A 57671-nucleotide genomic window follows, 5' to 3' on the forward strand; every position below is an offset into this window, starting at 1 on the left:
TGATGATGCTCTGCAATGCAATTTTTATCAGGTGAGATTTTTCGTAGAGGATTTTCCGATAAAGGAAAAAGCCATTGAAGATCTCATTGGAAAAACCATAGAAATCCCCAGAGGAACTGAAGAAATTATTGATGAAGAAGATGAAGTGGAAACTTTATATTATAGTGTATTAAGTGCAGGGAACGGAGATTTCGAAACTAATAACAATCGCCTGTTTCTCAAGAGAGATCTAGAAGACAATATAATTTTAAAATGGGAAGGAGAATGTGAAGATTTTACCGAACAGAGCGATAAAAATCTTAGATTCACAATCACTTACAAGTTTTCTCCGGAGCTCTAGAAACGCTTGGTTTTATTAGAAGGCTTGAACGACTAAAAATTTTGAATTAAACTCATATACGCGTCTTACAAAGAGAAAGAGAAAAGCGTTAAAATTTTTTTCAAATTATTCCTAGTAATTTTATTATTAGTAAAATAATTTGTATAAGTGGTGACATAATATACATTACCCTAAAAGCATTATTTATTTTTACTTCTTTATAACCAAATTTTTCTCAGCAATACACTATTTTCTATACACGAGAAAGCAAAAAATAGCCTTTAAATTGATGAGGTTAAACAATTCAAACAGACATAAATAAATTAAAACTGTCTATATTATTCATCTTTTAGGGTTGTTCAAAAAAGATCTCACTTATTCTTGCACGAAATAAAAAAATTCGCTCAAGTTATCTTATCGACCACATTCGATAAGGGATTACTATACCATTTTCTGTAGAAAAATGGCTTTACTTTTTTAGATAAAAACTTATTAATTAGGATAATAAATTACCCGATCTTCATAGCGATGTTAGCTTAATACTAAAAAAAAATTTATAAAAGAGCCCCTTTTAAAAAAATATATGCTGAAGAAAAATAAATAACAATACCTGCTACATCTACTAATGTTGCTACAAAAGGGACCGATGAACTAGCAGGATCTCCTCCCAGACGCTTGATCACAATAGGAAGCATCGATCCGCTAAAAGTTCCCCAAAGCACAATGCCTACCAATGAAAAAGCCACTGTAAAAGCCACTAAAAGCCAATGACTCCCGTAATCGTAGAAACCTGTTTTCTGCCAGAGAATGATACGCATAAAGCCTACTGCGCCCAACACAAATCCCAAAGCCAACCCACAAGAAAACTCTCTTCGCATTACCCGCCACCAATCTTTCAAACGAACTTCTCTTAAGGCCATCGCCTGAATGATGAGACTAGCCGCTTGAGAGCCGCTATTACCCCCACTAGAAACAACTAAAGGAATAAACATTGCCAGTATCAAAACTTTTTCCAAAGCAGCAGAAAAATATTGCATAGCAGTAGTAGTAAGCATCTCACCTAAAAATAATAAAATTAGCCAGCCCGCACGTTTTTTTACGAGTTTCAAAAAAGGCACATCAAGGTAAGGTTGATCTAATACTTCCATACCTCCCATTTTCTGAATATCCTCGCTATAGTTTTCATTTGCTACCCAAAGAATATCATCAATGGCGACGATACCAAGCAAAAAATTCTGATCATCTACAACGGGCAAAGCAACACGGTTGTTTCTGTTAAATATCTTAATAGCTTCCTCCTCTGTATCAATAACGCTTAAGCTGACATAACGCCCATCCATCAGCTCGATTACTTTGGTAGAAGGGTCTACTAATAGAAATTCGCGTATTCGGATATCATCTATTAACTGTCTTCGTTCATTGACAATATAGATTACCTCGATCATCTCACTATTTTTCCCTTCACGGCGTATATGATCAAGCACTTCTTGAACTGTCCAACTATCACGTATATCGATATAATCTGGAATCATTAAACGGCCCACACTGTCTTCAGGGTAACCCAATGAACGAATTGTTTGTAGTTTTTCTTCAGGATTGAGATATTTGATCATCTCCTTAACAAGAGATTTAGGTAACTCCTCTAAAAAAGCAACGCGGTCATTAACAGGAAGTTCATTCAGCAGCTGAGCAATCCTTACATAAGGCAATTCCTTTATTATATCTCTTTGTAAAGGAACATCCAATAATTTAAACGTGCTTGCAGCCTGATGAATTTCCAAAAGTTTAATGATCTCTGCAGCGTATTGAGGGTAAGTCTGAAATACCTCAGCTACATCGCTAATGTTTTGGTTATTAAGTCGCTCAGCGATGCTTTGCATATCATCTTTCCCTATGGCATTCTCTATCATGCTTTTAAGCGAATCTGTTTCTTGGTTCACAATAAACAAGTATTTAAATGGGTTGACAACTCATAAGTTCAAGAGCTTAACACTAGAACTGCATAATTAAATAATTTATATGACTTTTTGTAAGCTACAAATTACTCGAGATCAGAACTGCTCCAAAAACCCGACACGTTTAATTTCAATGGTTTTAAAAATCAGTACATTTGCATCAGAACATCAAAGCTTATAAAAGCATGAATTATCTTTTTAGAGAAATAGAAAAACGATGGCAAAAATATTGGAAATCATCTCAGATTTTCAAAGGAGAAACCCATTCTAAAAAACCCAAATGCTATGTGCTCGATATGTTTCCTTATCCTTCAGGAGCAGGCTTGCATGTAGGACATCCTCTGGGATACATTGCCTCTGACATTTATGCTCGCTATCAACGCTCCCAAGGTTATAATGTGCTACATCCGATGGGTTTTGATTCCTTTGGACTTCCGGCGGAACAGTATGCCATACAAACAGGTCAACATCCGAATGTGACCAACGAAACCAATATTCAAAGATACAAAGAACAGCTTGAAGAATTAGGATTTTCTTTCGACTGGAGCCGAGAGCTGCGTACCAGCGATCCATCTTATTACCGATGGACTCAATGGATTTTCTTGCAACTTTTTAATTCTTGGTATGATCAATCACTAAGCAAAGCGCGTTCTATAGATGAGATAATCAAGATCTTTGAAAAACAAGGCAATCTTAAAATAAAAGCTTCGGGAGATAAAATCGAACCATTTAACGCCGATCAATGGAGCGGCTTTCCTTGGAAAAGGAAAAATGAAATCCTTCAAAACTACCGACTAGCCTTCCGCTCGGAAACCATCGTCAACTGGTGTCCAGCTCTAGGCACCATACTGTCAAATGACGAAATAAAAGAGGGTAAAAGCGAGCGAGGAGGGCATACTGTATATCAAAAAAAAATGACACAATGGAGCATGCGCATCACCACCTATGCCGAAAGACTTTTAAAAGGATTAGATCAAATCCAGTGGCCTGAAGCGCTTAAGGAGACTCAACGAAACTGGATTGGAAAATCTTTTGGCGCAAAAATTTCTTTCTCTATCCTTGACAAACCCTCTTTAAATATCGAGGTGTTCACTACACGTCCCGATACGATTTTTGGTGTTAGCTTTATGGTACTAGCCCCAGAGCATTCATTGATAGGTGAAATAAGCACGAGTGAGGAAAAAAAATCCGTTGAAGAATATTTGCAAGCAAGCAAAAAACGGAGTGAACGCGAGCGCCTTGCAGATACAAAAAGTCTTTCAGGAGTATTCATCGGAGCTTATGCACTACATCCTTTTACGAAGGAAAAACTACCTGTTTATGTAAGCGATTACATATTGGCTGGCTATGGCACAGGTGCCGTAATGGCTGTTCCTGCTCATGATGAAAGAGATCATCGATTTGCTAAAAAATTCGAACTAAAAATTAAGAGGGTAATCCATGGAGGAGACGATGTACAAAAGCAAGCTTATGAAGCTAAAGAAGGACAATGTATACATTCAGATTTTCTCAACGGATTAAATGTTAAAGAGGCTATTTTAAAAGCTATTGAGAAAATTGAAGAAAAAAAACTGGGACAAAGGATGATTAATTATCGTTTACGTGATGCGGTTTTTTCAAGGCAACGCTATTGGGGAGAGCCAATCCCTATATATTATAAAAAAGGGATTGCCCTTGGGATTCCTCAGGAAAATCTTCCGCTATGCTTGCCCGATATAGATAAATACCTACCCACAGAAAAAGGTGAACCACCCTTGCAAAGGGCCGCTTATTGGGCATGGGATGAAAAAGGGCAGAAAATCGTTTCCAATGAACTTATAGATGATAAAAACGTCTTTCCTTTAGAAACAAGCACCATGCCCGGATGGGCCGGCTCGAGTTGGTATTTTCTTCGCTATATGGATCCTGAAAATAAAGATGCTTTAATAAATTCCAAAGTGGAAGCTTACTGGCAAAATGTAGATCTGTACGTTGGAGGCTCTGAGCATGCGACAGGTCACCTGCTTTATTCACGATTTTGGCATAAATTTCTTAAAGACCAAGGCTATGTTTCCACTGAAGAGCCCTTTAAAAAATTGATCAATCAAGGAATGATCCTTGGAGATTCCGCCTTTATAGCACGCCTGGAAAAAAGCCAGGATTTTATATCAGTCGACTTAATTAAAGATCAAAAAACGCAACAAATTCACGTGGACATCCACTTATTAAAAAATGGTAATGAGCTCGATATAGAAAAACTTAAAGAATGGCGCCCGGAGTATGCCCAGGCAAAATTTATTATGAAAGATGGAAAATTCTTTTGCAAACGCAAGGTAGAAAAAATGTCAAAATCCAAATATAATGTTATTAATCCCGATGAAATCTGCAAGCAATACGGAGCGGATACTTTGCGTATGTATGAGATGTTTCTCGGTCCAATCGATCAGACCAAACCATGGAATATAAGAGGCATTAGCGGAATACATCAGTTTTTAAGAAAATTTTGGAGATTATTTTATACTAAAGAAAGATTTTACGTTGAATCCACGCCACCCTCATATGAAGCTTTAAAAATATTACATCGCACCGTTAAGAAGATTAAAGAAGATATTCCCAGATTTTCTTTCAACACCTCGATAAGTGCTTTTATGATTGCAGTTAATGAACTGAATGCCATCAAATGCAACAATAGAGAAGTTTTAGAGCCTTTAGTTATAATCATTGCACCCTTTGCGCCTCATATAGCCGAGGAGCTCTGGATGCGATTAGGACATAAAAATTCAGTGAGTTTTGCCCCTATTCCTGAATATAACGAGAGATACCTCATGGAAGAGATGATAGAATATCCCATCATGTTCAATGGAAAATTGCGATTTAAGATGAATTTTCCCTCTGAAATCGATGAAGAAAATATCAAAAAGACTATCTTAAAACATCCCCAAACTGAAAAGTATTTGGGAAAAAGAAACATAATAAAAATTATATTTATATCTAAAAAAATAGTTAATATTGTGTTGTAAATTAATATTATCTACATACTAAAACTTATACTGTTTATTTTTTGAAATCACCTACTATATCAGATGAAAACATTATCTTGATTTGAAAATTTCAAAAAATAAACCATTCTAAAAGAATACAACTTCCAAAGGTAAATTTTATACCTTAGGCAAAAGATTTAAAAATTCAAAATTATACTATGTCTTTACACAAAAAGGCTTCAAAGAAGTCGGAGAGTTTTTTTAAAAGTGTAGAAAAGAGTTTTGACAAAGCTGCAAAATTCCTCGATATCAATCAGGGGATACTCGACGCTATAAAATCCTGTAATTCAGTATATCGCTTGCGATTTCCGGTAAAATTCGGAAAAGAAGTAAAAGTAATAGAAGCCTATCGCGTGCAACATTCACATCATAAATTTCCTTGCAAAGGAGGTATACGTTACAGCACCGCTGTCAATCAGGATGAAGTGATGGCTCTGGCAGCACTTATGACTTACAAATGCGCTATTGTAAATGTACCTTTTGGAGGCGCAAAAGGAGGTGTGAAAATAGATCCTCAAACTTTATCTGCAGAGGAGCTTGAGAAGATTACACGACGCTATACCTCAGAGTTGTTAAAGAAAAATTTTATAGGACCAGGCATGGATGTCCCCGCTCCTGATTATGGTACAGGAGAAAGAGAAATGAGTTGGATTGTAGATACCTACACATCCTTGAGATCAGGTGGTGAGGTAGATGCTATGGCCTGCGTCACCGGAAAGCCTGTTTCTCAAGGAGGGGTCAGAGGTCGTACCGAAGCCACCGGATTAGGCGTATTTTACGGTGTGCGTGAGCTTTGTCAAAGTTCAGAAGAAATGAAAAAAGTTGGCTTTAGCACAGGCTTAAAAGGCAAACGTATTGTTATTCAGGGATTGGGAAATGTAGGTTATCATGCAGCTAAATTCTTTTATGAAGCCGGCGCTAAGCTTATCGCTTTAGCCGAACGTGAGGGAGGTATATATAATGAACTTGGTTTAAATCCCGATGAAGTAAAAAAACATATTAAGAAAAATAAATCTATACTTAATTTCCCCGGTGCAAAAGACATTCCGGACAGCAGCAAAGCCTTAGAGCTCGAATGTGATATTTTAATTCCTGCAGCTCTGGAAGGTGTTATTCATAAAAAAAATGCCGAATGCATTAAGGCAAAAATTGTAGGAGAAGCAGCTAATGGCCCTATAACGGCAGATGCCGATGAAACTCTGAACAAAAAAGGAATTATCATTATTCCGGACATTTATCTGAATGCCGGAGGTGTGACGGTATCTTATTTCGAGTGGCTTAAAAATCTCAGTCACGTACGATATGGTCGACTCGAGAAACGGTTCAGCGAAAACGTGAACACAGAAATTTTACAAGCTCTTGAGCATCTCATTGGAAAGAATATCTCTGAGGAAGAACGTAAAAATATTTTGCGTGGACCTGATGAAATTGATCTTGTCCGAAGTGGATTAGAAGATACTATGATCAGCGCCTTTCATGAAATACGAGAAATTCAGAAAGAAAAACAAATATGCGACATGAGAACGGCAGCTTTTGTACTGGCCATTAAAAAAATAGCAGATAGCTATGAACGATTAGGCATATTTCCTTAAATGATGATATAAAATCACAAAAAAAGGAGTCGTTCCATGAGAACTCTCTATATTAGGAAATCTCTTCTGATGGTGATGCAAGAAAAGCAGCCAATCGCTCAAGCCATGCAGTAGCCTGTGAAACGGTTGTTACCTTTTCAATACGTAAAATCAATGCAGTTTGCTCTTTTTTCTTGCGCTCTTTAAGGGATATTTCCCGAGGATACCTGTGTACATAATTCAGAATAGAACGAAAACGTCCGCTTTGGTAATAAGGCGATTGGGGATCATTCATAAAATAGAGGAGCATCACTCCTCTTTTCAGAGAGATTTTTTCAAAGCCTAAAAGCACACATAAATATTTTAATCTTACACTGCATAACAATTCTTCAGCTGCATCGGGAAGAGGGCCGAAACGATCTCTCAATTGCTCTCTAAACTCATTCAGCCTTGTTTGATCTTCTATAACAGACAATGCTCGATAAAGTTCTAAGCGTTCGGCGATACTGTTTACATAATTGCTGGGAATAAGAAGTTCCATGTCTGTGTCGATCTGTACCTCTGAAACAAAAACTTCTTCCACCTCCGGGTTTTTATCTTGTTCATAAAGTAATTTGAATTCATCATGCTTCAACTCTTGCACTGCTTCATTCAGAATTTTTTGATAGGTATCAAAACCCATCTCCGATATAAATCCACTCTGCTCTCCTCCCAGCAGATTTCCAGCACCGCGTATTTCCAAATCTTTCATGGCAATCTGAAAGCCTGATCCCAGATCTGAAAACATCTCTATGGCCTGAAGACGCTTTCTGGCCTCATCACTCAAGTAACTCATAGGTGGGGTAATCAAATAACAAAAAGCCTGAATATTTGATCGTCCCACACGCCCACGCATCTGATGCAAATCGGCTAAACCAAAGTTTTGCGCCTGATAAATAAAAATAGTATTGACATTCGGTACATCCAGTCCGCTTTCGATAATGGTAGTAGAAAGTAAGATATCGATTTTTCCTTCTATAAAATCAAGCATCAAACCTTCAAGTTTTTTACCCTTCATTTTCCCATGTCCAATTGCTATGCGCGCATGCGGAAGCCAACTCTGCAAACGAGTATACAATTCAGGAAGCTCAGCCACTCTATTGTGAATAAAAAATACCTGTCCGCCACGGGAAAGCTCATAATCTATGGCATCTCTTATAGATTCAGGATCAAACCTCATAAGGCGCGTATCTATGGGACGACGATTAGCAGGAGGAGTATGGATTATCGAAAGATCGCGAGCTGCCATGAGAGAAAATTGCAAAGTTCGTGGAATAGGTGTAGCGGTTAATGCTAAGGTATCCACCTGATTACGAAGCATCTTCAATCGATCTTTGACTGCCACACCAAATTTGTGCTCTTCATCGATAATGATAAGACCAAGATCTTTGAAATGAACATTTTTATTGATCAGCTGATGTGTGCCAATAATTAAATCAATGTTTCCTTTTTTTAAGCGCTCAAGAATCTGTTTTTTATCAGTTGATGATCGGAATCGACTGAGATAATCTATAGAAACCGGAAAATCCTTAAAACGATCTGTAAAGCTCCTGTGATGCTGAAAAGCCAGAATAGTGGTAGGCACTAACAAGGCTACCTGTTTTCCATCAGTCACCACTTTGAAAGCAGCACGCATAGCCACTTCGGTTTTTCCAAAACCTACATCACCACAAATCAACCTATCCATAGGACGATCGCTTTCCATATCGGCTTTTACTTCCTGAGTAGCACGCAACTGATCAGGAGTATCTTCATAAAGAAAAGAAGCTTCAAGTTCATTCTGCAGATAAGTATCGGGTGAAAAAGCAAAACCGTGGCTGACTTTCCGTTTAGCATAAAGTTGTATAAGATCAAAAGCTAGCTCTTTTACCTTAGTTTTGGTCTTATTTTTCAGCTGTTTCCATGCGGGTGAACCTAATTTATTAAGACTCGGCTCAGCCCCCCCCTTTCCGGTAAATTTGGCAATCTTATGAAGCGAATGTATGCTTACATATAAAATATCATTGTTTTGATAAATGATCTTTATGGTCTCCTGACCTTTGCCATGCAAGTCAATTTTCACTAGGCCTGCAAATCGGCCTATCCCATGATCAATGTGAGTTACATAATCACCGGGATTAAGCGTTAATAAGGATTTAAGTGTAAGTGCTTTTTGTATACTTTGTTTTTTATGGGAAGGTTGAGCGTGAAAGCGCTCAAAAATTTCGTGATCAGTATAACAGAGCAGCTGATGAGTTTCATCTATGAAACCCGAATGCAAACTTCCGGCAAGCGGTAAAAAGGGCACCTCTTGTTCTTCAAGATATTGAAATATATCCTTAAACCGCTCTATTTGACGCTCGTTGGTACAACATAAGTAGTTGGAATATCCTTTTTGGGCATGATTTTTTAAATCTTTTATCAGAAGCTCAAAACGCTTGTTAAAAGTTGGTTGCACACGACTCTTTAAAAAGAAAACTTCTTGTGGATAAAACAGAGTGGTTTTAACGCTCTCGATCACGGTAAAATTTTCAAGGCCTTGTATAAATTCCGTTTTGGTAATAAATAAATTTTCAGGCTGAGATCGGCATATTTCCTGTGCGGTAGCACCAAAAGCCTGAGAGGCTTTCTCGAAAGCTGCATCAATAGAGCCTGCAGCTAATGGGCCATCTTTTAGAAAGATAAAAGCGTCCTTAGGAAGGAGGTTAAAAAAACTTACATAGCTCTCTTGCGATACTTCAGCAGATAATGGAGGTAAAAGCGTTATTTGATGAAAATTTTCTAAAGATCTTTGATTTTCTATTTCAAAACTTCGTAAACTCTCTATTTCATCGCCGAAGAATTCTACACGAAATGGCTCTGTTGCAGAAAAAGAGAACACATCTAATATACCTCCCCTTACGGAAAACTCTCCAGGAGAATTTACAAAATCTACACGCTGAAACCCCTGATCGAAGAGCCATTCATTAATAAATTCTATAGATACTTTTTCGCCACGATTTAAGGTAAATATAAGGTTACGCAATGAATGAGCCGTTATCACTTTTTCAAAAAGAGCCTCGGCAGAAGTCACAATAAAAACGGCGTCCTTAGCACCTGTGAGTTGTTGAAAAATTTTAGCACGCAATAATACATTAGCGTTATCGATCTCCTCAATTTCATAAGGTCTTCGAGAAGAAGCTGGATAAAAGAGTAAGCGCTCTTTGGGAAAAAGCTCCTGCAAATCACTGAAAACATGAGAAGCTTCATGCTGACTCCGTGCTAAGAAAAGTAAGGATGATGAAGTTCTTTGATAAAGCGCCGCAAAAAAAAGCGCTTGCAAAGCACCTGAGAGTTCAAGCAATTGAAGCTTAGCTTCGGGATGCTTTTTTATAAAGTCGCCCAATTGATGAACAAGAGGCGATTTGATATAGTGTTTTAAAAGAGTGTTTTTATCGGGCACTGCCTAGGGATACATCAAAATAAAGCTGAATAACATGGGACCAATGTGAAGCTTCTTTCACAGAAGACAAGCTTTCTTCATCTTTCGCCCCAATACAATCACGGCCGCAAAGGTACAAATGAGGATAATAGCTACCAAATAAGGAGATTTCTTGTTTTATATCTTTAAAATATCCCCCTCTGAGAGTAAGTAGACGGTAAGTCTTGAGAAAATGGGTAAGCGGAATAAGATTTGAAAAAAAACTGAATAATACCTAGCATTTGACTTACAAGCCAGGTAAAACCGCTGAGGACAAAACTTGGTGTAAGCAATAACAAATTAAGATTCCTGTAGCTTTAAGCTGATCGAGCAAGAGTAAACTCGTTAAGATTCCAATCAGAGAAGCCGATAGGATCAACAAGATAACAATAAATGTAAGACCACCTATATGATTGCTTAAAGGAATTCTAAAACATAGAGTAAAAATCCGTGAAGTAACCATATCAAAAGACTCATGAGAAGATAAGGCGCAATCTTCACAAAGATTTCCAGAACAGGAGAGTTTATATTATCAGATAAATTTCGCAAAAGTTTTCATCTCAAATTCGGAAGCAAAACTTAAAACTAAAGAAAGCACTTGCTGTAAAATAGTAAAAATAAAACCCGGCCATAGAAAATAGATATAATTAGCCGATCGATTGTATTTCTTTATAAATGTAAGTTGGAAAATTTCATACTGTATAAACGCAATTTTACCGGGAACTCCCTGCTTTCTGAGAGTTTCTATAAGAAACATCTGCCCAGAAAAGTACCAAGAACTTGTTGAATAGTCTTAGTTGCGTAATTGGAGGTTAACATTATCCGTATTTACATAATACAGCACCTCAGGATAACACCTGGTAAGAATATTCGACTTATATTTTGGAATAATCAGCACTCCATCAGCTTGGTTATGATGATCTTCTCATCAAGTCGTTTTCTCTCATGTAAAAGTGCAGCGATATTCAGGGTTTCGTCATCTTGAAGCAAGCTTACAAGTTTATAACTCATAAGCAAGTTGTCCTAATTAAATATGATGATGGGAAAATCGGTGATCTTTCACTTTTTATAGACAAATCCAAATAATATTTTATAATGAATTGGCGAATTCAAAAAGAGAATCTTCAAAACAGAATTCCCCCAAAATCTCTTCGGAGAAGAAAAAAGAAATTTTTAGATGAGATCATAATTCGATGGTAGTGATAGAGTTTGTCAAAAGAAATTTCAGAACCTCCGGATAAAGAGGATGAGCTTTAACTTTATAAAGTATTTCTCCAATATCATAATCAGGATAAACTGTGGAAATATCAGCATAGATCGTCAGCAAACTAATTAAAGTAACGCTCGAACTCCAGGAAGAACGATTGATATGATGGTTATGTATCATGATCCAACTACCCTTGCGTATACCCTTGCGTATAATTATGAATTTTAGATTCTGGCAAAGAAAAACGAAAATAAACGCTTTCATGTAGGTACCCGCTAAATAAAGTATAACCCGGTGTGATAAGTTCATCTGGTTGTAGTACTGTGTTTTCTACCATCATATCCGAAGTAAAAATGATAGTGAGCTCTTTAGCAGCGATATCTGATTCTTCTAAGGTCCCCAAAGTGCGCTCTTTCTGTCCATAAGCCATAGCTTTTAATCCTTACCGGGTACCTTTCGTGCTTCTTGAAGTTGAGCAAAGGTAGCATCTATCTGTGCTTTCGCTCCCTTTAATTTTGCAAAAGCACCATCATATTTTTACCGGACTATCAAATGCTCGTTGACAAGAAATTTAAGACGATCTATAGATTATTGGGCAAAAAGATATTGTTCTCTCAAGCAGTCGTACTGCACTTGAAGCTGGCGCAATTGATTAGGCATGGCTCTCTTTTTAGCCATATCATATTGAGTATATTAAGCTTTCAAAGCCCCACGTGCTTGACGCAATGTTAGCTTCTATCTCAGGTACATCAAGCAGAGCCAAGATTTGGCCTTTTTTTACAAAATCTCCTTCGGAGATTCTTAATTCAAGCATACGACCAGGTAATTTTCTCGATATGGAGTGGGCCTGACGTTTTAAACAGCCTTCTATAAAGTCTTTCATTTTTAGATTTATTTTCTTTACAGGCGGTTATAAATAAGATAATCGATAAAAGAAATAGGCATTTTTTCATAAATCGGTGTTGATTAAAGTGTCCACGTTCAAAATCCCATAAGCTTTATATAGTTTGATTGCAGTACTCCTCTAATCAACTATTGTGCGAATATAATCCAGTTGGACTTGCTCAAAAGCGCTTTCCGCCTCAAGACGTTCAATCACAGAAATCAAACTCTGCTAAAACTTTTATCGGCGATATCTAGCGTTTTTTGGCAAGTTTTCTCTTTCGCTATCTTGATTTAATCTGCTTTTCAGAAAGCTCTAAGTTGTCTATGGATTTTTTCCAAAAGTTCCAATTTTTCCAATGCCTCTTCTTTTTGATTTTCTGTTATATTTCTCTCGATCAGGATTTTCTCCTTCTCATGATTTAGATGGAAACCGTCAAAAAGCCCCCATTTCATACCCAATCCTAACATTCAAAAAGACTACCTACTGTTGATGAAATCTCAAATTGTTTCTTATACCTCTAAAAAAAGTACAAAAATTTACAGAATGTACTCCCATGAGAAAGACTTCCGAGAATCTGAAACTTTGGTAAGAAACTATATTTATTCATCTTTATTTTAAAATCATGAGCTCTCAAGGCAAGCCCACAAGAGCCTTAATCTCCGGACGATGATGGATCTTTCCAAGCGGTTTGTCTATTTTCCAGAGATTTAAAGTTAAAATAAGGGTATTAAGCACTTCATGAGAAACACCTGTTATCAAGACTATTTTATCACAGAGCAAGGATTTTCTAAAGAAGTATTCCAAAAACCTGGACTCCAACTCGAGTTGTGCCAGCCTTATTTTCTGACCCTCATAAAGAATAGCCAAACCAGCTTAGCACGATCCACTCGTTTTTTTATCCTTTTCCAGACGAAGACCCTCCTGGAGAGAGAACTTATAATTCTTGATCAAGGCTAATTAGTCAAAAGCGTTAAGAACTTCGATGATAACAGCGGTTATCTCTTTTTCCAATAAGAACCCTGCGCATTAGCCTTTTCCTCCATAGCTTTAACTGCATAGGGGAATTTGCAAGCCTAAAAAATCGTCATACGAGCAGTTAGACTTATATTTAACAGACTTCCGTCAATATCGAAATTTTGCAAAGCAGGAATAGAAAATTGAGAAAGTGCAATTAAAGGAAATTGAATTTTCAAATCACTTTTGAATGACTAGCCTGTTTATAGAACAAATAATTATAAAGCGCATTTACCTCTATTTTGGGGATATATCTTTGTCGTATCTGCTGGGTTTCTATATGAATCTTGGAAATCTCTGATTGTTGATTTTGAAGGTTTCGACTTTTTTGCAACGCACTCTCGAGCAGCGGAGTAATTTCTACTGATATATTTTGTTCAGAAATCGCTTAAAGGAATGAAAAAAATACCTATTAGAGCTACGATCCTATTTAAAATTAAAAGATATCTCACTAATTTTTATTTTATACAAGGAAATAAATATATAGATAAGAGCTTGAAAATAAAGGAACAAACATAAAAAACTCTTTAAATTTTATGAGTAAAACAAAATATTCATAAAATTCGATAAAGATTTAAATTTATCTACGTTTTTGAACTTATTATCATGCTAGGACACAACAAATGGACCAATATGAAACACAAAAAATCTACACAAGACAGCTAGGCGCGCTAAACTCTTTACTTATTATAAAAGAACTCTCCATAGCTTTTAGAGAATTCGGTGCAAATCCTCAGAAGAGCAATCCCAGATTAAGAAACGTCCTGATCAATGTCAAAGGATTAAATATCCCAAAAGATACTCTAAAAAATCATTTAAAAAGGTCTCTAGTAGTGATTGTGATAATTATCGGGAAATCTATTTTGAGGGATACGGACCTTACGGTATAGCCATTTTTGTAGAATGCACCACAAGCAACTTCACACATATCATAGCAAATATTCGTGCTATTTTTAACAGAGGTAGCGGAAATTTAGGTAAGAAAGGTGCCATGGATTTTATATCCAATCGAAAAGGTTTTTTTTATTTCAAAAACAAGATATTTGAAAACCATTGGAAGATTTTAAATTGAACATGATTGAAGGAGACACCGAAGATATTAATACCCATGAGGATTTTATTACCATCTATAGCAATTTTGAAGATTTTAGCACCACGCAAGCCTACTTAGAAAACTCGATGCAACACCTCGTTCAGCCAATTTAGAACGATTCCCAAAAAAAAACGCCAAAAGCCTCTCTATTGAAGAAGCCAAAAAAAATCTTATTACTTATTGATCGCTTTTAGACTGATGAAGATGTACAAAATGTATATCATAAATTAGAAGATGAGCGAAGTAATTACATACGAATCAGATGATTAAATCTTTACCCGTGAAGTGTCCATGCATAATTTAAAAATCGATGACCTTATATTATGGACAGAAAACATTTCTTGAAATTTTGCACCAGTGCCTCAGCCTTATCAACTCTGCCGAGCGCTTGTTTTGTAAATCATGGGTCACCCAAGTTAAGATATAAGATTCTTGATAAACCTTTATCCTCTTAAAAAGGGTGATAAAATTGCGCTTATAGCCCCTGCCTATAGTCAGCCACCTGAAAAAACATGCAAATGGCGTTAAAATGGATTAAGGAATGCGGGGCTTATAGCGATTAAGGATTACCTTAGCTCTTCTAAAGATTCAGGTCCTTTTTCTAGCATAATCAAGCAAAGAAGTAGTTTATTTCAAAAAGCCCTTAGTGATCCCGCGGTGTAAAAGCCCTGTAGTTTGTAGCCGTCGGCTATGGAAGTGTACATATTATCGATCGTATCGATTTCTCTTTACCGAATAAGGATCCAAAATGGATCATAGGTTATTCGGATATTACAGTTTTTCATGCCCATTTACAAATATGTTACCATTTTCCTAGTATACATGTAACTATATATAGCTACGAACATGCCGGAAAATACCCCTGAATCTTTTCAAACTCTCGAATCGACTCTTTTTGGAGCGCTTCCTTCCTATAGGATTCCAACTGACAAATTCTGTAAAAAAGGCAAAGGACGAGGAACTCTTTTAGACGGAAATCTTTCTGTGCTATATAATATTTGCGGAAGTCCCTCAGCGCTGAATACTAAAGATAGTCTATTTATAATTAAGGATATAGGAGAATATACTTACCATATTAACCGTATGCCAATGAATCTCAAACGCAATGGTAATTTTGATAAATTACATGGCCTTATTGTAGGTGAAGTGACCCATATGAAAGAAACCGATCGTCCTTTTAGAAAAAGGATAAAAAATATAATATTAGACATTGTTGCTAAGTATTCCTTTCCGGTTTTTTTTTGACTTTCCGGTTGGACATGAGACCAGATGATCAAGCTCTGGTAATGAGTCTACCCGCGGGACTTTCAGTAGGTCAAGAAAAAGCAACATTGAATTACCTATAAATGTAAGATACATAGGCGAAATATCTAATTATCCACCACTAAAATATTTTTAACTTTGACTAAGTTTTTGTAAGCAAAAAGGAAATTCATTTATCATAGATTTAAAAAAAATTGCCGCAGAAAAAGCATAAGAGATATAAAAAAGGTTTTTTATGCGTGCCTATAGAAAACTCTATCCATAACAGAAAAGACATAATTCTTAATATAATAAGCACTTATACAACCTATAGCTGTGCGAAACCTTATAAAAACAAATTCATTTTAACGCAATAAGCCAGCCCTCTGAGAAAAAATACGACAAACACATTATACGTATTGAGAATGCTTTTTGAAGGACTATGTAAATTTCAATTCGAAAAAAAACATTGGTTCCAATACCTAACCTACTGTTTATAAGTACTTTTCTTACATGCGCCTCTACTATATACTTGATAATGGCGAGACCTAATATTGAGCTGCATTGTTTACGGTTGCGACTTTTATTAGTTCAATGAAATTTTTCAAAGATACGGGGTATATCTTTTGGGGGAATGCCTGCTCCGTTGTCTGTAACTGTGATACGAAGCTTTTTATTGGAAAATAAACAAAAAACTGACCGTGATTTTTTTCACTACCGGCATAATTGATAGCATTCGCTATCAAATTGATTAATATACTGAATATCCCCAAGTAATATATATGGAAAATATATTCTTCATACATTGAAATAAGTACCTAGTTGTACTAGTCCTTAATTTCAAGTAAATCAAAAACCTCTTGCACAAGTGCAACAATATTAAAAGGTTTATAAAGTAATTCGGTCTTACCCAATTCCAGATCAAAAATCAGATCAAGATCTTTAACGATATAGATCAGACGCTATAACGATTTACCGATACGATTAAAGTATTTATATTTAATAGTATCGTTATCTATACCCCCTTCAATAAGCGTAAGCAGGTACCCTTGAGGTAAATAAAAAAGTCTTAAGTTCAATGAGATTTCTTATAAATTCTCTTTGATAATCCTTCTTTTTATTACCGGAATGGTTAAATTCTTGTGAGTTTTTTAAAAATTTTCTTCTGGCATACTTCTCCATTCTTTTTAATGGACATTTTCCGGATAAAAGAAGAACATATTTCAATAAAAAAACAAAAAAGTCGACGAACAGCCCTGTTTAAAATACCGCTCCTTCTTGAAAAAAGAAACTAAACAAATCGAAAGGCATTATAAAAAAGAGTATTTTTTCATGTATAAATCCTTCTTATAAAGCCTGCTTATAGAGCGTTCATTTTATATCCTACACCTTTGATGGTGAAAAAACGTTCATTACCGAATTTCTTCCTTATCTCATCGGAGATGTATATCTATTGTACGTTATCCTACCACTTCATTGGTTCAAATTTTTTATAAGTATTTCTTCACGCTTGAATACACGTTATGGATTAGAGGCTAGTAAAGCCACTATATTAAATTCCTTCTTAGAGGGATTTCTACATCGTTAAAAAACTTTATGGCCTTGCTTATCGATAAGAATAGAGCCTACGGAGGTAGGTTTCATCTATAGACTCACTCTGCGCACGACGCAAAAGTACCTTAATCTTGCTCAAAAAATCTTCGGCTTAATAAGCTTGTTGATATAATCATCAGCGCCGGCTTCAAATCCCGCGAGATGGGAATACTTTTCGAGACAAGCAGTAAGGAAAATCACAAGAGTTTCTTTTAGAAAAGGTGTGTTCTTAACGAGTTTACACATTTCTATGCCATCTATTTCTGGCATCATGATAAATCTATTAAAATAACATTTGATATCATTACCATGGTCCTTCTTAATCCTTCAGTTCCGTTCAAAGCTACTTCCACCTTATATCCTTCTTTAACCTAAATTATAAGAGAAGAAATTCAAGGATATCGGATCCATCATCTATAAGTAGTATCTTAGGTTCTGACATAGATTAGATTTTTTATCTAAATAATAATATTTTTATTATATTTTATAAAAAAAATAAGCATGCGATGAAAAATCGCGACTAGAAATACCTGATAAATTTGAGTAAATCCCAGAAAGGAGTGCCCGTAAGTTTGTGAGAGAATGATCTTGGTTTTTCTCAGATAAATAACTGATATAAAATGCATCCATAAACATAGGACGAATTTCTTGAAGATACATATGGGTACGATCAGCCAGATAAATCATTGTTTTTGGTGAAAAATGCCACAAATGCCTGGGAAGGTCATAGGCTGCCCAAAATTGCTTATAATATTGTGAATCCCAGCTCTTATAATTGGGAAGAGCAATGATACATCGACCTCCTGTTTTCAATAAATCAACCAACTTAAAAAGCAATTGCATAAAATCAGAAACATGTTCTAGTACATGCCAAAGAGTGATTAAATCGAAAGAAGCCGGCTTTGATTTGAGTTGATCCAAATTTTGATACACCTTATAACCCACTTTTTTTTTCGCCGAAAGACAAGCCGTTAAACTAGGCTCTATCCCTTTAACATTCCAACCATCTTTCTGACAAGACTGAAGAAAAAAACCGTTTCCACAACCATAGTCTAGCAAAGCGCCCTTATCAGGAAAGATTTTTCGGAGCCAACTTCGTTTTATCCTCAGATTCCAACTCCTGGTCCATTGATAAATAATATCAAATACAGAATTACTGACTTCTTTATGAGGAATATAAAATGAAGAATTGTAATATTTTTGAAATTCCTCACAGGAAGGCTGAGGCCATGTCATCAAAAGCTCAGATTCCAGATCTTCCAGTAAAGAAAAAGAATATTTAGGAGAAAAAAAGTTCTTTCCATATCGTCCCTCTGCCATAGGACGTCCTGTAATAGGAGAGCATGGAAGTTTCTCTGGTTCCACGTGAAACTTTTTCTAACGTCCCATGTGAATGATAAGCGCACTGATATCTGCCGGAGAAATTCCGCTGATTCTTGAAGCTTGAGCAATAGAATATGGACGGCGATAAATCAATTTCTCTTTCGCTTCAGAGGATAAGGTGCCTATTTTTAAATAATCAAAATTTTCTGGAATACGAATATTTTCAAGGCGTGTAAGCTTAGAGGCCATATGTTTTTCGCGTTCTATATATCCTTTATATTTAAGACGTATGGAAACTTGTTCTATTTCCTCTTGATTCAGAAGATGAGAAGTCAAATAAGATTGAATTTCCGGTACGCAAAAAAAGTCCTCTATCTTAATCTCAGGACGTGCCAGCACCAGAGCAACTCGAGTGGGCTGAGAAAGTAAAATGCTATTTTTTTCTTGAAGAACTGGATTTATAGAACTAGGATTCAAATTTGTTTTATCAAAAAAATTTATGCAACGTGCTATCTTTTTAAGTTTTCTTTCAAGTTTTCTAAGACGATGATCTTCTACCAGACCTAGTTGATGAGCATAGGGCGTAAGCCGCTCATCAGCATTATCTTGTCTAAGCAACAGGCGGTATTCAGCACGTGAGGTGAACATGCGATAAGGTTCTTCTGTTCCTTTGGTAACCAAATCATCAATTAACACCCCTATATAAGCTTCATTACGTTTTAAGAGAAAAGGCTCCTTTTCATAAATTTTAAGATGCGCGTTAATTCCCGCCATAAGCCCTTGCGCAGCGGCCTCTTCATAACCCGTAGTGCCATTAATCTGTCCAGCAAAAAAAAGGTTTTCTAAAGGTTTGGTTTCCAAAGAATGCTTTAATTGCATTGGCGAAAAATAATCATATTCTATAGCATAACCGGGTCTTAAAATTTTTGCCCCTCCAAATCCAGGAAGTTTACGCAACGCATTATACTGCACCTCTTGAGGAAGAGAAGTAGAAAAACCGTTAACGTAGACCTCAGAAGTGTTCCAACCCTCAGGTTCTACAAATATCTGATGCCGATCACGGCCGGAAAAACGATAAATTTTATCTTCAATGGAAGGGCAATAACGCGGACCTAGACTTTGTATAGTTCCATTAAACATAGGCGATCGATCAAAGCCCGAACGTAAAATATCATGTAACTGCTCATTCGTATAAGTAATATAACAACTGCGCTGATTTCTTAAAGAACATGTGTCTGAGTAAGAAAATTTCTGAGGTTTTTCATCGCCAGTTTGCTCTGTCATGCTTGAGTAATCCAGAGATCTGCCATCCACCCTAGGTGAAGTGCCCGTTTTCATACGGCCCTTAGAAAATCCCAAGGATTGGAGTTGTTCAGTAAGCCCTTTTGAAGATTTTTCAGAAACACGCCCGCCACTGAATTTCTTTTCACCGATATAAATTAAGCCATTAAGAAAAGTGCCATTAGTGAGTATTACCGCACGACTTTTGATTTCTACGCCCAAAGCAGTTTTGACGCCTCGCACATATCCATTATGTGTAAGAAGCTCGATAACAGTATCCTGAAAAAAATCAACTCTCAGAAGATTTTCCAGAGCTAAACGCCAGGCCTCAGAAAAACGCATACGATCGGATTGTGCCCTAGGGCTCCACATGGCAGGACCTTTGGATCGATTGAGCATTCTGAACTGAATCATTGTATGATCTGTAATAACACCTGAATAACCACCTAAAGCATCGATTTCCCGAACAATTTGACCTTTAGCAATTCCCCCCATAGCTGGATTGCAAGACATCTGGCCTATAGTCTGCAGATTCATGGTAATCAACAGTACCGATGAGCCCATACGCGCTGCTGCTGCTGAGGCTTCGGCTCCGGCATGACCACCTCCTACGACAATCAGATCATAAACATTTAGAAACATTATCAAGGTAGTTCCACGTGGAACATTTAAATTTTTGAGATAGTAAATTTAGATAAAAGTCCTCACGCGAACGCATAAGATCTTTTTGTTTGATGGTTTTATCCTTATAACCCAATAAATGTAAAACCCCATGCGCCATTACGCGGTAAAGCTCTGATTCAAAATATTGTTTCCATTTCAGAGCATTATCTTTTACTCTCTCTACGCTTATAAATATATCTCCGGAAAGAGTTTTTCCTTTTACATAATCAAAGGTGATAACATCAGTGAAAAAATTATGATGTAAATATATTTGATTAATAGTCAACAAATATTCATCATCACAAAAAATGAAGTTAATGTCGCCTACACAGGCATTTTCCTGGCGCATTAATTCTTTTAACCATTTTTTCAACAGAGTTTTTTGAGGAAGCTTAAACAGTGTCTCAAAAAAATAATGAATCATTTTTCGAAAACTAAAACCAAAAACCTAAGGTTATCTGAATACTATTCTTCTCCTTAAGATGTTTGTTTATCAGGAGAATAAATCCAAAACAAACGAAGAGGCCCAAATATACTGTCATAGCCGTAAGAGATGCCAAAGTCCGTAGATTTATATCTATGCAATTTCAAATCTTTAACTTGATCTTCAAGATTAGATATATTACTTAAAAAACTGATGTAATGATTATTAAAAATTTGATACTGCAACTCAGCACCTAATAAAAACTTATTCATACCATGAATATAAGCAAAGGAGTAGCCGTAGAAATACTTATTATTAATAAAACGCCTTTGATTTATTCCACCCAAATAATTTTGCACACCATAAAAATTCTTTAATTGAGTAAGGCAATCATATTTTTTATCAAATGTAGATCGAAGTCCTAAAGAAGATCTTAAACGAATCGTCTAATCCCTGTAAAAAGGAAAATTCATTTGAACCGAAGCTTCCAGAGAAAAGTTTTTTTGATCTTTAAATTTTTTTTGCTCTATGCTATTTTTATCTGTATTGAAAAAAGAATGATCTAGAAGATTACATTTTAAAACGCTATCAAAAATAAAACTCTTATGGGGAAAATTTAGATTATCTACGTTATCTGCTTGTAAAGAAATATAAGCGCTCTATAACACACCGCGCCATTTATAATCTTTAAAAGATCTTAAATTCTTTATAAGTATTTTATGTTCCAGGACAGCACTGGCCACATACTGATCTTTCAATATAGATTTTGCATATAAACGTTGTGTAATCTCATAATTTCTAAAGTAATCACTACTTCCGGAAAGATGGACATCTCCAAATGATGTAAGAGAGGTTAAAGATTAAAATTGATCATAATCAAAATAATATCCCAAGCTAGTACGCCAGCCGTTATCTGCATAATAATTAAAAGTTCTACGAGGATTATCTCCTAAAATCAGATCAGCTGACATAAAAGCATTTTTTGAAAAAAGCTCTCTGGAGGTTAAGTTGAATAATACTCCTTCTTAAAAGGATGGCTATAATGTACACATACTTTAAAAAGAAGCTCGCTGGGATTTTCCTGAATAGTAAATACTAGGTAATCAACCAATTAAGAGGTTACGAGCTTATAATTAACATTCAGAAAATTTCCTGTAGCATATAACGCTTTTACTCGGTTTCGAAGTTTTTCATAAGTAGTTCTCTTAAAGAGTTGAATACCTATTTTAGGTAACACATAGGTAGGCTCGTATTGATCAAGATCATCGACTTAATCAAGACCATCGACATGGATGCTGGTTATAAATATGGAGCGCTCCTTTACAAGAGGAGGATTTACCGGAAAAAACTCTTTCTTTTGAACACGAACCAATTTTTCAAGTGATTCAATGGATTGCATAGCCGCTTTTTCCCCCTTATTGATGATTTTTACTTTCGCAATAAAATCCACTATGCAGTATTGTTTTATTATATCCGGGACGATCAAAATATCCGCGACCTTTCTTTGCTCAATATTATCAAGGGAACTCCCATAAGAAGCGACCTTCTCAAGAATTCTTCATCACATCTACAGCGATAACGAGATCTACGCCTTATTCTTTTAATTATTTTACAGGTATGTTCACCGAAACACCTCTATCTATATAAAGACGTCTATTGATCTCTACCGGAGCTATAAGAGAAGGAGAAGCAGTGCTTGCCAGCACAGACTGTACCAGATCACCTTCTTTCATCAAAGAAAGTTTACTTGTTTCCAAATCAGTGGAAGTGCAAAGAAAGGGTATGAACAACTGAGAATAATCTAAAATGTGACGCACTGGAAAAAAGCGATGAGAGTAATTCCGAATGCCATGTCCCCGGGAAAGCTCCTGAGACAAACGAACTTTAAAATTGTCAAAAGACAATTTCGCTAAATAACGCTCGTGATACTTTTTATCAAAAAAAGCAAATTCGCGCGATTCTTTTCCATAAACAGCACATCAATAAAATTAGTTGTATCATAGACGAGTTTTTCAAGCTCCTGTGCAGAATAACCCGCAGCATACAAGACCCCTATTAATGATCCAGTACTTGTTTACCGGCAATATAATTTAAACGAAAGTCAAGTCGATCAATAGAGCGAAAAACAGAAGAAAAAAGCCAAGCCAGACTTACAAATCTACAAGAAGACATTCCTATAGCATTTTATCAAAAAATTATTCTTCATAATATACACGGCGTACTCTGGGAGAGATGCCTGTAAGTAGTTCATAAGGAATGGTCCCGCAAATCTCCGCTAATTTAGAGAGACTGGGATCATCTCCGAACAGAATAGCTTCATCACCTTCTTTTGCCTTGATATTCGTTACATCTACCATGAGCATATCCATGCATATGGCGCCCACTATGGGCACGGAAGAGTTATTAATTCGCACATAAGCTTTTCCCTCTCCCAATCGCCTGTCAATACCATCTGCATAACCCACAGGCAAAGTAGCTATGCGTGTATTGGATTGCGTAATATGAAATTTTCGCCCATAACCCACAGAATCCCCAGGTTTGAGAGTTTTAATTTGTGAAATAACCGTTTTTAAAACACCAACTGTTTTAAGTCTTTTCTGCACTTTTTCATCAAGGGATAGACCATACAGGCCCAAGCCGAGTCTAACCATATCGAAAGTAGCTTCGGGAAAACGCAGGATACCAGCGGAATTGAGAATATGTCGGCAAGGATTGTAACCTAGATTTACAGAAAATTGCTCTGAAGACTCTTTAAAGACACTAATCTGTTGAAGAGAAAACTCCCTCTGCATTGGATCTTCACTGGCCACCATATGTGAAAATATTGATTTCACTACAAGTTTGTTGTCTGCTTTTATTACATCTGCTAAACCTTGAAGTTCTTCCGTTGAAAAGCCAAGACGATGCATTCCAGTATCAATTTTTATATGAATAGGATAAACTTCGGTTACGGCTTGTTTTTTAAGCTCACAAATAAAGCTTTCCAAAGTACGAAAGCTATAAATTTCAGGCTCGAGTTGATGTTCGATCATAGCGGCAGCTGAATGCATATCAGGGTTTATCACCATAATTGGCAAATGAATCCCTTCTTGACGTAATGTTATTCCTTCATCTACGTAAGCCACTCCAAGCATATCTACTTTGTGCTGTTGAAGAACATTGGCCACTTCGTAACTTCCGCTTCCGTAAGAAAAGGCCTTGACCATAGCCATGATCTTTGTACCAGGGGTGAGTAAAAATCGAAAGTAGTTAAGATTATGCACAAGAGAATTCATATTAACTTCATAAACCGTATCGTGGAAAGTTTTTTCAAGCCGAGCTACGATACGCTCAAAAGCAAATGGACGTGCCCCCTTAATAAGGATAGCTTCGTTTTTAAAATCAAACTTACGCCACTGAGAAAGAAAGTCTTCTGTGGTATCGAAAGGAAAGAAGTCCATCGGAAAAAACTCTTTCGCTTTAGAGATCTCTTTGCCGATGGCAATAACGCGTTGCACGCCAGCATGAGCAGACCATTGGGATAATTTTCGATATTTTTCATCTGTAGGTCGAACATGTTGAAAAATATCTGAAACGATAAATGTTTTTTTTGAGAATCCCTGACGGACAAATGAGTCAATTCCTGAAAAGCTCTGTTCTGAGAGTAAATTAAGTGCGGATTTTACAGCCTGTAAATCCATATTATAACTATCGTTAATAAGCAAACAGTTCCTAAGGCCTCTTATAATCTCCATACGCATCTTTACAGAAGGCAAATCAGCCATGCGTTTAACGATAGTTTCCTCTGGCCAGTTCAATTCGAGCAAGCACAACCAAACCGTAAGCCCATTATGCAAGGAGACCTCATTCTCAAAAGGGATCCATAGCTCTTTATTTTCCTCTTTATAAAGAGCATATATGTAGGTACCACCATAATCAGGATGTACAGAGAGCAAACGTAAAGTAGATTTTTCAGAGTATCCCCAGGAACATTTAGTGACATTTTGAAGTTCAGAGAGCTCACTAACAAGGGTTAAAATTTCTGGATGATCTGCCGGAAAAATCAGTTTCTCACAATGCCTAAAAGTGGAACGAGATTTATCCATTTGGCTATTTTCAGAGACAAACAATTGCAATTTTTCGCGAATTTGCTCTGTCGATGAAGAAAAATTTTCAGAATGAGCCGTTCCAATATTGGTGAATATCCCCATGGTAGGAAGCAACATAGAACGAAGTCTTTGCATCTCACCTTTTCTGGAAATCCCTACCTCGAAAAGACCGATAGAATGATGTTGATTAATTTGCCACAAAGAAAGGGGTACTCCGATCTGGGAATTATAACTTTTGGGACTTCTTATAAGAGAAGGGGCCTGCTCCATACAATGGGCAAGCCATTCCTTAACAATAGTTTTTCCATTACTACCTGTAATAGCTATGCATTGAAAGTCAAATCGATTTCTATGATAGGCGGCTAAAAGCTGTAAAGCGCTAAGAACATCTTTAACCAGAAAAAAAGTATTTTCCGATTTAAAGCGAGTTAAAACAGCTTCATCTGAAATCACGAAGGTTCTGACACCTGCTTTGATAAGTTGAGAAACATAAATATGTCCGTCATTTTTGGAGGTTTTAAATGCAAAAAACAAACTTTTATCCGAAAGACCCACTTGCCTTGAATCGATTGCCAAATGATCAATTGAGGCGCTTTCCAAAGGACCAAAAACTTTAAGAGGTTTAAGAACTTTAGCAAGCTGTTTTAAGGTGTACATTCTGTATTATCGATATTTTCTGGAAACGGGAAAATTTTCTTTTCCTCTCTTCAGAGAAAATCGCCCGGAAAAGTGGCTCATATTGATCTTCTCCGACTATAAGCACTTGTTTATCATCGAATGATCTTCGATGAGTATAATGAGCCACGGTTCGGTGCATGCAAAATATATGAAGTTTCGTAACATACTCGTTTATAGCTAATAAAAAGGGAATTGACCCAAAAGGTCGACTCATAAAATCCATATCAAACCCTGCAACAAGAACATAAATACCTCCATCAGCTAAAGAGTTACAAACCTTCAAAAGGTTTTCATCAAAGAACTCGGCTTCATCTATATCTATAATCTGCTTTCATTTGCGGCTTTAAAAGCTCTGCAGAAGCATTTACAGACTCAGCAGGCAATTCTTTACTCCGTCTCATGAGAGATGATATGATCAAGAGCATAGGTCGTCCACAAATGACTTAAACATCCAAAGAGAATAGCCAGAGATTTTCGCTTTTTTTATACGACGAATAAGTTCAGTAATTTTTCTTGAAAACATTGAACCACAAATCACCTCTACGAAGCCTGAAGATGTATGCTGTACTTTTCTTAATAATTAAAACATTTCGTATATTGAAAACCTCAGAGAAACAGTACAAAATTAGTAAAATTAGGTGGATATAAGCGCGCTCGAAGAAGTCAAAAAACAAGTGATAAGAGATATAAAAATCCTAGCGGGGAAATTCATCGAACTTCAGTCTTTTTCTGGGATCATTGCCTTTGAACCAAAACTTGAAAAGCTAAAAGAAAGGCTTTCAAAAATACCTTGAAAAGCACTCTATAGCTTATTTTCCCACAGAGGGAAACATTTCTAAACCAAAAGAAGAAAAAGAACACTCAAGGACAAACCTTTCAGATTTATTAAATCACGCAATCGATTAAAATCCACTGAAGGATTTACGAAAAAGGAAACAACTTCCTGAAATACAATTGAATTTGAATAATAAAATAGGATTCTCTTGGCCAACTTTTTCAGGGAAATCTCCAGGAGTTTGAAGAAATAATTATGGAGCTTAATATCATAAAAAGCCCTGAAAGTATAGAAGAATACTCGAAGAAAAGATTGAGAAAGAAAGTTGGGAACAAAAAAAAGAAACGATTGAACAACTTAAAATATTGATTGAAAAAAGATTCAGAAAATAACTTTTTACCCTTCTTACATGCTCTACCTTATCCCTACGCCTATTGGAAATCTTGAAGACATTACATTTCGGGCTCTTCGTATGCTTAAGAAGTCGGATCTTATACTGGTTGAGGACACAAGAACTTCTAGAAAACTGCTTAAGCACTATGATATCTGCAAACCTCTCAAGGCCTATCATATGCACAATGAGCATAAAATTCTCCCTTCTTTGCTTGAGCGGCTTAAAAATCAAGAAACACTCTCTTTGATCAGCGATGCCGGAACACCTGCTCTTTCAGATCCGGGATTCTTATTGATTCGCGCCTGCATAGAGGCTAATCTGCACGTGGAGTGTTTACCAGGTCCCACGGCATTCGTCCCGGCTTTAGTGATTTCAGGACTTCCCATTCAGGAATTTATCTTTCTGGGATTTCTGCCACAGAAAAAAGGAAGGAAAAGAAAATTATCGGAATTAGCACAAGAAAAAAGAACACTTGTGCTATATGAATCCCCTCATAAATTATTAACCACTTTAAGTAGTATTCAAGAGTATTTCAACCTCAGGAAAATCGTAGTATGCCGGGAAATTTCGAAGAAATTTGAACAAACTCTCAGAGGAACTGCTGAAGAGCTAAGGACTTATTTTATAAAAACTCCACCCAAGGGAGAAATAGTATTAGTAATAGAAGGGCACACAAAAAAAGCTGTTCCGATGATAAAGAAAAATCGCTGGACAGGCCCGCCTAAAATAGAAGAAAGGCACATCAAAAATTAATAAAATTCTCGGTGTAGATCATAGCATAGCCTCATTGCTTCTGCAAAGAAATGTCGATACTTATGAAAAAGAAAAGCATTTTTTGCCCTGAACTCAAAGATATTTACGATCCCTTTTTGATGAAGGACATGCAAAAGGATGTAAATAGAATTCTAGCAGCCATTGAAAAAAAGAAAGATGTACTCATCTATGGAGATTATGATGTTGACGGCGCTACCTCAGTAGATGTACTGTATGATTTTTTTAAAGACCATACCACCTCTACTGCGTTGCTACATTCCATATCGTTATGAAGAAGGCTACGGTCTTTCTTACCGGGGCATCGACTTTTCTTATAAATAAGGGATTTCACTGATCATTGCCATTGATTGCAGCATTAAAGATCTGGATCAAAAGGAGCTCAATAGATGTGGCGTGGGCTTTAAATTGATTCAGGCTCTAGCTAAATAATCTATGTCATTTTCCGTACCCTATAAACTTTTAGACCTTGTAGCTGTAAGTATCGCTTCAGATTTAGTACCTATCATAGATGAAAATCGCATATAGACTTTCTGTGGACTTCAGCATCTTAACCGGGATTCGCGGCCAGGTCTGCAAGCGCTTAAAACTAATAACATAAAAGATACTTGTATAAATGATATACTTTTTAGTGTAGATCCAAGATCTAACGCAGCGGGTAGATTAGAATATACCAAAGAGGCAGTCAAATTATTATTATCCAAAAACTCAACTCAGACCAAAAAAGCTTTTAAAATCAATGACTTAAATCAATACAGAAAGTTCATGGATCAAAAGACCACGAAAGAGGTCTTAGAACTAATTAAAACAAAAGGAGAAGAGCGTTTGTATAGAACAATAGTTTTTAAGCCGGGATGGAACAAAGGAATATTAGGCATAGTTGCTTCCCGGTTGATAGAGATCTATCATCGACCTACAGTAGTTTTTACTGAAAGTCAAGGAAAGCTGGTAGTTCAGCGCGATCAGTAGAGAGTTTTGATTTGTATAAAGCGTTTGAAAAGTGTAGTCCTTACATCGAAAAGTTCGGTGGTCACAAATACGCCGCAGACCTTAGTTTATCTCCAGAATCTTTTCAAGATTTTAAAGTTCACTTTGAAGAGAACGTTAAACAACGTATAGAGGAAAATCAGCGTCAAGCGCAAATAGATATCAATTATGAGTTAGATCTATCGGAGATCAGCACGAAATTTTTACGTATACTCAAGAGATTTGATCATTTTGGAGTAGGAAACAAACAGCCTATCTCTTTATCAAGAGACCTTGTTAATAAAAGGCTATGTCGTGAAAATTGGAACGGATAAGGATCATTTAAAATGCAAGTAGTAAAAATACCAAGGCCAACACCCCACTCAAAACCACTATAGGCTTTAGCTGGGGATATATTCTTGAGAAAGTACAGAGAAAGCACTTTGATATGGTATATACTATAGAAGAGAATTGCTGGAAAGACCAGATCTCCATGCAGTTAATAATCAAAGATTTTAAATTTTACACATGATAATTTATTTTATCTGAGAGACTTAGCGCTGTTTTGTTTTAAATATTTCTCAAGGGCCATAGCCATAGAAGGTGTCTCGGGTGTAGGTACCTGTATATCTATCTTTAATCCGGACTTAGAAGCAAGATCAATAGTGGATTTTCCAAAAGCAGCGATTCTGGTGGTATTCTGCTTGAAATGCGGAAAATTCTCAAACAAGGATTTAATCCCTGAAGGTGTAAAAAAGACGAGAATATCATAAGAAATATCCTTTAAATCAGAAAGATCGCTCGATACGGTTCTATAAAGAATGGCACGTTTCCATTGCGCCTTAAGATTTTCAAGCGTTCGCGGAACTTCAGTTTTTAAAATATCTGAAGAGGGAAGCAAAAATTTCTCCTGTGAATATTTTTTAATCAATGGAATAAGATCGTTGAAATCCTTCTGACCGATATAAATCTTGCGCTTACGGTATACTATATATTTCTGAAGATAATAAGCAATAACTTCGGACTGGCAAAAATAACGCATAGCATCAGGCACCTTAAAGCGCATTTGCTCAGCAAGTCTGAAATAATGATCTACCGCGTTTTTACTGGTAAAAATAACAGCGGTGAAATGAGAAAAATCTATTTTTTGCTTTCTCACTTCAGTGGCAGAGATTCCTTGTATTTCTATAAACGGACGAAAATCTATTTTAACTTTCTCACGCTTGCTCAACTGTATATATGGAGAAGATTCTGAAAGGGGGCTTGGCTGAGAAATGAGGATGTTTTTTACTCTCATCTTTATAATTTTTATTCCGCAGGCCAAGATTCAAAAAGGCCTGGCGTCGGCATTTCAGAGGAGGCAAATTTAAGAAATATAGAGATAAAAGATTCGACATTACTTGATAATAAACTCTTATAAGCTGATTAATAATAATATAAATCCCGTGATTATAAAAATTTTAAGACTCTATTCTTATCTTAAAATAACACTCCTCTATTAAGCATAAATCTTAAGAACAAAAATGTGGGCATTATTTCTAAAAAAAACAAGACACACCATAGCTCAGAAGACGTTGGTAAAACCAACATACAAGCCAGAACCATAATGCATAAATGAAGATTATTAATAACGAACTGCTTATTGTGAAAATCACAAAGTTTTTTTTAACCAACACATATCGTCTCAATTTGCTGATCGCTAAATAATTTTTAAGAAAAAACTCACTTGATCTTGACCCAAAAGATCAAGATAAAAAGGTAAATAAGTGTTCCCCAGTCTTTATTTTTTAATCGATGTTAATCATGTGATTTATAAAAATGTTATTTAATTGGTCTTCTTATTCTAAAGATAAAAAACTAGAATTTATCATAATTTTAGCTTTTTAAATGTTGTATGTCTGATTCAGTCGTTATCATTCCCACTTATAATGAGAAAGAAAATATCCGGAAGATCTTAAATAGTATATTTTCTCAAGAAGAAGAATTTCATGTACTGGTTGTAGATGATAACTCCCCTGACGGGACAGCAAAAATCGTAAAAAACCTTCATAAAGATTTTCCTGAAAGATTGCATTTAAAAATTTGTGATAAAAAAGATGGTCTGGGTAAAGCCTATCTTCGGGGTTTTGAATGGGCTTTAAAGCATTCTTATACATTTATCTTTGAAATAGACGCAGACCTTTCACACAATCCAGCGGATCTGATTCGACTTAAAAAATCCAGCAAAGAAGCCGATATGAGTATAGGGTCACGTTATTGCAACGGAGTAAATGTAGTGAATTGGCCTATGCAACGCGTTTTGCTCTCCTATTTTGCATCGAAGTATGTCCGTTTTATCACAGGGCTTCCTGTGCATGACACCACTGCTGGTTTTATTTGTTATAAGAGAGAGGCGCTCGAAAAAATCATCGCACGTCCCATTCATTCCTCAGGTTATCTTTTTCAGATCGAAACAAAATACCGCGCCTGGAAAAAAGGACTTCACATACGTGAGATCCCTATTATATTTACCGAGCGCAACGCCGGAGAATCTAAAATGACTCATAAGATTCTCCGGGAAGCTCTTTGGGGTGTACTTGCTTTAAGATTTTCAAAGGTGTAGAGAGATGAAAAAAATATTTCTTACAGGCTTTATTTTAGTACTTTTCTCATGCAAAAAAGAAACTCCTTCCAAAATTTTGGCTAGGGATCAGATGAAGGAAGTATTGGTAGACCTCTTTATATGTAAAGAGGTCGCTCTTTTATCCAAAGCTGAGAATTCCTCGAGGGAAGATCAATTAATTGAAGAGGAAGTTTTTAAAAAACATCATACTAATAAAGAGCAATTCGAGAAAAGTCATAAGTATTACTTAAAAAATAATGAAAGCTATCTCGATATTCTAATAAAGGCGCAAAATCGTGTGAAAGAATTGCAAAGCCAACATAAAAACTAAGAGGCACCGAGCGGATTCGAACCGCTGTAGAAGGTTTTGCAGACCTCTGCCTAGCCACTCGGCCACGGTGCCAGATTAAAAACTCAGCGACGAAGTTAATCATTTTTCCAAAGCATCTTTTCTGTTTCGTTCCATAAGTACGCATACCCTTTTTATTTCCCCTTCCATAGGTGGATTAACTTTACAAAGTTTAATCTTGAGATCATCAATAAAAATATATTTTCGAAACATGCATTTAAGAATACGATGGGCCACATTTTCAATCAAATAAGAAGGTATCTGCATTTGCTCGCGAACGATTTGATAAAGCAGAGAATAGTCTATCGTATCGGTTAACTCATCGCTTTGAGCGGCCTTATGAAAATCTGTCTTTACTTCAAGATCTACTTTGTAGTAACTTCCTATCCTTCGCTCTTCCTGCAAACAACCGTGAAAAGCGTACACCCGAATGTCTTCGAGTAAAATAATATCCATAGACATATAACTTATTGCTATTTATTTTTCTTAATGGCTTGCCACGCTACCAGCACTGCCTGATAACTTACGATCTTATCTTTGAAAAGGTAAGTAAAATAAGTCTTTTCTTTTTCATCAGCGCCCAGTTGATTGAGGATATTTAAAAGATGCATTTTCATATGGCCTTTTTGTATTCCGGTGGTCACCAGCGAGCGAAGGGCAGCGAAATTCTGCGCTAAGCCGGAGCTCGCAAGAATAATCATAAGCTCCTGCGATGAAGGACGTCCGAGCACCTCTAAAGAAAAAGCTGCCATTGGATGTAAGGAGGTGAGCCCTCCTATGGTGCCTACAGCTAATGGCAAATCCAACCAAAAATGAAAAGTATTGCCACGGATTTCGCAACGTGTAAGTCCCATGTATCGACCGCTGTGCGCTGCATAGGCATGTACATTAGATTCTAAGGCACGAAAATCATTTCCGGTGGCTAAGGCCACTGCATCTACCCCATTCATAATGCCTTTATTGTGTGTCACGGCCCTGTAAGGATCAAGCTGCGCTATGTGAACGGCTTTATGAAACTTCTCGGCAAACTCTTGTGGTGACATTTCGTTTTTATCGGTTAAAACCTCCAGAGAACAGCTCACCTGAGCTCGCGCTAAGCAATCAGGTGTATAATTTGAAAGTATAGCCATAATGACCTGAAAAGAGAATTTCTCTTCCGCATCAAATAAATCGCTTTTTATAAGTTCGTCTTTAAGAGTAAAGGCAAACTGCTCCAGGCACGAGTTAATGAAATTGGCTCCCATGGCATCACAAGTGTCAAACAACGCATCGATTTGAAAATAATAGGGTATCTCCTTGCTTTTATCTTTTAGAGAAATCTGTAATATCCCTCCTCCGCGCGCGCGCATGCCAGTCGTAATTTTATCAGTATCTTGCAGTAGTTTAGGCATTAGGGTATCTCTAAAAAATTTCTGAAGTTTCTCATCAGAAGTATTTATAAGAAAATGAACTTGTCCGGACTTTTTCACAGAGCGCACTTGAGCTTTAAAACCTCCGCGCTTTTTCCAGAATTTAGCTGCTTTAGCTGCCGCGGCCACCACCGAACTCTCTTCGATAACCATGGGTAATGCATATTCTCGTCCGTTGATCAGAAAACCAGGCGCTATGCCAAAAGGCAAGTAAAAATTGGTTAAAGTATTTTCCGAGAATTCTTCATGCAAGCTTTGAACCTCACTGTTAGGATGACTGTATTTTTTTAAGAGCGTCCTCCCATATTCGCGATCTTTTAAAAATTTTTTTAAAAGCCAGTTTATTTTCTCTTCTTTAGACCATCTGGAAAAACCTTTTTCCGAAAATTTACTCATGATAAATAAATGTATAAGGACAAATGTACTTTTTCCCTAAGCACAGGCATTATCTTCAAGGAAGATCTGCTTTTTATTTTCATTTTTTCTCTTAAATTGGCTAATTACTAATCTTCTAAAAACAGGTACGCTTTGCGACTTGCATTAATGATAATTTACCGTTTTTTATGGATAATACAGCTCCACGCACAAGATCGTATAAGTCTTGAGAAAATATGGAATGACTATTTCAAAGCCAAAACAATAGCTGCGATCTATGCCATGCAAGATGGAAAACATTATACTTTGCTCGAGGAAAAGGGTATTACACAGTACAACTATCAAACAAAAAAGGAATTAGTTAAAGGAATATTTACAAGCTACAACCTTAGCTTTAACGAAAGCTATTTACTTCTGGAAACCCAGAGCGAACCCATTTATAGAGGTTCTAAAAAAGACATTTACGAGAAATCGTATCCTTAAAAAGCAACAAACATACAAAAGTATTCAATAACCAATGAGTACAAGAACCCCTGTTTTCTCCAGATGAAAAAAAATTTGCCTTCGTTTATAAAAATGACCTGTACGTGAAAGAAATCGATACAGGAAAGACTATACGTATAACTGATGATGGAATCAAAAACAAAGCAATTAACGGTATTTTGATTGGGTGTATGAAGAAGAAATGGGCTTTACACGGACTTTCAACTGGAGTGCCGATAGTAAAAAAATTAGTCTACTTTCGCTTTGATCAAACAGCAGTAGCCGAACAGCCTTTTCTCAGCTATAATCAACAAATACATTCTGTAATTTCTAAAATCAGATATCCTAAAGCACGTGATTCCAATTCCGAGGTCTCGGTATATTATTATTCATTAGAGAACGCTTCGATAGAGAAAGTAAACTTAAGAGCTTATCAAGAATATTACATCCCTAAGATACTTTTTACCAAAAATCCCGATGAATTGGCTTTGGTAATACCCAATCGAGAGCAGAATCAAATCGATTTACTCATTGTCAATACACAGAATCATGACATAAAAAAAATACTTTCGGAAAAAATCGAAAATTATATTGAAACTGATCATATTGAATTAGATTCTTTAGAAGATAACAGTTTTATATGGTCATCTGAACGAAGCGGATTTCGGCAACTTTATCATTATTATAAAGATGGTAAAGGATCCTTGAATCTTACGGTCTCCTCAACAAAACTATATGGAAAAAACGCTAGAAAGCTTTCCCGGAAAGAAAACACAAACCGCGCCTGGTTGAGCAAAAAATTCGATTACTTCATCCATAAGTTCTCTAAGATAAGAGAAACTCTGGTATACAGCATTTATAAGACGGAAAACTCCAAACTATTATATCTTTTAGAAGATAATAAAGCACTAAAACAAAATCCTCAAATGACCCCTCTGGGAGCTGTTGAATTTAAATCTATACCCAATACCTCAAAAGGTATGCTGGATGGTTGGATGATTAAGCCCAGAGACTTCGATAAAACAAAAAAATATCCTTTATTGGTATATGTATACGACGGACCCGGCTCTAAAATCATTACTGATGAATGGGGTGGACTAAACTATTTATGGTTTAAGATACTCTCTCAAAAAGCTTACCTGATTGCAGCAGTAGATAATCGCGGAACAACAAAAAAAGGAGTAGCTTTTAAGAAAATCATTTATAAAAATCTGGGCAAGTATGAGCTGGAAGATCAAATCAAAACCGCAGAGCACTTCGATGCGCTCTCTTATGTAGACTCGGGCGAATCGGAATCTTCGGATGGAGCTTCGGTAGGTTATCTCAGTTGTTTGGAAGTGACAAAAAGCCCGGGTGTATTTAAAACAGGCATCGCCGTAGCACCAGTGACACACTGGTATTCTTACAATTATATTTACACCGAACGCTATATGAGATTGCCTCAAGAGAATGAGAAAAATTATGAAGAAAACAGCCCATTAAATTTCGAAAAAAACCTCAAAGGAAATTTATTGATTTTGCATGGAATTTTGGACGATAACGTGCATTTTCGATGCATCCTGGAAATGAGTCGGTCATTAATAGAGGCAAGAAAACCCTTTGATTTTATGGCTTATTCCGACAAAAATTATTCTATTTATGGTGGCGCTACGCGCCACCACCTGTATAACAAGATGACGAGATTTATATTAAAAAATATATAACTAATTTGTATCGTTTTTAGTAAAAACGTCTAATCCGAAAATACCACTGTATTTATGAGCAAGCATAAAAAGCACTCCAAAGGTTTATATCTTTTATTTTTCACTGAAATTTGGGAACGCTTCAGTTACTACGGCATGCGCGGGATACTAATTCTGTATCTGAGCAAATCCCTTATTGAGGGAGGACTTGGTATTTCCCTTGGAACAGCTTCCTTGATCTACGGATATTTTACCGGCTTTGTTTATTTTACGCCACTTTTAGGAGGTTGTCTCGCTGATACTTATATAGGGCAGAGAAAATCCATCACTATCGGAGGAATCATGATGATGGCGGGGCAGCTAGCGCTTTTTGCTTTTAATACTCATTGGGGATTATTTCTGGGACTGAGTCTGCTTATTCTAGGAAACGGGTTTTTCAAGCCAAATATCTCCACAATAGTAGGGCAATTGTATGAAAATCAGCCTGAACGCAAAGACTCTGCTTTCTCTATTTTTTATATGGGTATTAATTTGGGAGCGTTCATTGCACCGCTTATCATAGGATATGTAGCTGAAGATCTTTTTGCCTTAAAAGGAGCTGATGGACAGATTCTTAACTTTGGCTATAAATATGGTTTTCTGATATCTGCCATAGGTATGTTTCTTGGGCAAATATCTTATAATATACTGGCGAAAAAATACTTAGGAGATACCGGCATGAGAGCTTCCAGAAGAGACCCTAAAAAAAAACTCCAGAATAAAACGCCACTTACAAAAATGGAAAAAGATCGTATAAAAACCATATTCATATTTTCGTTCATATCAATTTTTTTCTGGGCTGCCTTTGAGCAGGCAGGTTCTTCCTTAACGCTCTATACCGATCAATTTATCGAAAAAAAAATAGAAATCGGAAGCTGGAATTGGCATATTCCTACTTCGTGGTTTCAGTCCATCAATGCGCTATTTATAGTAATGCTGGCGCCTGTTTTCGCAGCTTTTTGGGAGAGTCCTTTCGGACAAAAATTTTCTACGCCCATAAAGATGGGTATAGCGATGCTTCTTGTAGGTATAGGATTTTTATTTATGGTGGGTGCGGTTTTTGAAAGAGGAAATGACAATACACATGCTTCTGTTAAAGCTAGTGTCCTGTGGATTATATTCACTTATCTTTTTCATACCCTTGGAGAGTTGTGCCTTTCGCCGGTAGGCCTCTCGATGGTTACTAAGCTTTCTCCTGCAAAACTCGCTTCTTTGCTTATGGGTACTTGGCTTTTTTCTTCATTTATTGCTAATATCGCAGGTGGATATATCGCAGCATACGTTCATGAATTAGGAGCTAAAAATATATTTACGTTAGTGGCCTTGTTTTGCTTTTTTATAGGAGGTATTACTCTTATTTTCTCAGAGAGAATTTCTAAAAAAATGCATGGAATAAAGTAAAAATACAACATATCAAGCTTATGAGAATTATACTATTGCTAACCGTAATTATGGGATTTACGGTAAATCTTGTGTATGGACAGCAAAAAAAAATAGCCCTGAGAAAAGAAATTCGATGGGAAAAAATATCCAACGCCAGCGGGCTACTAAAGAAAAACCCAAAAAAAAAAATACTCCTATTGATCTATACCACTTGGTGTCCTTACTGCAAAAAAATGGAGGTAGAGACCTTAAGCGATCAAGAGGTGATTAAATATATCAACGCAAATTATATTCCGGTAAAGATCGACGCTGAGACGAAAGATACGCTTACTTATGGAGGGGAAAAATACACTTATTTGGAGAAATTTGGCATAAATCGCTTAGCTTATTATCTACTCGATGGAAAAGTAGGCTACCCCTCTACCCTATCTATAGATAAAGATGGCAAATACAGTATTTTAAGAGGTTTTATAAGGTCTAAAGAATTTATAAATCAGCTGAAATCTACTTATTAAGATATTTTTAACAGGGCGTGAATTTGCTTCAGCAAGCGCAACTCTCCCCAATTAAAAGTATCCAAATTCACATTAACTTCAAGAAGTTCTTTTGCAGAAATCAAATAACTGCGTCCCTTGCGCTCGTTTTTTCCGTACTTAAACTCAAAGGTACCCTCCTGAACCAAAAGAGAGACCAGGACTTGTAAGGCCTCTTCACCCAATTCTGAAGAATTTAGAAAATCTGACCAACCTTGCTTTTGAATGCGATAAATTGTTTTGTCATCAAGGCCAAAAAAATCTATTCGCAGGTTTTTGAGGAGTTCGATAGCTTGCTGATAATATCCTTTTTCACAAAGGATTTTAGCGTTTGCAATCTCCTGGGACAATATCTGAAAGTCTCCTGAAAAACTTCGTTTTCTAATCATTTTTTCATTATATTTTCCAGGTGTTTGCTCCGCTGATAAGTGCATCTAATGAAATAGGCTTGTTTTTTTGCGCCTCAGTGATCTGATCGTGGAAAAGCACATCATAAACAGGACGCTCCTCTCGGTAAAAAACTCCGAAAGGACGTGGAAATTCCTCTTGTCCAGACGCGTCAAAAAACCTTGTCAGAAGATCAGCTTTGACTTGATCCGTTTCATCATGAATCCATAGATCTGAGGAATGATAGTACCCATCTTTTAAAGAAACCAACCTTGGATGAAGGCCATCAAGATATATACCCCGTTGTTTTTGAGAGCCAAAAATTAACGGAACCTGATGTTCAAGAAAAAGCGTATGATCTGCTTTGCTATCCTTTTCAGTAAATACCTCAAAAGCACCATCGTTGAATATATTACAATTCTGGTAAATCTCTAAGAAAGAAGTGCCTTTATATTGCTGAGCTCTCAAAAGCATTTCACGAAGATGTTTAGGGTCTCTGTCCATAGCGCGCGCCACAAAACCAGCCCCGGCGCCCAGAACAAGACTTAAAAGATTAAATGGGCGATCGATGGTTCCCGTAGGAGAGGATTTTGTACGTAAACCTAAATTTGAAGTAGGTGAATATTGTCCTTTGGTCAAACCATAAATTTCATTATTAAAAAGCAATACATTTACATCCAGATTTCTTCTGAGCAAATGAATTGTATGATTCCCTCCGATAGAAAGCCCATCACCATCACCTGTAATTATCCACACGCTCAAATCGGGACGCGCCAGCTTAACACCCGTAGCTATCGCCGGAGCTCTACCGTGAATGCCATGTAGCCCAAAAGTTTCCATGTAGTAAGGAAAACGTGAAGAACAACCAATACCTGATATGAAGACTATTTTTTCTTTTAAAAGACCTGTTTCAGGAAGTATGGCCTGCATCTGCTTTAAGATAGAGTAATCTCCACAGCCTGGACACCACTTAATTTGCTGATCAGAAGCAAAATCCTTAGGTATATATATTTTTTCCAACGTACTCAACTCCAAAACTCTTTATAAGTGTAGAAAGTATTTATTGCAAAGATACAATAGAATTAGGGCTCGTATATTAGTTTTTGTAGACATAAAATTTTTTTCCAGAAAATGTTTCTTAACATTTATTCATGCCCAGCTCGTTTCAGAGGAGATTTGAAAAAAAATCCGAGATACTTCTACTATGACATTTTTTTCTGGAAAAATTCTTACATAAACTATTGAATTTTTGGATATACTTTTTTCATTTAAATATTTGAAAAGTATATGAACATGAAGATAAAGAGTATTTTTATCTCGAACTTAAGTAAATATTTATCAAAAAGATGACCCTGGTTTCTATGATAGTATTCGTATGTTTTTCTTGTGGAGATTTAAACAATAGAGTTCTATTTATCAATAGAAGCTAAACTAACGATTCATCTCTTTAAAGAGATCGTTTTGATCATTAGAAGGTTTCTTGCCCAAATGTTTATAGGCCAAAGCGGTAGCCTCTCTTCCACGGGGCGTACGCATCAAATATCCTTCTTGAATGAGAAAAGGCTCATATACCTCCTCTATAGTGCCCGTATTTTCACTAACGGCCGTAGCAATGGTACTAATACCTACAGGCCCTCCATTAAACTTATCGATGATGACAGTTAAAATCTTATTGTCCATCTCATCAAGTCCGTTTTCATCTACACTAAGGGATTTCAAAGCAATTTCTGAAATACTTAAATCGATATTACCGTTTCCTTTGATTTGGGCAAAATCGCGCACGCGCCTCAGTAAAGCGTTGGCAATACGCGGTGTGCCTCGACTTCGCCGAGCAATTTCCATAGAAGCCTGATCAGAAATGAAAATGTTTAAAAGTCCAACGCTGCGCTTTATGATATCGTTTAAAAGTTCTTTTTGGTAGTATTCCAATCGGCAGTTGATACCAAAACGCGCACGCATGGGCGCTGTAAGCAAGCCTGAGCGTGTGGTGGCACCTATAAGCGTAAAAGGATGCAGACCAATCTGCACCGAGCGCGCGTTAGGACCGGATTCTATCATAATATCAATGCGGTAATCCTCCATGGCTGAATACAGATACTCCTCTACCAAGGGAGAAAGCCGATGGATCTCATCGATAAAAAGCACATCATGAGGCTCGAGATGAGTTAACAAACCGGCCAGATCTCCAGGTTTATCGAGTACCGGACCGGAACTGATTTTAATGCCTACACCTAGTTCATTAGCAATGATATAAGCTAAGGTAGTCTTTCCCAAACCGGGAGGTCCGTGCAAGAGCACATGGTCCAATGCCTCATTGCGCCTCCTGGCTGCCTGCACAAAGACTTTAAGATTTTCAAGAATCTTTTCCTGACCACTGAAATCCTGAAAGCGTTTTGGACGGAGTCCTTTTTCCATATCCAGCTCCTCAGGACGCAGATTTTCTTTATCCGTTTTTAAAATATCAGTCATAAAATAGGAAAACTCCTTAAGAATGTTATTCTATATAATTTATATAAAAAGCATCGTAAATTCGAATGACTACAAAATTCCGAAAAAATAACTTATCAATGAAAAAAGGTATTTTACTGGTAAATCTAGGTTCTCCAGCTTCCCCAACTATAACGGACGTTCGAAAGTATCTCCGTGAATTTCTTATGGATAAACGAGTTATCGATGTGCCTTATGTGCTTAGGAAATTTATCGTAGAGGGAATGATACTACCTAGACGCCTAAAACACTCGGCAAAAGCTTATAGCAAGATATGGTGGCCCGAAGGATCTCCATTGGTGGCGCTTTCAAAACGCTTGCGAGCAGGTGTGGCCAAACATTTGAAGAATCCTGTATCTCTGGGTATGCGCTATGGAGCTCCTTCGATAGCCTCAGAGCTTTCAAGTATCTATGAAAAAGGAATCAAAGATATATTAGTAGTGCCCCTTTACCCACAATATGCTATGAGCACTACCGAGAGTGTCATTCAAAAATGCTTAGAGGATCAAAAAAAACACTTTAAAGATATGCAACTCTCTTTTTTACTGCCCTTTTACTATCGAAGGGATTACATTAAATTGCTGAGTAAACATATTCGCGAGCAGCTGCCTGCAGATAGCGAACATTTGCTATTCTCCTATCATGGCCTTCCAGAGCGTCATATCCGAAAAACCGATCCAAGCGGACATTGCAAAATAGATCATAAATGCTGTAGTTCCCAACATGTAAAAGCACATGATATTTGCTATCGTCACCAGTGTTACGAAACCACACGGCTGGTGGCACAGGAGCTAAAATTGCCAGCCGGAAGTTTTTCCGTAGCTTTCCAGTCAAGATTAGGGCGAGATCCATGGTTAAAGCCCTATACAGATAAAACTTTGGAATCATTGGCAAAAAATTCTGTAAAAAAAATCGCTGTAGTAGCCCCCGCCTTTGTATCAGACTGTCTAGAAACTTTAGAAGAAATCGCGATTGGAGGCAAAGAGATCTTTATAAACGCAGGCGGTGAGCGATTTGATTACCTTCAATGCATGAATGACCTGCCTGAATGGATACGTTTGCTCGCAAACTGGTGTAAAAAGGAGCTGCAATGATGATTTGTAGGGTTTGATCATTTGTATATCTTTGTCAATTAATAATAATTAAAAAAGTTAATGAAAAATTTTTCATATTCATTTGCTTTAATAAATATTATCATATTCATAAGTCTCAAAGGGCAGGTGCCCCCTAACAAGAAAAACGACCTACCCTATAGTAGGGGGGTTGAGCAAATAAGCATCGATCAGCGAAAAGCTGGTTGGGTATATAAAGGAACCAATTCTTTATTGTTCAATCGAACAGATTTCAGCAACTAGATGATAGGCGATGTAAGTTCTCTGACCCTTACAGTAAGGGGTGATTATGATTTTCATTTCACGTCACGAAAAATCTACACCTTTGGGAATCACGGATCTTATTAGGCTATGGAACCGTACTTGGGCCAAAAAGTAGTGACTAAAAAAGTAGAAAATATCATCGATTTGACCTCAAATTACGGGTATCGCTTTAAGCCCAACTGGTGCTACGCCGCTCGTTTAACACTTCAGAACACCGTTTTCTAAAGGTTATGACTACAAAACCCTAAAAAAATCTCGAATTCTATCGCCAGGTTATCTTTCAACAAGTTTTGGTTTCGATTACAGGTCTAGTGATCACTTTATACTCATCTTCATCCACTTACCTAACAGATGACTTTTGTAACCGATTAAGATGTGTTTAATTCCTAGGACAAAGACGGACGTTTTTTTGGGAAAAAAATGCCTACGAGATAGAGTTAGGAAAGAATTTTAGATACGAATTAGAAACACTCGTCGGCGCAAGGTATCGATGGGATATCATGCAAAACATGTCGTTAGATAATACGGTAAATAGTTTCTCCAACTATCTAAAAATCAAAATATATACCTTTCCTACATAGGGGTGTTAACCATGAAAATTAACAAAATACTATCTACCAAATTAGTCCTGGAGATGATTTACGATGAAAATCAGATCAAAAGAACACAGCTTAAAGAAACTCTAGGCGGTAGGCCTTACTTCCATTCTAGAAATGTAATTTTAAGAAAAAAACTTTACAGATTCCAAGAATCCAATTTTTTCATAAGTTTATAGTCCGTTCGATCAAAGCTTATGGGAACTATAGATACGTATCCTTCTTCTAAAGCTCTGTGATCATGATCACTTCCCGGGTCTGTATCCGTATATTTTCCTGTAAGCCAATAATAGGGTCTTCCTTTGGGATCCGCACGTTTCTCAAAATTTTCTCGCCAGGCACCCTTACTTTGTCGACAAATCTTTATACCCTTAATTTGTTCTTTAGCCAATTTCGGGATATTCACATTTAAAATACCTTCTCTCGGAAAATCTGCATTAAGCGCTTTCTTAACTATATTTTCCGCATAGTACTGAGCCGCTGAAAAATCTGCCAGCGATGAATCATCCAAAAGAGAAAAACCTATACCCGGAATACCCGACAAGGCAGCTTCCACAGCAGCCGACACTGTACCGGAATACAGCACATTCAGAGAGGCATTTGTACCGTGATTAATACCTGATACACAAATATTTGGAGGTTTGGGGAGTACATGATCTATAGCCAGCTTAACACAATCAGCTGGTGTTCCTGAAACTCGCCACTCTCTTTGAGGTCCGTTATCGAGTTTTACAGATTCACACCGCAATGGATATTCCACAGAGACAGAATGAGACTTTCCTGATTTCCCCTCGGCAGGGGCTACCACATATACTTCCCCTAAAGAGCTCATAACATGTATGAGTGCTCGAATCCCAGGGGCAAGAATGCCATCATCGTTGGTCACCAGAATGACGTTTTTTTTTTTCATTTCGTTTTTCAGTAATAAATTTAATCTTTGTGCTTTCTATGAAAGTTAACAAAACAACTTTTTCAGGCTCTCATCAACAGATATGTAATTATATGAACTTAAATCGATTCAAAAATCGAAAATGTGTTTTATCATGTGTTGCGCTTCTTTTTCTTTTATTCAGTTTTTGCTCACCAAAGGAGAACGAAGATAAGTATAAATCCATCCTTAAATCTATTTACCGAATGCTCTCTTTCCTTCATTATCATGCACCTGAAGTGGATGAAAAATTCTCTGAAGGGGTATATAAAAAATATTTAGAAAGCCTCGATCCGCAAAAATTATATTTTTTAGAATCGGAAATAGATGAGTTTTACCCGTATAGAAAAAAGTTGGGAAACGCATTTATCAACGGAGATACAGAGTTTTTCGATCTTAGCATCACCCATCTTCAGAGAAAGATAGTTAAGCTCGAGGCCTTAAGTAAAAAAATATTAAGCCGCTCGTTTGATTTTAGTAAAGAAGAGAACATTACACTGGATGAAAAAAACAATTCATATGCCAAAAGTATTCAACAGTGGGAAGATCAATGGAGAAAATATCTAAAATATCTCACTCTTATAGAGATGACCACTTCTAAAAAAGAAGCCGAAAAAGAAAAACCGGAAAATAGCAACGCAGTCTCTGAAGAATCCGCTCGAAAAAGAGTACTGGAAAATATGACCGATTACTTAAGACAATTCAAAATGAAAAAAAAGTCAGATTTATTTTCAGTCTATGTAAATGCCATAACTTCCCAGTATGATCCTCATACAGCATACTTTTCCGTAAAAGAAAAAGAAGATTTTGATTTCAAAATATCCGGACAGCTCGAAGGCATAGGAGCAATTTTACAAGATAAAAAAGGTTATGCTACCATAGCAGAGCTCATCGCAGGAGGGCCGGCGTGGAAGAGTAAAAAGATTGAAGTGGGCGATAAAATTCTGAAAGTTGCTCAAGGAAAACATGGAAAATCTAAAAATATCCTTGGATTATTGTTGAGTGATTCTATTAGATTAATACGAGGAAAAAAAGGTAGCGTTGTGCGCTTAACGCTACAAAAAAAAGACGGACATACAGAAGAGATCTCCCTGGTACGGGATATCATCGAACAAAAAGAAACCTTTGCTAAAGGTGCTGTTTTAGAGGACGAAGATAAAAATAGCTATGGGTACATCTACCTGCCGGAGTTTTACTTTAATCCTAATAATAAAAACGGCAGAAATGCCGCCAGCGACCTGCGAAAAGAAATTGAGCAGCTAAAGGAAAAAAATATCAAAGGATTAGTGCTTGATCTGAGAAACAACAGCGGAGGCTCTTTGGAAACAGCCCTAGATATCACCGGACTTTTTATAGGAAAAGGTCCAGTGGTGCAGGTACGTCGCAATGATGGAAAAAAAGAAACTCTCAGCTCAAATATTAAATCACCGCTTTGGAAAGGCCCATTAATAGTTCTTGTAAACGAGGCATCGGCATCGGCATCAGAAATTCTTGCCGGCGCCCTTCAAGATTATAAAAGAGCTCTTATTATAGGAGGACCTCAAACCTATGGAAAAGGAACAGTACAAACCCTTTATCCTTTAGATCGTTTCAGGTTGTCTGAAAAAAATATGGGCGCGCTTAAGTTTACCATAAGTAAGTTTTATCGCGTAAATGGCAGCTCTACACAACTCAAAGGGGTACAGCCGGACTTAATCATACCGGGAAGATATTCATACACAAAATTCGGTGAAAAAGATCAGGAAAATCCGATGAAATGGGATAGCATAGGGGCAATTCCCTACAGACGATGGGAAAACGAGACTGAGCTGAAAAATGTTAAAGAGAAGGTCAAAAACCGTATTCAGACCAACCCTGATATAAAATTTTTGGATAAGTTAGCCCGAAGCATGCAAATGTTCGAAGAGGACAAAACCGTTCCCCTGCAATGGAAAAAATTTCAAGCGGATAAAAAAGAAAGGAAAGAAAAAAATAAGGCTTTTGATTCTCTGAAAAATTATACTAACGGTTTAGCCGTCACTTCAGTTTCCATAGTATATCCATTGGAAAAGTTAGCTGAAGATCAAGAAAAAGAATGGAAAAAAAATATGGGAAGAGATATTTATCTAGGAACCGCGATAGAAACACTCAGAGCCTATAAATAAAATCTTATGCGAGAGAAAAACACTTTTTTTTAGAAGGTATTACGGCGAAAAGCCCATATAAGAAAAACCTAACCTAGAACCATAAAAACACCACCAATAGGAGTTACCGGCCCTAAAAATCTAAGATTAATCTTCCAGTGTGATCCCGCCAAAAAAAATAAATGCTACCTGAAAAAAGAACAATACGCTCCAGAGAGGAGTGATAGTAAAAATATAAACTCAAAATCATTAAAGTCAAAGTCTGATACATCTGATAACGAATACCCATTTCAAAGCTTAAGAGTTTTTCTTGAGGCAAGATAAATTTTTAAAGTAAGTTAATCTATGTTTTTATAAGGATGTAAAAAATTCCGTACTAAAATGCAATTCATAATTTATCAGATAATAAAACAAATACTATATTTGCTTGCGGCAAATCACAAACAGGATATCAAAGATCCTCAGTAGCTCAGTTGGTTAGAGCACCTGACTGTTAATCAGGGGGTCGCTGGTTCAAGCCCAGCCTGGGGAGCAAAGAATCCGGATGATCATCAGGATTTTTATAATTAATTACGGGGTGTAGCTCAGCTTGGTTAGAGTACACGTCTGGGGGGCGTGTGGTCGCTGGTTCGAATCCAGTCACCCCGACTTTTTATCTTTTGCTGATTATTTACTGAATAAAAGTCAAAACAAATACGTACCATATTAGCTTAATAAGCTACTTTGGCTTTAACAAGGATCTTGCTTTATTTATTGAAGGCAAGATTTTTCTCATTTTTATTTAAGCAGATGTAAATTAAACAACGCAGGGTTACAAAGAGAGATATTTAAATTGTTTCATTTTTTCTTGAATTTAATGAGAAACGGTTTTTGACACTAAATTCATAATAAGGATGCCAGCGATGATCATCAGCATACTGATTACCGAAGGTATATTACAAGTATTTGATTAAAGAATATCACTCCTATAAGAACCATCAAAACAATCCCCACACTTCACCAGATCGCATAAGAAATTCCTGTGGGGTCATCTTAAGCATCAGACTTATAAAATATAAGCACAAAATATAAGAAAAAGAATCTATTAAGCTTGGAAAGAAGTCATTGAATCCTTTGGAGTATTTCAAAGCGGTAGTCCGCGTCACCTCAAGCATGATGGATAAAGAAAGGAAGATATACTTCATAATGTATGATATTAATTTAAGACATTAAATATAATTAATTATTATATTTTAATATAATTTTAACAATAAAATCTTCAAATTTTATCTATAAAATAATAAAAAATAAATTTTTTCTTGTACTTTAATAAACGGAAATATGTATGTGCACTACACTTCATTTCAATATGAATAAAATCCACTTTAAATAAAAAATCTTAATCCCATCAAGGATATTAATCAATAAAAAAGAATATCTTTATCCAGATAAAAAATAAAACTTTATGATTTATTTATAAACTTTTTAATATTTTGTTCTGCTCAGAATTAAAAATCCGTCAAAATCCCGATACACTTGAAGAATATTATAAAAATCTACAAAGATCTCTACTTAGAATTTTTATCAAGATAGGCATTCGTAAAGAAGAAGCTTCTGAGTATGTAAAGAAATTTTTTCAAGAGGTTCCAAGAATATATACTATCCTGTTAGTAGATACTAAAGCTACACTTGAGTATGATCCGGCGGCTTGTAGTTCGCATCGGAAAATCCTCCTTTAATCTCTTTTACATTAAAATTTTATAAGTAATTTATAAAGAGGTAATGCTGTAAAATTATTTGTTATATATTTCAATATATTAGATAACTAATTACAATATATTCCTTACTCAATTCATTTTATAATAAATTTTAATGCTATTATGAGCGAACTCATAAAAAGGGTTCAGACAATAATAAGTTAGAATAGAGATATAAACGAAACAAACGAATACGGGAAGGCACTTATTTCACTTAGATATTAGAAATAATGACATAGAAGCTATGAATTTACTTCTGAGTAATGGCGCCGAGATAAGTGCTAAGAATAATGATGAAGATACGCCACTTCATATGCCTCTTATGAATAGATATACAGAGATTGCCAAAGATCTTATAAAGGCAGGTTCTGAATTAAATACTAAGGATGATGATGCATATACCCCGCTTCATCTGATTGCCAAAAGAGATAATATAGAAGATGTTAAAATACTTATAGCTTATAATTTTAGAAAAAATCCTCAGGTTCAAAAGCCTGACTTTCTCGAACAGCCGGAATAAAATGAATTATCACAGTACTTTGATGAATGCAAAAGTCAGATTGAAGAATTAAGAAAATATAGCATACTAAAATTCGTACGCAAGAGTCAGAAAACACTAAGAATACCATTTATGACTTAATAAGTTTAAACGGAAAAAACCCTTATCTAAACGATTATTTAGACATAGAAAAATGTCGTAAAAGTGTAAGTAAATACATTCAAGCATATCCTGTTCACACTAATGGACCAATTTACATTAACGATATAACGCTGGTTACTATCGATTTAAGAAATGAGCAGTTAACAAAAGAAAAGCTTACAATATCAACTCAAAATTAGATTTTAAAGTCCAACGAACATGAAATAAATAAAATATTCACCTGGTTAAACAAAGATGATAAAGAAAATCTTGCAAAAACCTATTACGAGGTTCCAGAGATAAAAAATCTTACTAAGGCAGCTTCGAGAGGGAAGAGAAAAAATATTTAAAAATTCTTCATAGAAGAAATATAAAAAAACGTAAAATTATTCTTTTTTATATAAGCTAAATAAGGATATAAGGCACCTTCTTGCCGAAGAAACGAATCACCTCATCAAAGTGTTCCTTCCTACTCTTTTTCAGAGGCTAACTACTTGCAAGCTCTTTTAGGTGAGATCCTTAAGCATACTACAAGCACCCGGAACAACAGAACCTATTTCCGTGATTTATAGTATGATTCTCAAATAAAGAATTTGTAGTGATAAAAAGACCAAAGGAAATATAAATACGACTTTTAAATAGTAAAGATGATTTACAAAGGTCCTCGAGAGAAGTCTCTGAGTTACTTATATAAAAACGCCTAAAAAAAGAATGTTTTTTGAGATGACATCTCAAAATGACTATAAACTGGAATTTCATCGCCATGACGCCATAAAAAAAAGAGCAAGCCTGTTAATGAACAAGCAGGGGCAGTGCATAACCAAATCTGAAACACTTAATAGGAAAAACTTTGAGAACCTTTTTTAGTATTATCAAAAACACTTTTTATCACATTGTGTCCATTCTTTGTAAATCATTTCAAATGCCAGAAAAAGAATAACCGCTGCAAAGATGATCTTTTAGTTTAACGTGAAGTACGTAAGAGAATTTTAGAACCTGTAATGCCCTAAAAGATACCCCTATCAGTACATGGGTACATAAAACAACATTCAATATATCTTAGTTGATAGGATAAATAAGGGCGCTTCCAAGAGCTGTTTATACCTATCATAAAATTGCTTGTCCTGTTGGTTGACACCTTAAAAGGCAATCGCATCATATTATCCATAGATAACGCTTTTAAAGCGCCGGAGCAAATACCCAAAAGACCCGATAGCACATCCGAAAAGATCATGAGTAGAAATCCTACTTTCACCAGGGAAGCCACATAGGTTGCAGAATTATACTTTTTGAGAGATTTCCTGACAATTAAAGTTGCTGATCCACAAGGCTTATTTTACTTTCTTTATCACCGGTCTTTTTTTTAAACGACATACTCACCGAGAAAATCAATAACACCCCTAAAAGAATAAATAAAAAATCTTTCCGAAGATAAGATAAGGAGCGAGGAAAACGACGATAATGGCGCCGGATACAGCAGCCACCGAAAGAAAAAAAGACCAATACGAATATTTGCCACCCCTTCTTTGAGAAACACCTGAGTAGATACTGAAAAATTAGCGATCACCACCATTAGCGAAGTACCTATGGTAATGAATATCTATATTTAAAATTAGCGTCAGCAAAGGAATGATCACCGATCCACCACCTAAACCCATTAGGGAACCAATGCAACCAACCAAATTGGCCCTAATAAATGAATATCAGACTCAAGGTAAAAAATGTCACGTAGTAGTATTTAAAAGGCTAATTAAAACAATTGAAATATCATTCATGATATTTAAAAATATAAATAATCAGAGAGATAGTTATGTGATGAGTTAAAAAAAATCATACTTTTTGAAGTAAAAAACAACAATGAAATTAACATTCGTTTTCCTTTTATTAAGTTTCTGCTGGGGATCAGAGGAAATGTACGGTCAAAAAATACGCGTTGACAATCATACGCTTACGTTTAGCGGTTATGGAAGGACTGGTATGGGATCGAGTCAAGGGGGGCGCCACACAAGCTGAGTTCTGGGCGCCCGGAGCACAATCTAAATACCGTTTGGGAAACGAAGCTAACAGTTATCTGTAATTAGCGCTTAATTATGAATATATGTTAAATTCCGAAAAAGGAAAGTCTTTTGAATTCGTACATATGAGATCAGGTTATAGCAATTTTGGAGGAACGAATAGCTTTGGCATCAAAGACATCAATCAGCTTTATGTAAAGATAAATAATATCTACAGAGAGGTAGATGTATAGGTTGGAAGGCGTTATTATCACAGAAAAGCTATTCAGTTGCAAAACCATTGGTGGTTAAACCCAAGTTCCCAGGCATAAGCCGGAGCGGGAGTGGAAGGTCTCAGGGGTAAAAATAAGGCTAATGACATAAAAATAGCGCTCTTCAATTATGAAGATCCTGTTGAGCAAGGCATGAACGATTATAAAGATGAATTCAAAAAAAAAGGTCTTCTTAAAAGTTATGAGCTCGAAGGGCGCTGGGTAGATATTCCATTGGCTAAAAACAGCCAAGTCAATTTCTGGGCCAACTATTCAATAAGAGCAGCTAATAAAAATTGGGGTTATGATACCCAACATGGCTTTGGGATAGGAACATGGCATGAAAAAAAAGAACTCTTTTGGGGAAAAGCTCAAAATATCACATCGCTCTCTTTTCGGAAAGGTCCTTCGGTAATGCACCGAAATACTTATTCTTATGTTCCCAACAGGGAAAATATGGAAAAGCAAAATCCTGATATTATCAACTACGATCTAAATAATATGTATTCTTTCGAGGTGAACGATAATATTTTATACGAAAAAGATAAGAAATACGCCTTAGAAGGCAGTTTGATATACAGATACGAAAATCAAGGGGTAGTGCCTTATAAAAAAAGTGGAGGTAAAGTAGCTCTATTGGAAAGGATGTTCATTGGTTTAGCACAGGATTTAGGTATCTACATTATCTCACCAGTCATTTCAACTTAGCTTTGGAAGTAGGTAGTGATTATATAGATAGCAGTACTCATGTCAACAAACGTCATCCCAGAGGCTGGTTGACAAAATTTACCTTCTCTCCTCAAATCTCCTGGGACTACGGCTATACTCTGCATATCCTGTAGTGCGTCCTTTTATTACCTATGCTCTTTGGGATAAAAGCATGCAAGGTCTCGTGGGTAATACTCCCGGTAACACCCCTTATGACAATAAAACCAAGGGCTTTAGTTTTGGCATATAAATAGAAACTTCCTGGTAAGGAAACTTTTGTAATATCCTAAAAATGTCAAACAAAACCCTACCTGTCAAATCAGGGATTTTTTAATTAAAATCATATCTTAAAAAAGATAAATCTTTTAATGTATATAGATTATGATATTTTAATATATATGGAGAATCCTTATCGGGACTGATAAGTATCAAGGAATATGACATTCAAAAGGTTTGGACAAGATTTTGTAAGAGCTTTAAGAGCAACACATCAGATTAAGTAGATCCGATGAATCTATATTCGTAAAATACCATTGGGAAAAATTTAAGAAAGAGCTACTTAGTTTATAACTACAAACGGATTTTGTGAAAGAGCAATATTTTTATCACAAATGTTTTAGAGAGTCAACCGGCTTAAAAACCTTATCGCCAAAGATGATCATAAGTATTCCCCCCATAGAAATAAAAGCATCCGCCAGATTAAATACAGGCTTAAAAAATTCAAAGCGTTCACCTCCAAAATAAGGAATCCACTTGGGCCAGTAGTCATCGATAATTGGAAAATAGAGCATATCCACCACAGCCCCTCCCATAAAAAATGAATAACCCGGTGATCCAAAGCGAGCTACTCCCAGATAGCCAAGCCAGCGATGGTGTTGCGCATCAAAAATTATACCGCGGTCAAATATAAGACCGTAAAAAGTACTGTCGATAAGATTGCCTATAGCCCCGGCAAAAATCATGCTCATAGGAACGATAAAATAGTTCGAAGCTCCTTTCTTACAATGTTGATATATCCACAAAAAAAAACACGCACTTAAAAAAAGACGCAAACAGCTCAGGATTATTTTTCCTGTATAACCAGGACCTAAATGTAGGCCATAAGCCATACCGGGATTTTCAACAAAAGAGAGGAAAAACCAGGAAAAAATTTCCAGACTCTCACCCATTTCAAAATGGGTCTTTATAAAAATCTTCACAGCCTGATCAAAAAACAATATCAGGCAGGTAATCAAAAGAACTTTCTTCAAGGATATTTCTTATTTTTTCCTTCCATCAATTGTTTACCTTCTATGCTCCATGTGGTGTGAGGAACGATTTTTAAACGTTCTTTATCGATAAGCTTTCCTGTAAAACAGCATACGCCATAATCCGTGCTTTTTGTACGCATAAGAGCGCTATCAAGATTTTTTATAAACTTCTCAAGCCGAACGATGAATTGCGCGTTCTGCTCCCTGCTAAGGGTCTCGGATCCCTCTTCAAAGGCCTTAAAAGTAGGTGAGGTATCCTCGGTGCCATTGTTTTGGCCATTTACAAATGATTCTCTAAGTACAGAAAGATCACCTTTAGCTTTTTCGATCTTTTTCAAGATGATTTGCCGGAACTCTTCCCTTTCTTCTTTAGTGTATCTATTTTTATGTTCGATATTATCCATAGGCTAATTTTTGAACTGATACTCTTATCGTTTCCCCTTCAAAATCTATCTCTTCAGCCTCATTTATATAAGTGTTTAAAGACAAGGATGCGGAAAGAGTATCCTCACAAATATACTCTTTATTCAACTTTATCGCTTTTTCCACCTCTAAAGAAGCGCTAATAGAAAGTTTGATTTTATCGGTCACCTCCAGACCCTGGGCTTTTCTGAGGTTCTGTACACGATTGACCAGTTCCCTGGCTATACCCTCATAGCGCAATTTTTCATCAATATTGATATCTAATGCAACGGTAAGACCTTCATGAGTATCTATAGACCATCCTTTGACCTTCCGGATGGAAATATCCACCTCTTGTAAAGAAATAACCTTTTGACTGCCTTGAACTTTTAAGGTAAAAATACCCTGTTTTTCAAACTGACGGATCTGCTCCTGGGAAAAATGGGAAAGGACATGAGAAACAAAAAGCATATGTTTTCCAAACTTAGGACCTAACTTCTTAAAATTAGGTCTAAGCTCACGAGTGAGCAATTCTCCCGCGGTATCAGAGGTTAAAAAATGAATTTCTTTAACGTTTACTTCTTGTTTAATAAGATCGAACATAGCACAAACAGACTTTTCCTCCTCAGAGGAAGAAGCTAAAATCATCAGCTGTTTAAGAGGTTGACGCACCTTGATGTTTTCTTTTTTCCTCAGGGAAAAAACCATTGAAGAAAGACGCTGCGCTATATGCATGCGCCTTTCCAAGGGCTCATCGATAAGTTTTTCGTCAAACTCAGGGAAATAAGCCAAGTGAACGCTCTCAAAAGCTTCTTTTTCAGTCACGCAAGTTAAATCCATATAAAGTCTCTCGGAAAAAAACGGCGCCACAGGAGCGCTCAGTAAGGATACGCTAAACAAAACATCATATAAAGTTTGATAAGCGGCTATCTTATCTTGAGTATAATCACCCTTCCAAAAACGACGACGACATAGCCGTACATACCAGTTGCTTAAGTCGTTAATGACAAAATCGGCTATAGCTCTGGTGGCGCGCGTGGGATCATAAGCATCATAATGGTTCCTTACTTTTTTGATCAATTGATGCAACTCAGAAAGAATCCACCTGTCGAGTTCAGAGCGTTGTGCTACCTCTACGAAGGCTTCCTTATAGCAAAAACCATCTATATTGGCATATAGCGCAAAAAAAGCATATGTGTTATAAAGTGTACCAAAAAATTTCCTACGCACCTCATCGATACCGGATATATCAAATTTAATATTTTCCCAGGGTTGCGCGTTAGAGATCATATACCAACGAGTGGCGTCAGGTCCATAGAGTTCTAGAATTTTAAAAGGATTAATGGCGTTTCCCTTGCTCTTGGACATCTTTTGTCCATTTTTATCTAAGACTAAACCATTAGATAACACATTCTTATAAGCTACCGATTGAAAAAGCATAGAGGAAATAGCATGCAAGGTATAAAACCAGCCACGCGTTTGATCCACCCCTTCAGCGATGAAATCGGCAGAATAAAACTTTCCTTGATCTATTTTTTCTTTATTTTCAAAGGGGTAATGCCATTGCGCAAAAGGCATGGCTCCGGAGTCGAACCACACATCGATTAAATCCGATTCTCTTTTCATGGACTTACCGGTGGGGGAGATTAAAAGAATATCATCCACAATAGGTTTATGTAAATCGATAGCTTTATAATTTTCCCAGCTCATATCTCCGGGGACGAAAGCCCCAAAAGGGTTCTTCTTCATCAAACCGGCACGAACGGATTTTTCTATCTCAGTTATCAGTTCGGCAAGCGAACCTATAATGAGTTCTTCTTGCTCATCTTCCGTACGCCATATAGGAAGGGGAACTCCCCAATATCTTGATCGGGAGAGGTTCCAATCATTAAGGTTTTCAAGCCAGTGTCCAAAGCGATTTTTTCCTGTGGATTCAGGTATCCAATGAATACTGTTATTAAGACTTACCATATCGGCTTTAGCCGCAGTAGTTCTGATAAACCAAGAATCCAAAGGATAATATAATATGGGTTTATCAGTTCGCCAGCAATGTGGATAGGAGTGTTTATATTTTTCCACTTTAAAAGCCCTCCCTATGCTCTTTAAAAGAATAGCTAATTCTACATCTACAGAACGCTCAGGGGCCTTATCTTTATAGTATTCGTTGCGAACGTAACGCCCTGAGAAAGGCTCAGGAACTTCTTTTATAAAACGTCCCTGGGTGTCCACTAGAGGAACGGCTTGTTTCTTTTGAACATCCCATAAGAGCATGGGAGGTACGTTGTGCCTTTTGGCTACGATAGCATCATCAACTCCAAAGGTAGGAGCAGTATGTACAATACCGGTGCCTTCCTCTGTAGTGACGAACGCTCCAGAAATTATCTGAAAAGCATTTTCAGCATTTTCATAAGGCAGGACCCAGGGTAAAAGCTGCTCGTAACGACTTCCCAAGATATCAGACCCATAAAATGACTGAAGTGCGCGATAGGGTATTTTTTTATCCTCCTTTTTAAAAGATTCGAGTGAAATTTTATTTGATACAGGAGAAAAACCCTCAGAAAATACTTTTTGAACCAAAGATTTCGCTAAAATCACATATACAGGTTCAAAAGTATAAGGATTAAAGGTCTGAACTACCGTATATTCTATGGAGTCGCCTATGGTGAGGGCTGTGTTTGAGGAAAGTGTCCAAGGAGTGGTAGTCCAGGCCAAAAAATATACCTCTCCGGGAAGATTTTTTAAAAACTCAGGAAGACTTTCTTTACGCGCTTTAAACTGGACTGTAATAGTGGTATCCGTGATTTCTTTATATGCCCCGGGCATGTTGAGTTCATGGGTGCTCAATCCAGTGCCCGCAGCCGGTGAATAAGGTTGTATGGTATAGCCTTTGTAAAGCAATCCTTTTAAATAAAACTGCTTTAAAATCCACCACAAGGTTTCTATATACTTGGAATCATAAGTGATATAAGGATTTTCCTGATCTACCCAATAGCCGATTTTATCAGTAAGCTCTTTCCATATATCGGTATAACGCATCACCGAAGCGCGACAAGCTTTGTTATATTCATCTACGCTGATTTTCTTTCCTATATCTTCTTTTATTATATTCAGCTCCTTTTCCACGCCCAACTCTATAGGAAGACCATGAGTATCCCAGCCTGCTTTTCGGTAGACCTGCTCACCCTTAAGGGTATGGTATCTGCAGAACACATCTTTAATGGTTCGGGCCATTACATGGTGTATCCCAGGAAGTCCATTGGCTGACGGAGGACCATCATAGAAAACATAGTGACTTTTGCCCTGACGGGAGCTAATGCTTTTGTTGAAAATATCATTTCTTTTCCAATACTCACTTATCTCTCGGGCACACTCATTGAGATGGAGCTGGGAATATTCTTCAAATTTTTTAGACATGGTAAAACAAACGCTTGGTGTTTTTAATCAAAAAAAGCTAAACTACTTGAAAAATCACTCATTTTTTAAAACTAAATCAACATATTTTTTCAGAAAACAGGTATCTTTTCTATCCTTCTAAGGTGTCTTCCCTCTTCAAAATCTGCCTTTAGAAAAGCCTCCACTATAGCTAAGGCCTCTTTTTGAGTCACAAAACGAGCAGGTATACCCAAAACGTTGGCATTGTTATGTTGCCTGGCTAAAATGGCAATCTCTATCTTCCAAGCAAGCGCAGCGCGAACTCTCTGATGTTTATTAGCGGTCATAACCGCTCCATTTCCACTTCCACATAAGATTATCCCATATTCCATATGCTTTTGCTCTATAGCATTCGCAAGAGGATGGATGGTATCAGGGTAATCAACCATTTTCCCTGCAGGGGGTCCAAAATCGATCAAATGATGTTTTTGAATTTCCAGGACTTTTTTAATTTCTTCCTTATATGCCCATCCCGCATGATCTGAACTTATAGCTATTTTCATAATGTATTATGTAAAAACCAAAATTAGACTTTATCAAAGGGATATAAAAGCTGTAGATAAAAGCAGTGAATAAATTGTCAATAAAGTTTTATTTAGACATCTAAAAATTGAGAATAAAAAAATTTTTTAATCCTAGATAAAATATCTATTTGTATTATCTTGATTGCACAAGAAAACATTTTTTTACTCTATATATTAATACGTTTTAAAACGTCTATTAACAATTTTGTCTTCTATTATTAACAAGTAAAACTTATTAACAATTTTAGTAAATAAGTTTTGAACTTACGTTAGTAAATGAATATTTAACACTTATATACAATAGAAAACTATTTAGTTTTAGGTTGATAATTTTTAATCAAACTTTATTAAAAGAGGCAGAAACGATATTTTTGAACATATTTTCTTTGCATATTATATAACAACAATAAAGTTTTCTTATTCTTAATAGTTAAATAAGATGTTTATATCTATTGACTTGCTGAAAACTTTCGCTAGGATCGCTGTTTAATTCTTAAGCTTTATATCTATTTTTGCCTTAAATAGTTTTGCTTTATGACTACCCCAGATGATTTCAATTTTAACGCTAAAGTATGCCTTGTTCGAGTCGACTTTAATGTTCCGCAAGATGATCAACTACGAGTGCTTGATGATACGCGCATTAAAGCGGCCTTACCCACTCTACGTAAAATCATCGCAGAGGGAGGTAAAGCGGTACTCATGTCTCACCTAGGTCGACCTAAAGGTGTAGTTTCTGATAAATATTCTCTTAAAAATATCATACCTTCTCTTGAAAATGTCTTAGGTGCTTCAGTACATTTCTCGCAAGATATACTGGGAAGTAAAGCTCAGCAAGCGATTCGTTCTTTAAAGAATGGAGAGGTTTTACTACTTGAAAATCTAAGGTTTTACAAAGAGGAAGAACAAGGAGACGAGAACTTTTCCCGAGATTTAGCTCAGTTGGGAGATTTCTATGTCAATGACGCTTTCGGAGCTGCTCACAGAACACATGCCTCTACCGCTGTGATTGCGAAGTTTTTCCCCAACGCTAAATGCTTTGGATATCTTATGGCTAAAGAACTTAAGGCCATTGATCAGGTGATGAAAAATGGCGAAAATCCCGTTACCGCTATTCTAGGAGGTGCCAAGGTGTCTTCCAAAATAGATATTATAGAGAATATTTTGCCTGTGATTGATCATCTTTTGATAGGTGGTGGAATGGCTTATACTTTTATAAAGGC

General features: G+C 36.5%; 54 protein-coding genes, 3 tRNA genes and 4 pseudogenes (2 of these 61 running past the window's edge). 29 read left to right on the forward strand and 32 right to left on the reverse strand.

The features are described 5' to 3' along the window. Window positions 1-340 carry the 3' portion of a hypothetical protein gene (locus CS842_RS05245; protein WP_103327797.1) on the forward strand. 143 nt of this gene lie to the left of the window's left edge, so 340 of the gene's 483 nt are visible here — the last part of the coding sequence; its start codon lies beyond the left edge, outside the window; it ends in the stop codon at window positions 338-340. A 533-nt stretch (window positions 341-873) separates the two neighbouring features. Here CS842_RS05245 and mgtE read toward each other — a convergent pair. After that, a complete protein-coding gene (gene mgtE, locus CS842_RS05250) occupies window positions 874-2229 on the reverse strand; it encodes a magnesium transporter (protein WP_103328040.1) in 1356 nt (451 codons plus the stop codon). 230 nt (window positions 2230-2459) lie between these two features. Between mgtE and leuS the strand changes: the two genes are divergently transcribed. Both leuS and CS842_RS05260 read left to right on the forward strand, forming a co-directional pair. Next, window positions 2460-5273 (forward strand): leucine--tRNA ligase, encoded by a 2814-nt coding sequence (gene leuS / locus CS842_RS05255; protein ID WP_103328041.1) that lies wholly within the window; start codon window positions 2460-2462, stop codon window positions 5271-5273. Between the two features lie 179 nt (window positions 5274-5452). Then, the gene (locus tag CS842_RS05260) at window positions 5453-6886 is read left to right on the forward strand and encodes a Glu/Leu/Phe/Val family dehydrogenase (RefSeq protein ID WP_103327798.1); all 1434 of its coding nucleotides are present in this window, start codon (window positions 5453-5455) and stop codon (window positions 6884-6886) included. A 52-nt stretch (window positions 6887-6938) separates the two neighbouring features. Here CS842_RS05260 and mfd read toward each other — a convergent pair whose 3' ends face one another. The 6 genes from mfd to CS842_RS06965 all read right to left on the reverse strand — a co-directional run bounded on the left by mfd (window position 6939) and on the right by CS842_RS06965 (window position 13303). After that, complete coding sequence (gene mfd / locus CS842_RS05265) at window positions 6939-10325, reverse strand: transcription-repair coupling factor (protein WP_103327799.1); 3387 nt, start codon at window positions 10323-10325, stop codon at window positions 6939-6941. A gap of 550 nt (window positions 10326-10875) precedes the next feature. Beyond that, window positions 10876-11100 carry a hypothetical protein gene (locus tag CS842_RS05270; protein ID WP_103327800.1) on the reverse strand — a complete coding sequence of 75 codons (225 nt, stop codon included), beginning with the start codon at window positions 11098-11100 and terminating at the stop codon, window positions 10876-10878. 426 nt (window positions 11101-11526) lie between these two features. Further along, complete coding sequence (locus tag CS842_RS05275) at window positions 11527-11730, reverse strand: hypothetical protein (RefSeq protein ID WP_103327801.1); 204 nt, start codon at window positions 11728-11730, stop codon at window positions 11527-11529. A gap of 7 nt (window positions 11731-11737) precedes the next feature. Further along, window positions 11738-11980 (reverse strand): hypothetical protein, encoded by a 243-nt coding sequence (locus CS842_RS05280; RefSeq protein WP_103327802.1) that lies wholly within the window; start codon window positions 11978-11980, stop codon window positions 11738-11740. A gap of 249 nt (window positions 11981-12229) precedes the next feature. Further along, complete coding sequence (locus tag CS842_RS05285; protein ID WP_103327803.1) at window positions 12230-12433, reverse strand: biotin/lipoyl attachment domain-containing protein; 204 nt, start codon at window positions 12431-12433, stop codon at window positions 12230-12232. 633 nt (window positions 12434-13066) lie between these two features. Further along, on the reverse strand, window positions 13067-13303 hold the full coding sequence (locus CS842_RS06965; protein WP_103327804.1) for a hypothetical protein: 237 nt from the start codon (window positions 13301-13303) through the stop codon (window positions 13067-13069). A 1003-nt stretch (window positions 13304-14306) separates the two neighbouring features. Between CS842_RS06965 and CS842_RS08015 the strand changes: the two genes are divergently transcribed. The 3 genes and pseudogenes from CS842_RS08015 (at window position 14307) to CS842_RS05305 (ending at window position 15788) form a co-directional block, all read left to right on the forward strand. Further along, window positions 14307-14522, forward strand: a complete 216-nt coding sequence (locus CS842_RS08015) for a YebC/PmpR family DNA-binding transcriptional regulator (protein WP_430537317.1) — start codon at window positions 14307-14309, stop codon at window positions 14520-14522. Window positions 14523-15241: 719 nt separating this feature from the next. After that, window positions 15242-15409 (forward strand): annotated as a pseudogene (locus CS842_RS08020) (LD-carboxypeptidase); the annotation flags it as partial. Then, window positions 15390-15788: a hypothetical protein gene (locus tag CS842_RS05305; protein WP_103327806.1), complete on the forward strand. Its 399-nt coding sequence runs from the start codon at window positions 15390-15392 to the stop codon at window positions 15786-15788. The pseudogene CS842_RS08020 and the gene CS842_RS05305, both read left to right, overlap by 20 nt. 588 nt (window positions 15789-16376) lie before the next feature. Here the strand turns inward: CS842_RS05305 and CS842_RS08025 are convergent. The 12 genes and pseudogenes from CS842_RS08025 to CS842_RS08030 form a co-directional block, all read right to left on the reverse strand. Beyond that, window positions 16377-16451, reverse strand: a pseudogene (locus tag CS842_RS08025) (ATP-binding protein); the annotation flags it as partial. A 360-nt stretch (window positions 16452-16811) separates the two neighbouring features. Continuing rightward, the gene (locus CS842_RS06970; protein ID WP_195909901.1) at window positions 16812-16967 is read right to left on the reverse strand and encodes a hypothetical protein; all 156 of its coding nucleotides are present in this window, start codon (window positions 16965-16967) and stop codon (window positions 16812-16814) included. Between the two features lie 507 nt (window positions 16968-17474). Further along, the gene (locus CS842_RS05315) at window positions 17475-17651 is read right to left on the reverse strand and encodes a response regulator (protein ID WP_103327807.1); all 177 of its coding nucleotides are present in this window, start codon (window positions 17649-17651) and stop codon (window positions 17475-17477) included. A 204-nt stretch (window positions 17652-17855) separates the two neighbouring features. Continuing rightward, entirely contained in the window at window positions 17856-18743 is an 888-nt protein-coding gene (locus tag CS842_RS05320; protein ID WP_103327808.1) for a class I SAM-dependent methyltransferase, read from the reverse strand. A gap of 12 nt (window positions 18744-18755) precedes the next feature. After that, the gene (mnmG, locus tag CS842_RS05325; protein WP_103327809.1) at window positions 18756-20624 is read right to left on the reverse strand and encodes a tRNA uridine-5-carboxymethylaminomethyl(34) synthesis enzyme MnmG; all 1869 of its coding nucleotides are present in this window, start codon (window positions 20622-20624) and stop codon (window positions 18756-18758) included. Further along, on the reverse strand, window positions 20605-21069 hold the full coding sequence (ybeY, locus tag CS842_RS05330) for an rRNA maturation RNase YbeY (protein WP_103327810.1): 465 nt from the start codon (window positions 21067-21069) through the stop codon (window positions 20605-20607). Before ybeY ends, mnmG begins: the two co-directional genes overlap by 20 nt. A gap of 53 nt (window positions 21070-21122) precedes the next feature. Next, a complete protein-coding gene (locus CS842_RS05335) occupies window positions 21123-21428 on the reverse strand; it encodes a hypothetical protein (protein ID WP_103327811.1) in 306 nt (101 codons plus the stop codon). A gap of 501 nt (window positions 21429-21929) precedes the next feature. Then, window positions 21930-22079: pseudogene (locus CS842_RS07245) on the reverse strand (hypothetical protein); the annotation flags it as partial. A 260-nt stretch (window positions 22080-22339) separates the two neighbouring features. Next, entirely contained in the window at window positions 22340-22519 is a 180-nt protein-coding gene (locus CS842_RS05340; RefSeq protein WP_103327812.1) for a hypothetical protein, read from the reverse strand. 154 nt (window positions 22520-22673) lie between these two features. Beyond that, complete coding sequence (locus CS842_RS05345) at window positions 22674-22973, reverse strand: patatin-like phospholipase family protein (protein ID WP_103327813.1); 300 nt, start codon at window positions 22971-22973, stop codon at window positions 22674-22676. Window positions 22974-23264: 291 nt separating this feature from the next. After that, complete coding sequence (locus tag CS842_RS05350; RefSeq protein ID WP_103327814.1) at window positions 23265-25814, reverse strand: bifunctional UDP-N-acetylmuramoyl-tripeptide:D-alanyl-D-alanine ligase/alanine racemase; 2550 nt, start codon at window positions 25812-25814, stop codon at window positions 23265-23267. Next, window positions 25789-26373 (reverse strand): annotated as a pseudogene (locus tag CS842_RS08030) (thymidine kinase). The gene CS842_RS05350 and the pseudogene CS842_RS08030 overlap by 26 nt, the downstream one beginning before the upstream one ends. Before the next feature lie 100 nt (window positions 26374-26473). On the opposite strand from CS842_RS08030, the gene CS842_RS06975 reads away from it, so the two are divergent. The 5 genes from CS842_RS06975 to CS842_RS05380 all read left to right on the forward strand — a co-directional run bounded on the left by CS842_RS06975 (window position 26474) and on the right by CS842_RS05380 (window position 29076). Beyond that, entirely contained in the window at window positions 26474-26629 is a 156-nt protein-coding gene (locus CS842_RS06975; protein WP_195909902.1) for a hypothetical protein, read from the forward strand. A gap of 390 nt (window positions 26630-27019) precedes the next feature. Further along, the gene (rsmI, locus tag CS842_RS05365; protein ID WP_103327817.1) at window positions 27020-27757 is read left to right on the forward strand and encodes a 16S rRNA (cytidine(1402)-2'-O)-methyltransferase; all 738 of its coding nucleotides are present in this window, start codon (window positions 27020-27022) and stop codon (window positions 27755-27757) included. A 62-nt stretch (window positions 27758-27819) separates the two neighbouring features. Beyond that, window positions 27820-28050, forward strand: a complete 231-nt coding sequence (locus CS842_RS05370) for a hypothetical protein (protein WP_103327818.1) — start codon at window positions 27820-27822, stop codon at window positions 28048-28050. 490 nt (window positions 28051-28540) lie between these two features. Next, window positions 28541-28744, forward strand: coding sequence for a hypothetical protein (locus CS842_RS05375; protein ID WP_103327819.1), 204 nt, complete (start codon window positions 28541-28543; stop codon window positions 28742-28744). An 11-nt stretch (window positions 28745-28755) separates the two neighbouring features. Further along, window positions 28756-29076, forward strand: a complete 321-nt coding sequence (locus CS842_RS05380; protein ID WP_103327820.1) for a hypothetical protein — start codon at window positions 28756-28758, stop codon at window positions 29074-29076. A gap of 206 nt (window positions 29077-29282) precedes the next feature. On the opposite strand, the gene CS842_RS05385 is transcribed toward CS842_RS05380, so the two are convergent. Beyond that, window positions 29283-30038 carry a uroporphyrinogen-III synthase gene (locus CS842_RS05385; protein ID WP_103327821.1) on the reverse strand — a complete coding sequence of 252 codons (756 nt, stop codon included), beginning with the start codon at window positions 30036-30038 and terminating at the stop codon, window positions 29283-29285. 597 nt (window positions 30039-30635) lie between these two features. On the opposite strand from CS842_RS05385, the gene CS842_RS05390 reads away from it, so the two are divergent. Continuing rightward, window positions 30636-31343 carry a polyprenol monophosphomannose synthase gene (locus CS842_RS05390; RefSeq protein WP_103327822.1) on the forward strand — a complete coding sequence of 236 codons (708 nt, stop codon included), beginning with the start codon at window positions 30636-30638 and terminating at the stop codon, window positions 31341-31343. A gap of 4 nt (window positions 31344-31347) precedes the next feature. After that, entirely contained in the window at window positions 31348-31674 is a 327-nt protein-coding gene (locus tag CS842_RS05395; protein WP_103327823.1) for a DUF4296 domain-containing protein, read from the forward strand. Between the two features lies 1 nt (window position 31675). On the opposite strand, the gene CS842_RS05400 is transcribed toward CS842_RS05395, so the two are convergent. The 3 genes from CS842_RS05400 to CS842_RS05410 all read right to left on the reverse strand — a co-directional run bounded on the left by CS842_RS05400 (window position 31676) and on the right by CS842_RS05410 (window position 33497). Continuing rightward, window positions 31676-31746: transfer RNA gene (locus CS842_RS05400), tRNA-Cys, on the reverse strand. Between the two features lie 27 nt (window positions 31747-31773). Further along, window positions 31774-32148: a dihydroneopterin aldolase gene (gene folB / locus CS842_RS05405; protein WP_103328044.1), complete on the reverse strand. Its 375-nt coding sequence runs from the start codon at window positions 32146-32148 to the stop codon at window positions 31774-31776. 17 nt (window positions 32149-32165) lie between these two features. Beyond that, window positions 32166-33497 (reverse strand): hydroxymethylglutaryl-CoA reductase, degradative, encoded by a 1332-nt coding sequence (locus tag CS842_RS05410; protein ID WP_103327824.1) that lies wholly within the window; start codon window positions 33495-33497, stop codon window positions 32166-32168. A gap of 147 nt (window positions 33498-33644) precedes the next feature. Between CS842_RS05410 and CS842_RS05415 the strand changes: the two genes are divergently transcribed. Genes CS842_RS05415 through CS842_RS05430 form a run of 4 tightly spaced genes read left to right on the forward strand, consistent with a single transcriptional unit; the run spans window position 33645 to window position 37578 of the window. Then, window positions 33645-33959: a hypothetical protein gene (locus CS842_RS05415; RefSeq protein ID WP_103327825.1), complete on the forward strand. Its 315-nt coding sequence runs from the start codon at window positions 33645-33647 to the stop codon at window positions 33957-33959. Between the two features lie 50 nt (window positions 33960-34009). Further along, on the forward strand, window positions 34010-35662 hold the full coding sequence (locus tag CS842_RS05420; RefSeq protein ID WP_265614218.1) for a S9 family peptidase: 1653 nt from the start codon (window positions 34010-34012) through the stop codon (window positions 35660-35662). Between the two features lie 54 nt (window positions 35663-35716). Continuing rightward, entirely contained in the window at window positions 35717-37081 is a 1365-nt protein-coding gene (locus CS842_RS05425) for a peptide MFS transporter (protein ID WP_103327827.1), read from the forward strand. Window positions 37082-37101: 20 nt separating this feature from the next. Next, a complete protein-coding gene (locus CS842_RS05430) occupies window positions 37102-37578 on the forward strand; it encodes a thioredoxin family protein (protein WP_103327828.1) in 477 nt (158 codons plus the stop codon). Here the strand turns inward: CS842_RS05430 and CS842_RS05435 are convergent. From CS842_RS05435 to ruvB, 3 genes are all read right to left on the reverse strand, one after another. Continuing rightward, window positions 37575-38030 carry a hypothetical protein gene (locus tag CS842_RS05435; RefSeq protein ID WP_103327829.1) on the reverse strand — a complete coding sequence of 152 codons (456 nt, stop codon included), beginning with the start codon at window positions 38028-38030 and terminating at the stop codon, window positions 37575-37577. The genes CS842_RS05430 and CS842_RS05435 overlap by 4 nt on opposite strands. Next, window positions 37993-39003, reverse strand: coding sequence for a 2-oxoacid:ferredoxin oxidoreductase subunit beta (locus CS842_RS05440; protein WP_410468515.1), 1011 nt, complete (start codon window positions 39001-39003; stop codon window positions 37993-37995). The genes CS842_RS05435 and CS842_RS05440 overlap by 38 nt, the downstream gene beginning before the upstream one ends. A gap of 411 nt (window positions 39004-39414) precedes the next feature. Next, a complete protein-coding gene (gene ruvB, locus CS842_RS05445) occupies window positions 39415-40452 on the reverse strand; it encodes a Holliday junction branch migration DNA helicase RuvB (protein ID WP_103327830.1) in 1038 nt (345 codons plus the stop codon). Window positions 40453-40550: 98 nt separating this feature from the next. Between ruvB and hemH the strand changes: the two genes are divergently transcribed. Both hemH and CS842_RS06610 read left to right on the forward strand, forming a co-directional pair. After that, on the forward strand, window positions 40551-41564 hold the full coding sequence (gene hemH / locus CS842_RS05450; RefSeq protein WP_103327831.1) for a ferrochelatase: 1014 nt from the start codon (window positions 40551-40553) through the stop codon (window positions 41562-41564). Between the two features lie 369 nt (window positions 41565-41933). Then, window positions 41934-42071, forward strand: a complete 138-nt coding sequence (locus CS842_RS06610; RefSeq protein ID WP_146037466.1) for a DUF3078 domain-containing protein — start codon at window positions 41934-41936, stop codon at window positions 42069-42071. A gap of 510 nt (window positions 42072-42581) precedes the next feature. Here CS842_RS06610 and surE read toward each other — a convergent pair. Continuing rightward, entirely contained in the window at window positions 42582-43352 is a 771-nt protein-coding gene (gene surE / locus CS842_RS05460; protein WP_103327833.1) for a 5'/3'-nucleotidase SurE, read from the reverse strand. Window positions 43353-43576: 224 nt separating this feature from the next. Between surE and CS842_RS05465 the strand changes: the two genes are divergently transcribed. The 3 genes from CS842_RS05465 to CS842_RS05480 all read left to right on the forward strand — a co-directional run bounded on the left by CS842_RS05465 (window position 43577) and on the right by CS842_RS05480 (window position 46141). Further along, on the forward strand, window positions 43577-45514 hold the full coding sequence (locus CS842_RS05465; protein ID WP_241518472.1) for a carboxy terminal-processing peptidase: 1938 nt from the start codon (window positions 43577-43579) through the stop codon (window positions 45512-45514). Between the two features lie 437 nt (window positions 45515-45951). Beyond that, window positions 45952-46025: transfer RNA gene (locus CS842_RS05475), tRNA-Asn, on the forward strand. A 41-nt stretch (window positions 46026-46066) separates the two neighbouring features. Then, window positions 46067-46141: transfer RNA gene (locus CS842_RS05480), tRNA-Pro, on the forward strand. Between the two features lie 329 nt (window positions 46142-46470). Here CS842_RS05480 and CS842_RS08035 read toward each other — a convergent pair. Further along, window positions 46471-46677 carry an SMR family transporter gene (locus CS842_RS08035; protein ID WP_103327835.1) on the reverse strand — a complete coding sequence of 69 codons (207 nt, stop codon included), beginning with the start codon at window positions 46675-46677 and terminating at the stop codon, window positions 46471-46473. A 772-nt stretch (window positions 46678-47449) separates the two neighbouring features. Between CS842_RS08035 and CS842_RS05495 the strand changes: the two genes are divergently transcribed. From CS842_RS05495 to CS842_RS08040, 6 genes are all read left to right on the forward strand, one after another. Next, window positions 47450-47749 carry an ankyrin repeat domain-containing protein gene (locus tag CS842_RS05495; RefSeq protein ID WP_103327837.1) on the forward strand — a complete coding sequence of 100 codons (300 nt, stop codon included), beginning with the start codon at window positions 47450-47452 and terminating at the stop codon, window positions 47747-47749. A gap of 1247 nt (window positions 47750-48996) precedes the next feature. After that, window positions 48997-49140, forward strand: coding sequence for a hypothetical protein (locus CS842_RS06980; protein ID WP_195909904.1), 144 nt, complete (start codon window positions 48997-48999; stop codon window positions 49138-49140). Window positions 49141-49802: 662 nt separating this feature from the next. Beyond that, entirely contained in the window at window positions 49803-49946 is a 144-nt protein-coding gene (locus CS842_RS06615) for a carbohydrate porin (protein ID WP_146037467.1), read from the forward strand. Window positions 49947-49967: 21 nt separating this feature from the next. Continuing rightward, window positions 49968-50117, forward strand: a complete 150-nt coding sequence (locus CS842_RS06985; protein ID WP_195909905.1) for a hypothetical protein — start codon at window positions 49968-49970, stop codon at window positions 50115-50117. 90 nt (window positions 50118-50207) lie between these two features. Beyond that, window positions 50208-50843 (forward strand): hypothetical protein, encoded by a 636-nt coding sequence (locus CS842_RS05510; RefSeq protein ID WP_103327840.1) that lies wholly within the window; start codon window positions 50208-50210, stop codon window positions 50841-50843. Beyond that, window positions 50771-50977: a carbohydrate porin gene (locus CS842_RS08040; protein ID WP_146037497.1), complete on the forward strand. Its 207-nt coding sequence runs from the start codon at window positions 50771-50773 to the stop codon at window positions 50975-50977. Before CS842_RS05510 ends, CS842_RS08040 begins: the two co-directional genes overlap by 73 nt. Window positions 50978-51448: 471 nt before the next feature. Here the strand turns inward: CS842_RS08040 and CS842_RS05515 are convergent, their stop codons facing one another. The 4 genes from CS842_RS05515 to CS842_RS05530 all read right to left on the reverse strand — a co-directional run bounded on the left by CS842_RS05515 (window position 51449) and on the right by CS842_RS05530 (window position 56430). After that, window positions 51449-52093, reverse strand: coding sequence for a lipoprotein signal peptidase (locus CS842_RS05515; protein ID WP_103327841.1), 645 nt, complete (start codon window positions 52091-52093; stop codon window positions 51449-51451). Continuing rightward, entirely contained in the window at window positions 52090-52497 is a 408-nt protein-coding gene (locus CS842_RS05520) for a TraR/DksA family transcriptional regulator (RefSeq protein ID WP_103327842.1), read from the reverse strand. The genes CS842_RS05515 and CS842_RS05520 overlap by 4 nt, the downstream gene beginning before the upstream one ends. Continuing rightward, a complete protein-coding gene (gene ileS, locus CS842_RS05525) occupies window positions 52490-55909 on the reverse strand; it encodes an isoleucine--tRNA ligase (RefSeq protein WP_103327843.1) in 3420 nt (1139 codons plus the stop codon). Before ileS ends, CS842_RS05520 begins: the two co-directional genes overlap by 8 nt. Before the next feature lie 89 nt (window positions 55910-55998). Then, on the reverse strand, window positions 55999-56430 hold the full coding sequence (locus CS842_RS05530) for an RpiB/LacA/LacB family sugar-phosphate isomerase (RefSeq protein ID WP_103327844.1): 432 nt from the start codon (window positions 56428-56430) through the stop codon (window positions 55999-56001). 555 nt (window positions 56431-56985) lie between these two features. Between CS842_RS05530 and CS842_RS05535 the strand changes: the two genes are divergently transcribed. Next, a protein-coding gene (locus CS842_RS05535; protein WP_103327845.1) for a phosphoglycerate kinase crosses the window boundary here: on the forward strand, window positions 56986-57671 show its 5' portion. Its footprint extends 508 nt past the window's final position; the window shows 686 of its 1194 coding nt (coding positions 1-686); its start codon is at window positions 56986-56988; its stop codon lies off the right edge, out of view.

The sequence above is a fragment of the Bacteroidetes bacterium endosymbiont of Geopemphigus sp. genome (assembly GCF_002904345.1).
GTDB lineage: Bacteria > Bacteroidota > Bacteroidia > Flavobacteriales > Blattabacteriaceae > GSPS2-BC2016.

Excerpts from the sequence above, each read along its gene's own strand:
- CS842_RS05395 (WP_103327823.1), top strand. The coding sequence starts at position 31,348 with ATGAAAAAAATATTTCTTACAGGCTTTATTTTAGTACTTTTCTCATGC.
- CS842_RS06970 (WP_195909901.1), bottom strand. The coding sequence starts at position 16,967 with ATGGAGAAGTATGCCAGAAGAAAATTTTTAAAAAACTCACAAGAATTT.
- CS842_RS05465 (WP_241518472.1), top strand. The coding sequence starts at position 43,577 with ATGCTCTCTTTCCTTCATTATCATGCACCTGAAGTGGATGAAAAATTC.
- CS842_RS05430 (WP_103327828.1), top strand. The coding sequence starts at position 37,102 with ATGAGAATTATACTATTGCTAACCGTAATTATGGGATTTACGGTAAAT.
- CS842_RS05260 (WP_103327798.1), top strand. The coding sequence starts at position 5,453 with ATGTCTTTACACAAAAAGGCTTCAAAGAAGTCGGAGAGTTTTTTTAAA.
- leuS (WP_103328041.1), top strand. The coding sequence starts at position 2,460 with ATGAATTATCTTTTTAGAGAAATAGAAAAACGATGGCAAAAATATTGG.
- CS842_RS05270 (WP_103327800.1), bottom strand. The coding sequence starts at position 11,100 with ATGTTTCTTATAGAAACTCTCAGAAAGCAGGGAGTTCCCGGTAAAATT.
- CS842_RS05390 (WP_103327822.1), top strand. The coding sequence starts at position 30,636 with ATGTCTGATTCAGTCGTTATCATTCCCACTTATAATGAGAAAGAAAAT.
- CS842_RS05435 (WP_103327829.1), bottom strand. The coding sequence starts at position 38,030 with ATGCACTTATCAGCGGAGCAAACACCTGGAAAATATAATGAAAAAATG.
- folB (WP_103328044.1), bottom strand. The coding sequence starts at position 32,148 with ATGGATATTATTTTACTCGAAGACATTCGGGTGTACGCTTTTCACGGT.
- CS842_RS05280 (WP_103327802.1), bottom strand. The coding sequence starts at position 11,980 with ATGGCTTATGGACAGAAAGAGCGCACTTTGGGGACCTTAGAAGAATCA.
- CS842_RS05415 (WP_103327825.1), top strand. The coding sequence starts at position 33,645 with ATGATAATTTACCGTTTTTTATGGATAATACAGCTCCACGCACAAGAT.
- CS842_RS05410 (WP_103327824.1), bottom strand. The coding sequence starts at position 33,497 with ATGAGTAAATTTTCGGAAAAAGGTTTTTCCAGATGGTCTAAAGAAGAG.
- CS842_RS05350 (WP_103327814.1), bottom strand. The coding sequence starts at position 25,814 with ATGTACACCTTAAAACAGCTTGCTAAAGTTCTTAAACCTCTTAAAGTT.
- CS842_RS05285 (WP_103327803.1), bottom strand. The coding sequence starts at position 12,433 with ATGAAAGACTTTATAGAAGGCTGTTTAAAACGTCAGGCCCACTCCATA.
- CS842_RS05275 (WP_103327801.1), bottom strand. The coding sequence starts at position 11,730 with ATGATACATAACCATCATATCAATCGTTCTTCCTGGAGTTCGAGCGTT.
- ileS (WP_103327843.1), bottom strand. The coding sequence starts at position 55,909 with ATGTCTAAAAAATTTGAAGAATATTCCCAGCTCCATCTCAATGAGTGT.
- CS842_RS06610 (WP_146037466.1), top strand. The coding sequence starts at position 41,934 with ATGGAACCGTACTTGGGCCAAAAAGTAGTGACTAAAAAAGTAGAAAAT.
- CS842_RS05375 (WP_103327819.1), top strand. The coding sequence starts at position 28,541 with ATGGATCAAAAGACCACGAAAGAGGTCTTAGAACTAATTAAAACAAAA.
- ruvB (WP_103327830.1), bottom strand. The coding sequence starts at position 40,452 with ATGACTGATATTTTAAAAACGGATAAAGAAAATCTGCGTCCTGAGGAG.
- CS842_RS05425 (WP_103327827.1), top strand. The coding sequence starts at position 35,717 with ATGAGCAAGCATAAAAAGCACTCCAAAGGTTTATATCTTTTATTTTTC.
- CS842_RS05530 (WP_103327844.1), bottom strand. The coding sequence starts at position 56,430 with ATGAAAATAGCTATAAGTTCAGATCATGCGGGATGGGCATATAAGGAA.
- mgtE (WP_103328040.1), bottom strand. The coding sequence starts at position 2,229 with ATGATAGAGAATGCCATAGGGAAAGATGATATGCAAAGCATCGCTGAG.
- CS842_RS08035 (WP_103327835.1), bottom strand. The coding sequence starts at position 46,677 with ATGAAGTATATCTTCCTTTCTTTATCCATCATGCTTGAGGTGACGCGG.
- CS842_RS05520 (WP_103327842.1), bottom strand. The coding sequence starts at position 52,497 with ATGGATAATATCGAACATAAAAATAGATACACTAAAGAAGAAAGGGAA.
- CS842_RS06985 (WP_195909905.1), top strand. The coding sequence starts at position 49,968 with ATGTTAAATTCCGAAAAAGGAAAGTCTTTTGAATTCGTACATATGAGA.
- mnmG (WP_103327809.1), bottom strand. The coding sequence starts at position 20,624 with ATGTTTCTAAATGTTTATGATCTGATTGTCGTAGGAGGTGGTCATGCC.
- CS842_RS05305 (WP_103327806.1), top strand. The coding sequence starts at position 15,390 with ATGCCGGAAAATACCCCTGAATCTTTTCAAACTCTCGAATCGACTCTT.
- CS842_RS05370 (WP_103327818.1), top strand. The coding sequence starts at position 27,820 with ATGAAAAAGAAAAGCATTTTTTGCCCTGAACTCAAAGATATTTACGAT.
- CS842_RS05385 (WP_103327821.1), bottom strand. The coding sequence starts at position 30,038 with ATGAGAGTAAAAAACATCCTCATTTCTCAGCCAAGCCCCCTTTCAGAA.
- ybeY (WP_103327810.1), bottom strand. The coding sequence starts at position 21,069 with ATGATTCATTATTTTTTTGAGACACTGTTTAAGCTTCCTCAAAAAACT.
- hemH (WP_103327831.1), top strand. The coding sequence starts at position 40,551 with ATGAAAAAAGGTATTTTACTGGTAAATCTAGGTTCTCCAGCTTCCCCA.
- surE (WP_103327833.1), bottom strand. The coding sequence starts at position 43,352 with ATGAAAAAAAAAAACGTCATTCTGGTGACCAACGATGATGGCATTCTT.
- CS842_RS05315 (WP_103327807.1), bottom strand. The coding sequence starts at position 17,651 with ATGATGCCAGAAATAGATGGCATAGAAATGTGTAAACTCGTTAAGAAC.
- rsmI (WP_103327817.1), top strand. The coding sequence starts at position 27,020 with ATGCTCTACCTTATCCCTACGCCTATTGGAAATCTTGAAGACATTACA.